The sequence below is a fragment of the Kitasatospora sp. NPDC127060 genome, assembly GCF_042724935.1.
Taxonomy (GTDB): domain Bacteria; phylum Actinomycetota; class Actinomycetes; order Streptomycetales; family Streptomycetaceae; genus Kitasatospora.
On the sequence record NZ_JBHXEG010000008.1, the window covers coordinates 30,816 to 78,069 of the forward strand.

At 72.1% G+C, this 47,254-nt stretch carries 34 protein-coding genes and 1 pseudogene; 15 read left to right on the top strand and 20 right to left on the bottom strand.

Going from position 1 to position 47,254, the window contains the following annotated elements:
- Positions 1 to 143 precede the first annotated feature (143 nt).
- Positions 144 to 506 carry a hypothetical protein gene (locus tag ACFWIS_RS07125; protein ID WP_380451494.1) on the bottom strand — a complete coding sequence of 121 codons (363 nt, stop codon included), beginning with the start codon at positions 504 to 506 and terminating at the stop codon, positions 144 to 146.
- A 141-nt stretch (positions 507 to 647) separates the two neighbouring features.
- Between ACFWIS_RS07125 and ACFWIS_RS07130 the strand changes: the two genes are divergently transcribed.
- The gene (locus tag ACFWIS_RS07130; RefSeq protein WP_380451496.1) at positions 648 to 1,343 is read left to right on the top strand and encodes a DUF4331 family protein; all 696 of its coding nucleotides are present in this window, start codon (positions 648 to 650) and stop codon (positions 1,341 to 1,343) included.
- 254 nt (positions 1,344 to 1,597) lie between these two features.
- Here the strand turns inward: ACFWIS_RS07130 and ACFWIS_RS07135 are convergent, their stop codons facing one another.
- From ACFWIS_RS07135 to ACFWIS_RS07145, 3 genes are all read right to left on the bottom strand, one after another.
- Positions 1,598 to 1,945: a hypothetical protein gene (locus tag ACFWIS_RS07135; protein ID WP_380451498.1), complete on the bottom strand. Its 348-nt coding sequence runs from the start codon at positions 1,943 to 1,945 to the stop codon at positions 1,598 to 1,600.
- A gap of 98 nt (positions 1,946 to 2,043) precedes the next feature.
- Positions 2,044 to 10,626 (bottom strand): ricin-type beta-trefoil lectin domain protein, encoded by an 8,583-nt coding sequence (locus ACFWIS_RS07140; RefSeq protein ID WP_380451500.1) that lies wholly within the window; start codon positions 10,624 to 10,626, stop codon positions 2,044 to 2,046.
- A 261-nt stretch (positions 10,627 to 10,887) separates the two neighbouring features.
- Positions 10,888 to 14,181 (bottom strand): EAL domain-containing protein, encoded by a 3,294-nt coding sequence (locus ACFWIS_RS07145; protein ID WP_380451502.1) that lies wholly within the window; start codon positions 14,179 to 14,181, stop codon positions 10,888 to 10,890.
- Positions 14,182 to 14,436: 255 nt separating this feature from the next.
- On the opposite strand from ACFWIS_RS07145, the pseudogene ACFWIS_RS07150 reads away from it, so the two are divergent.
- The 5 genes and pseudogenes from ACFWIS_RS07150 to ACFWIS_RS07170 form a co-directional block, all read left to right on the top strand.
- Positions 14,437 to 14,571 (top strand): annotated as a pseudogene (locus tag ACFWIS_RS07150) (MbtH family NRPS accessory protein); the annotation flags it as partial.
- A 96-nt stretch (positions 14,572 to 14,667) separates the two neighbouring features.
- Positions 14,668 to 17,760, top strand: a complete 3,093-nt coding sequence (locus tag ACFWIS_RS07155; RefSeq protein WP_380451651.1) for an amino acid adenylation domain-containing protein — start codon at positions 14,668 to 14,670, stop codon at positions 17,758 to 17,760.
- The gene (locus tag ACFWIS_RS07160; RefSeq protein WP_380451504.1) at positions 17,757 to 18,518 is read left to right on the top strand and encodes a leucyl/phenylalanyl-tRNA--protein transferase; all 762 of its coding nucleotides are present in this window, start codon (positions 17,757 to 17,759) and stop codon (positions 18,516 to 18,518) included. The genes ACFWIS_RS07155 and ACFWIS_RS07160 overlap by 4 nt, the downstream gene beginning before the upstream one ends.
- A gap of 67 nt (positions 18,519 to 18,585) precedes the next feature.
- Positions 18,586 to 20,184 (top strand): hypothetical protein, encoded by a 1,599-nt coding sequence (locus ACFWIS_RS07165; protein WP_380451506.1) that lies wholly within the window; start codon positions 18,586 to 18,588, stop codon positions 20,182 to 20,184.
- A 96-nt stretch (positions 20,185 to 20,280) separates the two neighbouring features.
- On the top strand, positions 20,281 to 21,699 hold the full coding sequence (locus ACFWIS_RS07170) for a hypothetical protein (protein WP_380451508.1): 1,419 nt from the start codon (positions 20,281 to 20,283) through the stop codon (positions 21,697 to 21,699).
- 97 nt (positions 21,700 to 21,796) lie between these two features.
- Here ACFWIS_RS07170 and ACFWIS_RS07175 read toward each other — a convergent pair whose 3' ends face one another.
- The gene (locus ACFWIS_RS07175; RefSeq protein ID WP_380451510.1) at positions 21,797 to 23,026 is read right to left on the bottom strand and encodes a serine hydrolase domain-containing protein; all 1,230 of its coding nucleotides are present in this window, start codon (positions 23,024 to 23,026) and stop codon (positions 21,797 to 21,799) included.
- A 263-nt stretch (positions 23,027 to 23,289) separates the two neighbouring features.
- Here ACFWIS_RS07175 and ACFWIS_RS07180 point away from each other — a divergent pair, with 263 nt between their 5' ends.
- On the top strand, positions 23,290 to 24,072 hold the full coding sequence (locus ACFWIS_RS07180; RefSeq protein WP_380451512.1) for a MarR family transcriptional regulator: 783 nt from the start codon (positions 23,290 to 23,292) through the stop codon (positions 24,070 to 24,072).
- Between the two features lie 29 nt (positions 24,073 to 24,101).
- Here ACFWIS_RS07180 and ACFWIS_RS07185 read toward each other — a convergent pair whose 3' ends face one another.
- Positions 24,102 to 25,070: a helix-turn-helix transcriptional regulator gene (locus tag ACFWIS_RS07185; RefSeq protein WP_380451514.1), complete on the bottom strand. Its 969-nt coding sequence runs from the start codon at positions 25,068 to 25,070 to the stop codon at positions 24,102 to 24,104.
- Positions 25,071 to 25,610: 540 nt separating this feature from the next.
- Here ACFWIS_RS07185 and ACFWIS_RS07190 point away from each other — a divergent pair.
- Positions 25,611 to 26,939, top strand: coding sequence for a Cys-Gln thioester bond-forming surface protein (locus tag ACFWIS_RS07190; RefSeq protein WP_380451515.1), 1,329 nt, complete (start codon positions 25,611 to 25,613; stop codon positions 26,937 to 26,939).
- Positions 26,940 to 27,084: 145 nt separating this feature from the next.
- Positions 27,085 to 27,876 (top strand): serine hydrolase, encoded by a 792-nt coding sequence (locus ACFWIS_RS07195; RefSeq protein WP_380451517.1) that lies wholly within the window; start codon positions 27,085 to 27,087, stop codon positions 27,874 to 27,876.
- Here the strand turns inward: ACFWIS_RS07195 and ACFWIS_RS07200 are convergent.
- From ACFWIS_RS07200 to ACFWIS_RS07230, 7 genes are all read right to left on the bottom strand, one after another.
- Positions 27,833 to 28,906, bottom strand: a complete 1,074-nt coding sequence (locus ACFWIS_RS07200; RefSeq protein WP_380451519.1) for an aminotransferase class I/II-fold pyridoxal phosphate-dependent enzyme — start codon at positions 28,904 to 28,906, stop codon at positions 27,833 to 27,835. The two genes, ACFWIS_RS07195 and ACFWIS_RS07200, sit on opposite strands and share 44 nt — an antisense overlap.
- Positions 28,907 to 29,002: 96 nt before the next feature.
- Entirely contained in the window at positions 29,003 to 30,136 is a 1,134-nt protein-coding gene (locus ACFWIS_RS07205) for an FAD-dependent monooxygenase (protein ID WP_380451521.1), read from the bottom strand.
- Positions 30,137 to 30,157: 21 nt separating this feature from the next.
- Positions 30,158 to 30,745, bottom strand: a complete 588-nt coding sequence (locus ACFWIS_RS07210) for an ATP/GTP-binding protein (RefSeq protein ID WP_380451523.1) — start codon at positions 30,743 to 30,745, stop codon at positions 30,158 to 30,160.
- Positions 30,746 to 30,748: 3 nt separating this feature from the next.
- The gene (locus ACFWIS_RS07215) at positions 30,749 to 31,114 is read right to left on the bottom strand and encodes a DUF742 domain-containing protein (protein WP_380451653.1); all 366 of its coding nucleotides are present in this window, start codon (positions 31,112 to 31,114) and stop codon (positions 30,749 to 30,751) included.
- 107 nt (positions 31,115 to 31,221) lie between these two features.
- The gene (locus ACFWIS_RS07220) at positions 31,222 to 31,668 is read right to left on the bottom strand and encodes a roadblock/LC7 domain-containing protein (protein WP_380451525.1); all 447 of its coding nucleotides are present in this window, start codon (positions 31,666 to 31,668) and stop codon (positions 31,222 to 31,224) included.
- On the bottom strand, positions 31,665 to 34,676 hold the full coding sequence (locus ACFWIS_RS07225) for a nitrate- and nitrite sensing domain-containing protein (RefSeq protein ID WP_380451527.1): 3,012 nt from the start codon (positions 34,674 to 34,676) through the stop codon (positions 31,665 to 31,667). The genes ACFWIS_RS07220 and ACFWIS_RS07225 overlap by 4 nt, the downstream gene beginning before the upstream one ends.
- A 252-nt stretch (positions 34,677 to 34,928) precedes the next feature.
- Positions 34,929 to 35,615, bottom strand: a complete 687-nt coding sequence (locus tag ACFWIS_RS07230; RefSeq protein WP_380451655.1) for a FadR/GntR family transcriptional regulator — start codon at positions 35,613 to 35,615, stop codon at positions 34,929 to 34,931.
- A gap of 175 nt (positions 35,616 to 35,790) precedes the next feature.
- On the opposite strand from ACFWIS_RS07230, the gene ACFWIS_RS07235 reads away from it, so the two are divergent.
- The 3 genes from ACFWIS_RS07235 to ACFWIS_RS07245 all read left to right on the top strand — a co-directional run bounded on the left by ACFWIS_RS07235 (position 35,791) and on the right by ACFWIS_RS07245 (position 39,692).
- Positions 35,791 to 37,503 (top strand): 2-isopropylmalate synthase, encoded by a 1,713-nt coding sequence (locus ACFWIS_RS07235; protein ID WP_380451529.1) that lies wholly within the window; start codon positions 35,791 to 35,793, stop codon positions 37,501 to 37,503.
- A 216-nt stretch (positions 37,504 to 37,719) separates the two neighbouring features.
- On the top strand, positions 37,720 to 38,634 hold the full coding sequence (locus ACFWIS_RS07240; RefSeq protein WP_380451531.1) for a peptidoglycan-binding protein: 915 nt from the start codon (positions 37,720 to 37,722) through the stop codon (positions 38,632 to 38,634).
- A 416-nt stretch (positions 38,635 to 39,050) separates the two neighbouring features.
- Positions 39,051 to 39,692, top strand: coding sequence for a DUF4232 domain-containing protein (locus ACFWIS_RS07245; protein WP_380451533.1), 642 nt, complete (start codon positions 39,051 to 39,053; stop codon positions 39,690 to 39,692).
- A 67-nt stretch (positions 39,693 to 39,759) separates the two neighbouring features.
- On the opposite strand, the gene ACFWIS_RS07250 is transcribed toward ACFWIS_RS07245, so the two are convergent.
- The 5 genes from ACFWIS_RS07250 to ACFWIS_RS07270 form a co-directional block, all read right to left on the bottom strand.
- On the bottom strand, positions 39,760 to 40,239 hold the full coding sequence (locus ACFWIS_RS07250) for an RICIN domain-containing protein (RefSeq protein ID WP_380451535.1): 480 nt from the start codon (positions 40,237 to 40,239) through the stop codon (positions 39,760 to 39,762).
- Between the two features lie 206 nt (positions 40,240 to 40,445).
- Positions 40,446 to 41,744, bottom strand: a complete 1,299-nt coding sequence (locus ACFWIS_RS07255) for a transglycosylase family protein (protein WP_380523500.1) — start codon at positions 41,742 to 41,744, stop codon at positions 40,446 to 40,448.
- 101 nt (positions 41,745 to 41,845) lie between these two features.
- Entirely contained in the window at positions 41,846 to 43,303 is a 1,458-nt protein-coding gene (locus ACFWIS_RS07260; protein ID WP_380451539.1) for a hypothetical protein, read from the bottom strand.
- 254 nt (positions 43,304 to 43,557) lie between these two features.
- Positions 43,558 to 43,701 (bottom strand): hypothetical protein, encoded by a 144-nt coding sequence (locus ACFWIS_RS07265; protein ID WP_380451540.1) that lies wholly within the window; start codon positions 43,699 to 43,701, stop codon positions 43,558 to 43,560.
- A 192-nt stretch (positions 43,702 to 43,893) separates the two neighbouring features.
- Positions 43,894 to 44,232 carry a hypothetical protein gene (locus tag ACFWIS_RS07270; RefSeq protein WP_380451542.1) on the bottom strand — a complete coding sequence of 113 codons (339 nt, stop codon included), beginning with the start codon at positions 44,230 to 44,232 and terminating at the stop codon, positions 43,894 to 43,896.
- A 156-nt stretch (positions 44,233 to 44,388) separates the two neighbouring features.
- Here ACFWIS_RS07270 and ACFWIS_RS07275 point away from each other — a divergent pair, with 156 nt between their 5' ends.
- Positions 44,389 to 45,378 carry a LuxR C-terminal-related transcriptional regulator gene (locus ACFWIS_RS07275; protein WP_380451657.1) on the top strand — a complete coding sequence of 330 codons (990 nt, stop codon included), beginning with the start codon at positions 44,389 to 44,391 and terminating at the stop codon, positions 45,376 to 45,378.
- A 20-nt stretch (positions 45,379 to 45,398) separates the two neighbouring features.
- Here ACFWIS_RS07275 and ACFWIS_RS07280 read toward each other — a convergent pair whose 3' ends face one another.
- Together ACFWIS_RS07280 and ACFWIS_RS07285 are read right to left on the bottom strand one after the other, a co-directional pair.
- On the bottom strand, positions 45,399 to 45,587 hold the full coding sequence (locus tag ACFWIS_RS07280; RefSeq protein WP_380451544.1) for a DUF397 domain-containing protein: 189 nt from the start codon (positions 45,585 to 45,587) through the stop codon (positions 45,399 to 45,401).
- On the bottom strand, positions 45,584 to 46,474 hold the full coding sequence (locus tag ACFWIS_RS07285; protein WP_380451546.1) for a Scr1 family TA system antitoxin-like transcriptional regulator: 891 nt from the start codon (positions 46,472 to 46,474) through the stop codon (positions 45,584 to 45,586). The genes ACFWIS_RS07280 and ACFWIS_RS07285 overlap by 4 nt, the downstream gene beginning before the upstream one ends.
- A gap of 99 nt (positions 46,475 to 46,573) precedes the next feature.
- On the opposite strand from ACFWIS_RS07285, the gene ACFWIS_RS07290 reads away from it, so the two are divergent.
- Together ACFWIS_RS07290 and ACFWIS_RS07295 are read left to right on the top strand one after the other, a co-directional pair.
- Positions 46,574 to 47,038: an ATP-binding protein gene (locus ACFWIS_RS07290; protein ID WP_380451548.1), complete on the top strand. Its 465-nt coding sequence runs from the start codon at positions 46,574 to 46,576 to the stop codon at positions 47,036 to 47,038.
- A complete protein-coding gene (locus ACFWIS_RS07295; protein WP_380451550.1) occupies positions 47,028 to 47,183 on the top strand; it encodes a hypothetical protein in 156 nt (51 codons plus the stop codon). The genes ACFWIS_RS07290 and ACFWIS_RS07295 overlap by 11 nt, the downstream gene beginning before the upstream one ends.
- The last annotated feature ends 71 nt before the right edge of the window (positions 47,184 to 47,254 follow it).

Here is a 47,254-nt window from a genome sequence, read left to right on the forward strand (position 1 = left end):
CCCCTCTCTGCCCCCGGGCCTACCACCCCCGGGCTTCGGCGGCCACTGGCGTGAAATTCCCCGGAGGGGTACGACGCCCCGCCCCCCTCCCCACTCCTGGCGTTCCGCTTGTTCCGCTTGTCCCGTGCGCGCCGGGGGTCCGGTCAGTTGAAGACCAGGACGTCGGTGCGCATCGGCAGCGAGCTGCCCCAGTCGATGTTGATCTTGAAGGTGACGATCCCGTTGCCCGGGGCGATGCTCGACACCTGGAAGGCGGCGGCGCCGACGAACCGGTGCCCGTTGGAGTCGATCTCGGAGGCGGTGATGACGACGGTCGAGTCGATCCCGATGACGTTCCACTGGAGCTGGAGGTTGAAGATCCCGTGCGACGGGGTCCAGGTCCACCAGGCCCGGTACACGGAGCCGACGTTGCCGCCGATCGCCGCGAGGTCCTGGCCGTGGCCGGTGGGCTCGGAGTAGTCCGCGATCTGCGGGATCTCGGAGGCGGAGGATTCGGCTGCGGTCATGGCGTCACTCCTTGCGCCGGGAGAGCCCCACGAGCTCTCCGATGCTCCAAGTGTCGGTCCGTGTGCATACCGTAGGCAATCACTCGTGCGAGTGAACAGCGGCGCTTCCCCGGCGTGTCAGCGCCCGTTCCGTCTGCCCGCGTGCGCCGGTCCACCGGCTCCGCCGCCCAGAAGCACGAACCGGCCGGCGACGTGCTCTTCTCCGCCGCCCCGGTGGCCTTCGGCGACGCGCCCGACGTGATCGGGGCCAACGGCTACAAGCTCTCCGTCGGCCTGCGCGGCGACCCCTTCTTCGCCGACCTCGAAGGCATCGTCAACGACTTCACCTGGACCGGCAAGGACGCGATGGCCGGCGCCGACGTCTTCGGCATCGCCCTCGAAGTCCCGGACGCCGACCTCGGCCCGGACCCGGCCATCGGCCTCTGGGGCCGGGGGAGCCTGCGCCAGGACGGCCAACTGACCTCCGTCGACCGGGGCGCCCACCCGTCTCTCGCCGCCTACTTCAACACCGAGGAGGTCAAGGACGCGTACAACGCGGGCGAGCCCGCCGACGACTGGGACACCTGCCGCGAGCCCTGGACGGCCGTCCTCCAGCACGCCGGCGACTGCACCGCCGAGGCCGCCACCGAGGCCCTCACGCTCGTCCTCCCCGACATCCTCCGCTACGACCGCTCCCGTCCGGCCGGCTACCCCAACGGTCGCACCCTCGTCGACGGCGTGACCTCCGCCCGGCTCACCGTGGTCTCCGGCGGCAAGATCACCAGCGACCGCACCGGCCCCCACACCGACCTGCTCCCGACCCTCTCGCACCTGGGGCACCCGCACCCGGTCAAGTAGCCCCCCGAGGCCCGGTTGACCGGCCCGCCGCGAGCCCCGCAGCGGGTCGACCGCCGGTCGGCGTCCGGCCCGGGCCGCCGTCCGCGGAAACGGCCGAGCGGCGGTCAAGTCTCCTTGACCGCCGCCCACGTCAGCCGCCGCTACTACCCGGGCAGGCTGCGCTGATGCTCCCGGTCGGTGTCGAAGTACCGTTCCACGTAAGCAGAATCCTTGGAAGTCTCTTCAACGCTCCGTACCGGCATGGCCGGTCAGGCTCAGTCGCCGGTGAATCCGATCCGCAGGTCGGGATCGTTCTGGCACCTGCGTCCCCACGCCAGAAGCAGTTCCAGAACGGTCCGCTCCTCTGGCTCCAGAGAGTTGAAGCTCACTGCTTCGAGTTCATTCACGAGACGTCGAACGGACTCGCCCTGGAGCTTATGGTCCCTGTACGGGTCCAGGCTTGCGAGGGTCGGAAGCCGGTCCCGGCCAAGGCGCTTGACCGCGGAGTACAACTCGCCGTCTTCGACGTGGCGTTCTACCGCTCCGAGTGGCGAGGGTGGGCCGGCGACCCGCTTGGTCCTGGCGGTTGGCTTCACTCGGCGTAGCTCGATGACGAAACCCATGCGGTTCCTTTCGCGGAGGGGCCGGACAGGGGGAGCCCGGCGCTGGATGACACCGCCGCCCGTAACGGTGAAGCTCCGGGCGGCGGTGTGAATAAGTGTTATGGAATTCCCTTGCCTCCGATCCTGACCGGGTAGGCCGTCACCACCTTGCGCCCTCGAACAACGACCTTGATGGCCGTCGCCGTTCGGCCATTGCGGTCGACTCCGATCTTCCTGTTGAAGTCGTAGATGTGGACGTGGCCGCCCCGTGCGTCGTTCGGGGCACGCTTACCCTGCTTGACCGCCGTTTTGACCATCTTCCGGATGCTGTACGCGCTGTTGTTCCGGAACTTGCTCTTGTCACCCGCTGCAGCCATCGCTCGATGGCCCGAGCGGATGTGATGCATGTCGATGCCCTTGATGTGGCCGCTGCAGTTGTGGACGAGGCTGTCGCTCTCCTCACCCGTGGCGACCGAGAACGTGTGCACATTTCCGACGTTGAGGTTGTAGACCGTCTGGTCGGGCACATCGCCGAGGTCGGCTGCGTGCGTTACGGGTTTGAGCTGCCCCGAGGACGTACGCAGCAGATCGCCCGGCTGCACATTCTCCGCTGAGACCCAGCCGCGCCCCGCAACCCAGAAAGGGTGGTTGGCCGTGGCAACGACCGGTGTCGCCAGGGAGTTCATGTCGGTGTCAACGGCAATGAGATGCCGGACACCGTACCCGACAATGACGTCGAGAACGGGCTGCGCGGAGATGGTGCCGGTATCCGGATCTGTGGCAGAGACGAAGTCACCGACCTGGATCTCCGAGATGGGGAGGTAGCTTCCGTCCGCCATCAGGACCGGCGTGTCGGATGCGAAGGAATTCCCGATCGGGCACGCAACGGGTTCCGTTCGCCGGAACACCGCCCTGGCCGCTGAGGCGACCTTTCCTGACCGGGCCGCGACCCTCGTCGTGGTGGCTGCGGCCGCGACGGCCTTGACCACTGGACCGGCCCCGACCGTGGCCGCGACCGCCGTGACGGCCATCTCCGCCGCCTTCTCCCAGTTGCCGGTGGCAGCGTAGGAGACCGCTGAGACGGTCGCTGCGACGGCGCCGATGGGTCCGGGAATGTAGGAGGCGACCTCGGCGACCTTGGCGACGACCTCCACCGTCTTCTTCAGCCACTTGGGCATGCCCCAGTTGCCGTCGAGGTCGGTGCAGTTGATCGGGTCGCCGGTGCAGTAGTCGTACGGACTGGCATTGCCGCCGGGGACCGGATCGACCTGGAGGAAGCGGCCGAGGGCCGGGCTGTAGAGGCGGGCACCCATGAGGATGTCGCCGTCCTGTGCCTCGGCAGAGCGCAGCTTGCCGCCCAGCCAGCCGTAGCGGACGTTGGCCTGACCGTCTTGGGGGATGCCGAACTCGTCGAAGTCCAGTACCACCGGCTTCGTCAGTGCAGTGTCGCTAGTGATGACTACTGAGCCGAACAGGTTGGTCAGTTGGAGCTGGACGTCACCGGTCTTGCTGGTGGTGGCGACCAGATCGGTGTCCGGACCTGTGACGTTGCGAGTCAGATTGCCCTGGGTGGTGTCCTCGACGGTCCACCGAACATGATCGGAGTCGTCGCCGTAGTGGTTCAGCTTCGACGTCGCATTGGCCCAGGTGCCGTCGGCCTGCTTCTTGCTGGTGGTGAACGCGGTCAGGCGGTGGGCGGCGTCAACGGCCCACTCCTGCCTGGTGTCCCCCTTCTCCTGGGCGGCGACGCGGTCGTTGGCCCAGTAGGTATTGGTCGCTCCCGTCGCGGTCTTCACCGTGCGCCCGAAGGCGTCGTGGACGAAGCCCGGGTCGGTGAGCCGATCGGCGCTGTCGTAGGTGTGGCTCTCCGTCGTCGCCCCGGCCGTGCTGCATTCGCCAGCCGCCCCACGCGGGGAGGCCTGCTTGGACAGACGGTTGGAGTGGGCGTCGAAGGCGTACTGCCGGGTGACGCAGCCAGCGGCGACCGTGGTCTGCTCGGCCTTCACCAGCCGGCCGAGCCGGTCGTACTGGTAGGACCGGGTGGCGGTGGAGCTGGTGTCCTTGGCCACCTGGCCCTGGGTGGAGATGTCGGTGGTCTGGGCCCAGACCACTGTGTTGTCGGAACTGCGGGTGTAGCTGCGGCTGGTGGCCTCGCCTACCGCGTTGAAGGTGTCCTTGCGGACGATCCCGCCGGGGTAGGTCTGCTCGACGAGCTGGCCGTCCGGACCGTATTTCGCGGTGAACTCGCCCGCGACGCTGTCGTTGATCGAGGTGACCAGCCCACGCGGCTCCTTGGCACGATCGTACGTGTAGGTGGTGGCCCCGGTCGGGTCGCTCACCTTGGTGGGCTTGCCATACCGGTCGAACTCCGTCGTGGTGGTGGCACCGTCGGAATCCGTGTAGGAGATCAGCCGGCCGAGGGAGTCCATCACCCTGGTGAGGGACTTTCCGTCCGCGGTGGACTTCACCGCATCACCGGTCAACGGGTCGTACTCAACGGTGACCTTGGGCAGCGGCTTTCCGTCGTCCGACGTGATCTCGGTCGAGACGATGCGGTCCCGCCCGTCATAGGAGGTGACGGTCTTGCGGGACTTGCCTGCGTTGGTCTCGGTCGTTTCCTCCGCTTCACCGAACGCCGAGTAGCGGGTGACCCGCTTGACCGGCAACGTGGTGGTCATCCGCGAGCTGTCGGCCCCCGTCACTGAACCGCCAGGCAGTGTGGCACACGGCATACCCGCCCATTCGGGACGGTTGGAGCAGGTGGTGTCGTCGGTGTTGGCCCCAGCCGTGTAGAAGACGGACCTGACTGCTCCGGCGTCGTTTCCGTTCGAGCCGGGCTTGCGCGATTCGAGCGCTCGTCCGGAGGCGTCGAACTTGACGTACGACGTCAGCTTGGCGCCCAGAGCGTCGGTGGTCACAGAGGTCGCCTTGCGCAGACCCCACCCGGGGGTCCCGCCGATCGGCGCGTCGAAGCCGTGCTTGGTGACCCGCACTTCCACGTCGTCGGCGTAGCCGTCGATGCGGGCGCCGTCGGTGGCGGTGGTGACCAGGTGGTAGGCCTGGCCGTCGGGCTTCCCTTCGTCGTAGGTGTTGGTGTTGTGGTCCCGGGCCACGACCGAAGTACCGGCCGGGAGCGTCGGGTTGACGGCGGCCTTGGTCAGGACGACGGTGTCGAGGCCCGTGTGGAACCGCTCGCCGCCGCTGGCCGTGTTGGTGTCGACCACGGTGACCTTCAGCTCGTGGTCGCCACGGGCCAGCTTCACCGCCTTGCCGGCCGTGTACGGGGCCACCACGGCATTCGCGCTGTAGGTGTCGATCCGCTCACCGACGGGGTCGCCGTCGACGGCGAACTGGATGACGCCGTGGTCGCTGTTCTTGGTCAGCTGGCCGGAGAGGATGTACTCGCCCTCTTCCGGGACGCTGACCCGCATGCTGTCGAACGCGCCGGCCGTGGTGCCGCGGATGCCCAGGTGGGCGCCACCGGACCAGGTCAGGCCGCAGCAGTCGCTGTCGACCTGGACCTTGGCGTTGGTGCCCAGCTGTGGCAGCTTCTCGGCCTCCGAGGTCACGGTGACCGGGGTGGTCTGGCCCTTGACCTCCTCGGCGAGCGAAGCACGGTAGGCCGGGCCCAGCGTGTCGAGGACGTCGATGCCGTCGGCCGAGTACGTCGTCCGGGAGTCCAGCAGTCGGGCCCGCGATGCGGGGTCCTTCGGCAGGTTCAGCTCGGCGGCGAACTTGTCGGCATCGGGGTGCTTGTCGAGCGCGATCGAGCGGTTGGTCGCCGAGAGGGAACGCACGACGTGGCCGTAGCGGTCGTACTCGGACGTGCTGATGTCACCTTCAGGGGTGACGGACGGGACGGCGGTGTTGACCTCGTTGCCGGAGGCGTTGAGGTAGTGGACGGTGGCCGGCTTGTAGCCGTCCGGGCCGGGCTTGGCGGCCGTGGCCGTGTTGACGGCGGGGGCGTCCTCCGGGCCGAACACCGCGGTGGCGTCCGTCGGTGCGTCGGTCTGCGCCCACTTGAGCGCTTCGTTGCCCGAGAGGTCGTACGGTCCGCCTTCGGCACGGGTCAGCGGCACCTCGTACACGACGTTGGTCGTGTTCTCGCCGATGACCTGGTCCTTGCTGCCCGGCGCGAGGGTGTTGCGCCGGACCTTCAGCAGACGGCCCGGGTCCTGGTCGGTCGCGGCCTTGCCGTAGTCGAAGTTCCACGGCTGCTCACCGGCGGCAGCGATCCGGGTGACCCGGCCGGTGTCGTCGTAGCCGTAGGAGATCTTCAGCGGCGTGGCGAGACGCGGGTCCCACACCTGGACCAGGCGGCCGCGGTCGTCGTAGGCGTAGTGCGCGACCTCGACGGCCTCCTGCTTGGAGGTGGTGGGGTTCCACGACCAGACCTTGACACCCCGGACCCGGTCCAGGTAGTCACCCGGGGTCGAAGCGGTCGCCGTCGTCGCCTTGGCGTAGTCGTACTCCATCACCTCGCAGCCGCGCGGCAGCGGGTCGACGGTGCAGCCGTTGGCGTCGTCGACGCCCGGCTCGACCGCCGGGATGACGCGCTTGGCCAGCGAGCGGCCGTCGGTGGTGTCGTACTGGTAGCGGGTGGTCGACGCGGCGTCGGGCCCCGTCTCGCTGACCACCTGGTAGATGCTGGATCCGGCCTGGCGGGCGAAGACGGTCTTCGAGCCGTCCAGCTCGGTCAGCTCGTAGGTGGTGCCGGCGGTCTGGAGGTCCCAGATCTGGTTGGGGCCGGCCCAGCAGACCCAGATCGAGGCGCCCTTGTCGGCGTCCAGGCACTGGCCCGAGTGGCGGTTGGTCACCGTGTTGTCGGGCCGGACCTCCCACTGCTGGTTGTCACCGCCGTTGCAGCCCCACAGGGTGAGCGGGGTGCCGTTGGCGACCTGGCCCCACGGGTTGTCCAGGCAGTAGCCCAGCAGCCGCAGGCTGAGGTCGTCGCCGCGGGTCCACTGCTGGTTGGCGGCGCCGGTGCAGGCGGCCGGCTGCAGCCGGGCACCGTTGCCGGCGGCGCCGTTCGGCACCTCCAGGCACTGACCGGTGGTGGACAGCACGATCGCGCCGGACTTGGCCGGGACGGCCTTGAGGCTCAGGGACTCGGCGCCGGGCTCGGGGAAGAACGTTCCGTCGGTGCCCTTGGCGAAGGTCAGCGAGGTGTCGTCGTTGCCCTTGATCTCGACCAGGTCGGACTGGGGGAACGACAGCGAACGGTAGTCACCGCCGGTTCCGGCGTCCGGGCCGCCGGCCCACTGGGGGCCGAAGGGGGCGACGATCTCCTTCAGCGACAGGTCGTCGAAGAAGACCTCCTTGCCGCTGCCCGCCGCGTTGCCGTTGTAGAGGCGGAACCAGGCCTCGGTGGCGTCGGCCGGGACGGCCATGTCGACGGTCAGCTGCTGCCAGCCGTCGGTGAAGGAGGCCCTGGGCGAGGCGGTCTCGCCGTAGCCGGCCGGGGTGCGGTAGACGCCGACCATCCGCAGGCCGCGGTTGGGCAGCGGGTTGTCCAGGCCGGTGGCGCCGGGGACGTAGACCCAGCCGGTGAGCCGGTAGGTGCGGCCGGGCTTCATGCCCTGGCCCAGGGTGTACTCGGGGCCGAGTGCGGCGTAGGAGTCCCAGCCGGAGGCGGCCGGGCTGATCAGCAGCGAGTCGGTCGAGCTGTCGTGGCCGCGCGCCGTGGAGCGCGTGACGGTGGCCTGACCGGGGGTGAAGCCCGCGGTGTCGGTGCCGATCTGGCGCTGGTTGACGCTCAGCCGCTCGCCCTGGGGCTGCCAGCCGCGACCGAGGTCGCGCGAGGAGGTGGCGCGCTTGACCGACATGCCGAACTCGTCGGCGTCGGTGACGTCGGTCGAGTAGTCGCCGGTGAGCAGGTTGACCGAGCCGGGGCCGATGCCCGTGCTCGCCGCGCCGTCGGCGTTGCGGTCGACCGTCATGGTGTTCCAGACGGTGGTGTAGCCGTTGCCGGAGCCGTCCTCGGGGAACAGCACGGCCCGGACCTGGACGACACCGCCGACCTGGCCGAGGGTGTCCAGCACGTTCCAGTTGGCGTGCGGGCCGAGGTCCGCGAGACGCGGCTTGTCCTCGGCGACCGGGGTGTTGTCCGCCTTGGTGAGGTTGGCGCGCGGGACGGAGTACTCGGTGGCGCCGGGGCCGCGGCGGTACTGGTAGACGACCCGCTTGAACTGGGTCTGCGCGTCGACGGAGAGCTTGACGCGCTTGGCGGCCTGGGTGCCGTTGACCGGCGAGCTGATGCCGGCCTGGCCGACGTGGAAGGTGTACGTCGCGGGCGGGGACAGGTTGCCCGCACGGTCCTTGGACTGCACGCTGAGAACGCGCCGGCCCTCGGTGGTCGGCGTGATCGACGTGGTCAGGGCGCCGGTCGCGGTGACCGTGACCGGGGTGCCGCCGTCCAGGGTGTAGACGTAGGCCGCGGTGTCGTCGGTGCCCGGGGCGGGCGAGAAGGTGAACGAGCCCGCCTGGTTGGCGGTGCCGTGCCAGAGGCCGTCCGCCGGGTAGTCGGCCGAACTCACGAACGGCGTACCGGGCTTGACGGTGTCGGCGATGACGTTGGTGCCGACCCAGCCGGAGCGGGACTTGCCGTCGTCGAGCATGGCCCAGATCGAGTACTGCACGCCCTCGTCCAGCTTGGCGATGCCGTAGTCGGAGGGACGGACGGTCGCGATCGCGCCGTTCGGGGTGTCCCGGACGATGCTGCCGAGGAAGGTGCCGCCGCGCCACAGGTCCAGGTAGACCTTCAGCGGGTCACCGTCGGGGTCGGCCGCCTGCACCTGGAAGCGCGGATTCGCGTCCGAGGTGTACCGGGGATTGCCCTGCTGCGAGGGCAGCACCTCGACGGTCGCCGGCGTGGCCGGGACGGTGTTGTACGTGATCGAGACGAACGGCGGCCAGTAGCCCTCGGCGGAGCTGAAGCGCTTCCAGGACAGGCTGCTGGACTCGTCGGCCGCCTTGAGGGCGAAGCCGTAGTCGCCGTAGCCGAAGCCGGCGAAGTACCGGATCATCTCGGTGACGTCGGCCTTGGCCCAGAACGTGCCGTCCGGGGCGTAGCAGTCGTGGTTGTCACCGTCGCCCGCCACGTCGTACGTGTCGTTCGAGGTGGCCCACTTGCGCTCCATGGCGGGCTGGTTGCCCCAGCGGGTCCACCCGGTCGCGCCGCCGGCGTTCCAGACCTCCCACTGCTTCGGGGTGCACGAGGCGGAGTGGTAGTTGGCGAGGTTGAGCGTGGCGCCCAGGATCTGCTTGCCGTTGAACGGGCCGCCCGGGACGGTCAGGAACGACCGGGCCACGACCTTGCCGTCGTAGCTGCCCAGCTTGAGGTCGGTCGACGCGGAGGCGTCGATGTTCTCGTTGGTCTGGACGTAGGTGTCGAAGGTCGTGCCGACGTCCACCACCGGGTCGATGGTGACCGGGAACTTGGTCTTCGGGTCGGCGAGGAACGCCGCGTCCGGGGTGAACACCAGCTCGGTGTCGGCGCCCTGGCCGCGCAGCTCCATCGTCACCGGGCCGCGGTTCAGGTGCTCCTGGGAGGCCTGGTCGACGGCGGCGTCCCACATGACGGGGGCCGGGATCCGGACGACGGTCTTGCCGTTCGGCTTGTCGAGCAGCTGGATCGAACCGTCCTGCTGCGGGGCGGCGGTGAGGCCGGTGGTGTCGAGCGGGATCGTTACGGTGCCGGTCTGGGCGACGGCGGCGCGGTCCCTGACGATCAGGAACTGCTCGAAGCCGGTCCGGGTGGCCTCCAGGACCAGGTCGACGCCCGGGCGGGCGTTGACGTAAGTGGCCTTGTTGCCTTCCAGCTTGGGCTTGGGCAGCTTGCCGAGCCAGCCGAACGTGACCTGCTGATCGCCGGCGCCGATCTTGACCAGCTCGCGCTCGGCGGGCTTCGGGTCAGCGGGCTTGGGGTCGGTCGGCTTGGGGTCGGTCGGTTTCGGGTCGGCGGCCGGGGCCGGGGCCGCGGCGGCGCGGGCGCCGGCGCGGGAGGCCCGGGTCGCCTCGGCCGACGGTGAGGCGGATGCCGACGCCGAGCTGCCCGCTGACGGCGTGGCGGCGGGGGTGGTGGGCGTACCGGTGGTCGGCGTGCCGGTCGTGGTCGGCGCACTGCTCGGCGCGGCCGTCGTGGGTGCGGCCGTAGCAGCCGCCGTGGCTGTGGCCGTAGCAGCGGGCGTCGGAGCGCCGCTGGGCGCCGTCGTCGCCCCGGCGCTCGGCAGGCTGTCGCCCACCGTCACCGCGGCGTCGCCGCCCTCGAAGACCACCCCGCCCGGGTGGGCCTTCGGTGCGACCTTGCCGTCCGGCGTCTGCACCAGGGTGGTGTCGACGGGCACCCAGGCCTCGCCGACCTTCATCCGGATCGGCCCGGTGGACCGGTCGGAGGTGAGGGTGCCGTCCGGGTTGGCCCACAGGGTGGTGAACTCGGTGCGCGCGCCGGTGACTTCGATCCGCCGCTTCTGCAGCCGGGCCGAGAGCAGGGCGGACGCCTCGTCGGGCGCCTCGGTGGCCGGGGCGGCCGGGGGCGCGGGTGGCGTGGGAGCGGCGACGGCGGGGGCCGCCGTGATGGCGTCCACCGCGACACCGGTCTGCACCAGCAGACCGAGCGTCAGGATCGCGGCTATTCGCCGGCTCCTGCGCGTGGAGAAGGCCCCGTCCGTGGAACCGGACGAGGCCTGAGACCGTCGTGACATCAAGACTCTCTCAAGAGACTGCCATTGTTGGTAAAGGCTTCTGAAAAGCCGAACGACAATCTCTCATTCCCAGCAGACTCCCAGTGACCAGCCAGGATGAAGATTTCGTAACGGATCACTCACCCAGGGTGCTCATTGATGATGGTTTGTCGAGAAAAAGGGGGGAATGGCTGGGTCGGAGCGGGGGGCCTCGGCGCTACCTGAGTGATTGTTATTTGCCGGTACTTTTCCGGCCCATTGCCTTGCCGACCCGGTTTCTGGTTACGCCGGCTCGTACGTCGTCCGGCGGACCAGGGCGCGGGCCTGGGGGCCGTCCATCGGGTGGGCGAAGAGGTAGCCCTGGCCCAGGTGGCAGCCCATGGCGGCGAGCAGGTCGCGCTGGTCGGGGTGTTCGATGCCCTCGGCGATGACCTGGACGCCGAGGGTGTCGGCGATCCGGGTGATGCCCTCGACCAGGGCGTACTGCTGTTGGGAGAGGCCGAGGCCGTCGATGAAGGACTTGTCGATCTTCAGCAGGGAGATGGGGAACTCCCGCAGGTACGACAGTGAGGAGTAGCCGGTGCCGAAGTCGTCGATGGCGAGGCCGATGCCGAGGTCGCCGAGGGTGGCCATGTCGGCGCGCAGGCGGTCGTCGCGGCGCATCAGGACGGATTCGGTGAGTTCCAGGACGAGGGTGCGCGGGTCGATGCCGGAGGTGTCCAGGGCGTGGCGCACCACGTCGACGAAGCCGGCGTCGCGGAACTGGCGGGCGGAGACGTTGACGTTGACCCGCAGCGGGGGGCGGCCGGTGGCGGTACGGGCGGCGGAGCTGGCGGCGTGCCAGGCGGCGGCCTCCTCGGCGGCGCGTTCCAGGACCCAGGCGCCGAGCGGGACGATCTGGCCGCTCTCCTCGGCGAGCGAGATGAACTCGTCGGGGAGCACCATGCCGCGCCGGTCGTGGGGCCAGCGGACGAGGGCTTCGAAGGCGACCAGGTCGCCGGTGCGCAGGTCGACGATCGGCTGGTAGTACAGCTGGAAGGCCGATTCGGCGATGGCGGAGTCCAGGTTCTCGTTCATCTCGTGCCGCTCGACCATCCCGGTCTGCAGGGCCGGCCGGTAGTGGCACCACTGGCGGCGGCCGGCCGCCTTCGCCGAGTAGAGCGCGAGGTCGGCGTGGGCGAGCAGTTCGGTGGAGTCCACGCTGTCCTCGGTGGTCGCGACGCCGATGCTGGCGCTGACCCGGACGGCGCCCGCGCTGAGCTTGAACGGTTCGGCGAACACCGAGAGCACACCGGCCGCGATGGTGTCCACGTCGGCGGGGCAGTAGGCGTCCTCGACCAGGACGGCGAACTCGTCGCCGCCGAGCCGGGCGGCGGTGTCGGAGCTTCGCAGCGCGGTGGAGATCCGCAGCGAGACGGCGACCAGCAGTTCGTCGCCGACCGCGTGGCCCTGGGTGTCGTTGACCACCTTGAAGTCGTCCAGGTCGATGAACAGCACTCCGGTGACGGCCCCGCTGCGCTCGCCGCGGGAGAGCGCGTGGCCGACCCGGTCCTGGAACAGCACCCGGTTGGCGAGGCCGGTCAGCGAGTCGTGGAAGGCCCGGTGGGTCAGTTCGCGCTCCATCTGGCGCTGCTCGGTGACGTCGCGCAGGGTGAGCACCAGGCCGCCGACCGTCGGGTCGTCGCGCAGGTCGGTGTAGCGGACCTCGGCCTCGATCGGGGTGTGGTCCAGGCGCAGCAGCCGCCAGTGCTCGCGCGGCTGGTCGCCGCGGGGCGGCTCGCCGGCGTCGCGCATCCGGGCCAGCGCCTTGCCGACCTCCCGGCTGTCCTCGGGCGGGACGAGGTCGGTCAGCAGGGTGCCGTCCAGACTTGGGTGGCCGAGCACCCGCTGGGCGGAGGAGGAGGCGTAGCGGATGCCGTCGTCGGCGTCGAGGATCAGGATGACGTCGCTGGCGTTCTGCACCAGGGTGCGGAAGTACAGCTCGCTGTTGCGCCGGGTGACCTCCTGGCTCAGCACCACGCGTTCCACGGCCAGCGCCGCCTGGGCGGCCAGGATCTCCAGCGAGCCCCAGAGGCTGGTGAGTTCCTGCTCGGTGCCGGTGACGACGAGCGAGCCGATCAGCGGGTCGCCGGAGGGGCGTTCGGCCAGCATGAGCGGGCAGACCAGGGCGGCGGGCATGCCGCCGAGCTGGTCGGGCAGGTCGACGGAGCCGGCGGGCAGCAGCCGGGTCTCGCGGTGGGCGGCGAGGCCGGCGAGGACCTCGTCCTCCTGCAGGGTGGGGCGGTGCGGAGCGGGGCGGTGCGGGGAGGCGCCTCCGGGGCCGCTGAGGCTCTTGGCCGGCTCCTGGGCCGAGCCCCCGCCGTCCGTACGGTCGGTGGGGCGGTGCGGGGAGGCGCCTCCGGGGCCGCTGAGGCTCTTGGCCGGCTCCTGGGCCGAGCCCCCGCCGTCCGTGCGGTCGCCGGCCCGCCGGACGTGCAGCACCCCGGACTCCGCCACCGCCAGCAGGGCGACGTGCCCGCGCTCGGCCGGCATCAGGGTGGAGGCGGCGGCCTGGACGGCGTCCGCGACCTCCGCCACCGTGACGGCCGCGGTCAGCCGGGCGCCCGCCTGGCGCAGGGCCCGTTCCCGGGCCACCGCCTGCCGGCGGGCGACCACGACGACGGCCAGCCGGGCCAGCACCAGCAGGTACAGCAGGGCGGAGAAGGCGCCGATCACACCGGCGTTGCTGGTGCTCCCGTCCAGCGAATCGATGATCAGCATGCCGGGCGCGATCAGCGAGGCGAGGGTCAGCAGGACGAGCCGGCCGGCCGAGAGGTCGGGCTGCTGGGTGGGGACGGGTCTGGTCAGTTCGACCATCGAGGGGTGCAGCGCGGCCGCACCCCAGGCGGTGTAGAACGCGGCCCAGCCGAGTTCCACGCCGGTGCCGATCCGCCAGTGCCCGTGCAGCTGGATCAGCCCGTAGAGGATGTCGGAGGTGAGCAGGCCGAGGGCGCCGACGGTGAGCAGTTGCAGCGAGCGGGAGTTGCCGCCGCGCGGGGTCAACAGCCGTAGCAGCAGGGCGAGGACGACCACGTCGCCGAGCGGGTAGGCGATCGAGACGGCCTTCTGCACCCAGGTGAGGTCCGGGTTCCGCGCGTACGGGAGGATCAGGTAGATCCAGGCGAGCAGTGCCAGGCCGAGCGTGATGATCAGGGCGTCCAGCAGCCCGGCGCGGTCCTGGCGGGCGGTGCGCCAGCGGATGAAGCCGAGCAGCCCGGCCGCGTACAGCAGGAACTCGGCGAGGTAGAAGCCGTCGGCGACGGACGGGAACGGGTTGTTCAGGTGCAGGATGTCGAGTTGCAGGGCCTGCACCGCCTCGCCGGTGGTGAAGCTGAGGTTGGCGAGCGCCAGCAGGTACCAGAACAGCGGGTGACGGGGTCGGTTGAGCCGGACGCCGACCACGACGGCGGCGACGCCGCCCAGGCCCATGCCCGTCCACCAGATGATCCGGAGGCCGGGGTCGGCGAAGTAGATGCCGGTGAACAGCACCATCCAGAGCAGGTAACAGACCATCAGGCGTTGTCGCCGGCGAGTCAACGAGGCTACCTCCTCCGCGGCACCACCCCGCCGGTCGGGCGGGGGAGTTCGGGCGAGGGCGGAACTGGCGTACGGGCCCCGCGGCCGGTTCGGCCCACGGGAGAGTGACGTCCGGCGGTCCGTGCGACGGACGTTGTCGATGTCCCCTGAGTGCGTATAGTCGGAAATGTCGCACCTCCCAGCATTCTGCCGCTTCAGCACGAGGTCAAGCCGGTGGACGACGCAGCCGACAGCGCACTGGGCGCACGCACGGATGTGAACTCCGGGCGTCACGCCGTGGTAGCCAACGACGACGGTCAGTACGGGCTCTGGCCCGTGGAGCCCGGGGACCTGCCATTGCCCGCCGGGTGGCGGCAAGTTTACGGGCCGGCCGGGCGGGCCCGGTGCCGGGCCTGGGTGGAGCGGAACGCGTCCGCCCCGGCAGGGGGGTCCGGCCGCGCCGGGTTCGCCCGCGCGGGGTATGCCCGCGCCGGGTTCGCGGAGACCGTGCACGGGCTGTTCCGGGCCCGGGCCGCTCACGACCCGACGGCGATCGCGGTGGTGGGGGAGGAGGCCACGCTGAGCTACCGCGAACTGGACGCGCGCAGCGACCGGCTGGCCGCCGAACTGCGGGCCCGGGGGGTGGGGCCGGAGCAGGTGGTGCCGGTCTGCCTGGGGCGCGGGGTGGAGCTGGTGGTGGCCTGGCTGGGGGTGCTCAAGGCGGGCGGGGCGTTCCTGCCACTGGATCCGGCGCATCCGGAGCGGCGGCTCGCGGGGCTGGTGGCGGACAGCGGGGCGCGGGTGGCGGTGACGGACGGTCGCGGGTTCGACGGGGTGGAGCGGGTGGCACCGGACGTCGACGGAGCGGCGCCGGACGTCGCCGGAGCGGCACCGGACGTCGACGGAGCGGCGCCGCCGGTGCCGGACGAAGCCGCCACGCCCGGTGAAGCCGCTGCGCCCGACGAAGCCGCCACGCCCGACGACCTCGCCTACCTGATCTACACCTCCGGCACCACCGGCCGCCCCAAGGGCGTCCCGGTCACGCACCGTTCGCTGGTGTTCACCCTCGACCGGGTCATCCACGCCTACCGCCTCGCTCCCGGCGAGCGGGTGCTCCAGCTGGCCGCGCTCGGTGCCGACACCGCGCTGGAGCAGGTGTTCTCGGCGCTGCTCGCCGGGGCGACGGTGGTGCTCGGCGGCCGCGACACCTGGGCGCCCACCGAGTTGGTCCACCGGCTGCCCCGGCTCGGCCTGGCCGTCGCCGACTTCACGCCCGCCTACTGGCACCACGTGCTGGACCTGCTGCCGCCCGGCGGCCCGGCCCCGGACGGGCTGCGGCTGGTGGTGGTCGGCGGGGACGTGGTGCACGCCGACGACTGCCGGGCCTGCGCGGACCGGCTGCCGGGCGTGCGGCTGCTCAACGCGTACGGGGTGACCGAGGCCGCCGTCACCTCCCTGCACGGCGAGGTCACCCCGGAGCTGCTGGACTCCCCGACCGCGCCGGTGCCGATCGGGCGGCCGCTGCCGGGGGTGCGGGTGCACGTGCTGGACGAGCGGCTGCGACCGGTGCGGCCCGGCGAGCGGGGCGAGATCCACCTCGGCGGGCCCGGCCTCGCCCGCGGTTACTGGCGGCAGGCCGGGCTCACCGCCGAATCGTTCCGGCCCGATCCGTACGCGTCGCTGCCCGGCGAGCGGATGTACCGCACCGGGGACGCCGGGCGCTGGCGGACGGACGGGCAGTTGGAGATCCTCGGGCGCCTCGACGACCAGGTGAAGGTGCGCGGGCACCGGGTCGACCCGGCCGAAGTGGAGGCGGTGCTGGCCGCCCACCCGGCGGTGCGGCAGGCCCGGGTCGCGGCCGACGGCAGCGCGCCGGACGGCAGCCGGGTGCTCACCGCGTACTACACGCTCGGCGACCGGGCGGTGCCCCCCGAGGGGCTGCGGGGGTTCCTCGCGGAGCGGCTTCCGGAGTACCTCGTCCCGGCGGAGTTCGTGCCCCTGGAGGCCATGCCGCTCACGGCGGCGGGGAAGATCGACCGGCGCTCGCTGCCGCACGCCCCGGTCCGGACGGCGGGCCCGGCCTCTGCCCCGGCCGCCGTTGCTGCCGCCGCCCCGGCCGCCGCTCCCGCCACTGCCGGACCGAGCGCCGTGGAGGCCGCCGTCGGCCACCTCTGGGCGGAGCTGCTCGGCGCCGAACTCGTCGGTCCCGAGGACGACTTCTTCGCCCTCGGCGGCACCTCGCTGCTCGCCATGGAGATGCTCGCCCGGGCCCGAATGATGTTCGGCCTGGACGTCGGCCACGTCCGCACCCTCACCCGGGCGCTGCTGCGCTCGCCCGTCCTGCGCGACTTCACCGCCGCCCTGCAGGCCGCCCGGGCCGGCGCCGCCCCGGGGGAGGCCGCCGTCGACTGGTACGCCGAGGCCCGACTCACCGAACCCGTCGGCCAGTCCTGGAGCCCGGCGCCGTCCCGGGCCGAGCCCGCCGAGATCCTGCTCACCGGCGCCACCGGCTTCTGCGGCGCCCACCTGCTGCACGTGCTGCTCGCCACCACCCGGGCGCGGATCCACTGCCTGGTCCGCGCGCCGGACGAGGAACACGCGCTGGAACGGCTACGCGCCACCCAACAGCGTTTCCTGCGGCACGACTTGGCGGACCACCGGGTGGTGCCGCTGGTCGGGGACCTCGCCGCCGAGCGGCTCGGGCTGGCGGAGCGCCGCTTCGACTGGCTGGCCGGGCACCTGGACGCGGTCTACCACCTCGGCGGGCTGGTCAACTTCCTCTACCCGTACCACCAGTTGCGCGCGCCCAACGTCGGCGGCACCCGGGAGCTGATCCGGCTCGCCGGGCACAGCCGGGGCGTGCCCGTGCACTACCTTTCCACCCTCGCCGTGCTGGCCGGGTTCGGCGCGGCCGGTGTCCGGGAGGTCACCGAACGCACCCCGCTCGCCCACCCCGAGCGGCTCGGCGTCGGCTACGTGGAGAGCAAGTGGGTCGCCGAGCAGCTGCTGCACAACGCGGCGGCGGGTGGGCTGCCGGTGACCGTGCTGCGCACCAACGACGTCACCGGGGACCTCGCGGCCGGGGTGATGAACACCGGGACCGAACTCTGCGCACTGATCAAGTACGTGGCGGACAGCGGCAGTTACCCGGACGCCCAGCTGCCGCTGGACTTCGTTCCCGCCGACCGGTTCGCCCGCGCGGTCGCCCACATCGCCGCGCACGCACCCGCCGACGGCGAGGTCTACCACCTCACCTCGCCGGATCCGGCCGGGCTCCCCGAGCTGGCCGACCGGCTCCGGGCGCGCGGCCACCGGATCGACCGACTCCCGTACCAGGACTGGGTGCGGCGGCTGGTCCGGTTCGCCGCCGGGCACCCGAACCACCCGATCACGCCGTTCGTCCCACTGTTCGTCGACCGGGCGCCCGGATCCGAACTGTCCATCAGCGAGCTGTACTTCCAGTCGGTGTTCCCGCGTTTCGACCGGCTCAACGCGGAGGCGGCGCTGGACGGCAGCGGGGTCGAACTGCCCGCCGTGGACGGCGCCCTGCTGGACCACTACCTGGCCCGGCTGGCCGACGAAGGGTTCCTGCGACCGTGACCGCGACGGTCTTCGACGCGCTGGACCTCCGACTCGCCCCCGCCGGCGGCCCGGTGGCCTTCGGCGGAACGCTCGGACCGGAGGAGCTGCTGGCGGCCTACCGGCGCGGGCTGTTCCCGCTGCCCGCGGCCGACGAGTACGCGGGTGCCTACAACGAGGCGCTGTACGGGGATGCGGCGGAGGCGGGGGAGGTGGCCCTGCTGCCGGGCGGGGCGGACCCGTACGCGCTGGCCTGGTGGTCGCCGGACCCGCGCCCGGTGCTGCGGCCCGGCGCGGTCCGGCTGCCCCGTCGGCTCGCCCGGCGGCTGCGGGGTGCGGTCGAGTGGTGGACGACCGCGGACCAGGCCTTCGGCGAGGTCCTCACGGCCTGTGCCGATGGGCGCCAACCAGCTTGGCTCACCGAAGAGTTGAGGGAAGCACTGGTCGAGCTGAATGCGCGGGGAGCGGCCCACAGTGTCGAGGTGTGGGAGGACGGGGAGCTGATCGGCGGGGTCTTCGGGGTGGCCGTCGGGCCGGTGCTGAGCCTGGACTCGATGTTCCACCGGCGGCCGGACGCCGCCCGGGTCGCCGTCGCCGACCTCGGGGCCCGGTTCGGCACCGCGGGCGGGCGGCTGCTCGACGCCCAGTGGGACGGGCCGTACGTGCGCAGCCTCGGCGCGGTGTCGATGGAGCGCTCCCGCTACCTCGGCGAGCTCTCGGCGGCGGTGACGACGGACCCGCTGCCGGGCGACCGGCTGTCCGTGGCACGGCTATGCTGACCTGGGCCTTTCGCTCGGAGTGAGCTGTCTTCGACAAACTTATTCCTCGTCAGTAACATGACGCCGCGTGTTCAAACCCTCGATAGGCAGGGCCGCGCCCGCAGCCCTGCTCACCCTCATCCTCGCCGGAACGGCCGCGTGCGGGCCCACCGGCTCCGGCAGCACCGCTCCGCAGGCCGCCGTCGAACCGGCCGCCGCCACCAGCACCGCCGACACCGGCGCGACTACCGCCGGGGGCAGCCCGGCGGGCGGCGCGCCCGCCTCCGGCGCCCCGCGCGCCCGGGCCGGCACCCCCGCCTCCGGCCGTCCGACCCCGGGCGGCGGCAACAGCGGCAACGTCACGGTCGCCCCGGCCGACGACCAGCAGGCCGCCATCGGCAGCCCCGGCAAGGACGGCGGCGCGGTCACGGCCGCGACCAAGGCGCTCCAACTCACCGCGTACGACCCGGGGAAGGGCACGGCCGTCCTGACGGCCTCGGGCCCGGATGCCGCGCCGACGGCGGCCCCGAGCGCCTCTCCGACCGGCGTCCCGAGCGCCGCGCCGACCACTGTTCCGAGCGCCGTCCCGAGCGCGAGCGCCACGGGCGCGGGCGCGGGCACGACCGCCGCCGCCGTCCAGCCCGGCCAGCTGATCGCCAGCCCGCCCACCGCCGCAGCACCGCAGGGCGCGCTGGTCGCCGTCACCGGCGTCAACCCGGGCGCGGGCAGCTCGGTCAACCTGACCACCCGCCCGGCCACCCTCTCCGAACTCCTCGGCGGCACCGAGGCGGACGGCCAGGTGCCGATCGACGTGCACGGCATCAAGGTGACCCCGCTGGTCAAGGACCTCAAGGCCACCGCCGGCATCGACGGCAACGGCGTGAAGGCCGACGCCTCCGGCACCCTGGAGGTCGACGTCAAGGCCCCGGTCCCGCTGCCCCAGGGCGCGAGCCTGGACGCCTCCGGCTCCCTGCAGCTGCACCCGGCCGTCCACTTCGCCTACCACGGCGCCCAGGCCGGCAGCCCGCGCACCGCCTCCGTCGGCTTCGACCTGGGCGCCCAGGCGCACTGGAAGGTCACCGGCGACGTCGCCCGCAACACCGGCGCGGCCCCGATCCGCGTCCCCTTCGCCAAGCTGCAGGCCAGCCCGGTGCTGACGGTCGCGGGCCTGCCCGTGGTGGTCAACCTCGGCCTCACCTGCTACCTGGAGGTCAGCGCCGACGGCCAGGTCCACCTGGAGACCGAGCAGGACGCCACCGGCACCTGGGCCGTGCGCGCCGACTACACCGGCGGCAAGGGCTGGACCCCGACCACCAGCGCGGACACCAAGGTCTCCCCGGTGCACGTCCGCCTCGACGGCAAGGCCTCGGTGCGGGCCGCCCTCGGCGTCGAGGCCAGCGTCGGCCTGTACGACACCGTCGGCGTCGAGGCCACCGTCGCCCCCTACCTGAGCGCCAAGGCCGACGGCTCCCTCGCCGTTGACCTCCCCGGCAACACGCCGCAGCTCCACGGAAGTTGGGCCCTGGTCGGCGGCGTCGACCTGAACGGCGCACTGACCGCCCACCTGAAGGTCTTCGGCACCCCGATCATCGAGGGCAAGCTCCCCCTCCCGCCCTTCCACAAGGAATGGCCGCTCCTCACCGGCTCGGCCACCCTTCCCGCCGCCCCGAAGCCCACCAAGAGCTGACCCCCACCAGGAAGACCCCGGCCGATCCGCTCGGCCGGGGTCTTCCCTTTGCCCGCCTCCGGCTTGCATGCTGGTGCCCGCGGGCAGCCTGACGGGGTGGGGATGGGCGGGAAGGGCGACACTCACAACGAGATCAGCCACAACGAGGTCAGCAATTCGACGATCCGCAGCCTGATCCAGGCGAACAGGGTCGTTCAGGTGATCGTCAAAGGGCCACTGGTGGTGCTGACGGTGGTGATGGCCCTGGTCACGGCCGGGGCGACGTACCTGGTGCTGAGGGCCGGCGGGGACACCGGGCCGCAGCTCAGCGCACGCTACGAACTGGGCGACCCGGCCGTCGACATCCCGACGATCGTGCCCGGCACACTCTCGCCGACCGACTTCCCGGTCTCGGTCACCGACTGCGTGCCCGCCCGGGCGTGGCTGCACGGGCGGGGCGGCGTCGACGTGGGCACCTCCCGACTGGTGGTCGAAGCGACCGGCGGCAAGGGGCACGTCGTCGCCATCGAATCGCTGCGGGCCGTGGTCGTCGCGACCGCTCCGGATCCGCTGACCGGTACGACCGCCCACTGCCACCATGAAGGAGTCGGGAGCAAGGTGGACCTCGGCGTCGACCTGGATTCCCCGGGTCGCGAGGCCTTGATCGGGTCGAACGACGGAAGCCTGTCCTACGCGCCGTTCTTCAGCGGCAAGTACCTCTATCTGGAGGACCAGAAGCCCGAGTTGATCAACCTGTCCGTCATCTCGGCCCGCAAGACCTACGACTACGTCCTCGCTGTCGAGGGTACGGTGGACGGCAAGCGCCGGACGTGGACGCTGAAGGATGGTGACCGGCCGTTCCGGGTCACCGGATCCCGTGACGATTACGGCGTCGACCTGCGCAGCGCCGGCCACAGTTGGGCGACCGACTACCGGCGGCGCACCGACGGCCCGACCCGCTGCAATCCGTGCCAGAACGACGACCACAGCATCGTTCCGGGCACCACGGTGCCCGGTGCGCCCACCGACCCGGCGCCGGATCCGACGGCCGCTCCCGCGACCCGGCCGGGCACCCAGCCGGCGCCGCCGGCCCTGGCCCCCGACGACGCGGAGTCCGTCGCCCTCGCCTGGGCGGTCGCGGCCAACAGTCTCGACGTCAAGCGGGACGCCGCCGCACCGGCTGTGCTGCCGAGGCTGCGGAAGTACCTGACGCCGGCCTTCGCCGCCTCGACAGCCACGACCGGAGGCCTGCCGGGAGCCGGCCGCACGGCTTGGCCTGCGGAGGCGATCCGGCACCAGGCGAGGTCGGAGGTGACCGGCGTCCTGGTCACTCCGACCGATCCGCACGCCGGTCCTGACGCGCTGCGGCAGGAGGTCGTGAAGGTGCACGCCAGTGTCGAGGTCAGCTGCCACGCGGACGACGGATGGTCCTGGTCCGGCGACGGCCCGTACGACGGGGAGCTGGTGCTCCGGCGCCAGTCCGGCGGCGGCTACCTGGTGGACGCCTTCCAACCCGGGTGGGGTCAACTCCTTTAGGGCGTTCGCCAGTAGGTCCTCGAAGCCCACGAATCCGATGACCTACTGGCGAACGCCCTTGGCCCTTCGTGAGGGTGGGCCGGGGTGGGACGGTGGGTCAGTCCTCGATCGCCTGGTAGAGCGTGGTCCAGAAGTCGTGGATCAGCCGCGCCGAGTTCGGCACGGACATCCCGGTCTGGGTGAGCAGGAGGCCGACCAGGCCGTGCTGCGGATCGGCGTAGGTCGAGGTGCCGCTGCCGCCGTCCCAGCCGAACTGGCCGATGGGGGCGTAGTCGCCGCGGTAGGTGCGGACCGCCATGCCGAAGCCCCACCCGCCGTGCTGGCCCTGGCCGTAGGAGAGGTGGACGTTGTCGCCGGCCAGGGCGCGGCGGGCGGCGGTCTGCTCGGGCGTCATGCGGTTGGTGGTCATCAGCCGGACGGCGGGCCGGGACAGGATCCGCTCGCCCGCGTGGGTGCCGTGGTTCAGCAGCATCCGGAAGTAGGCGTGGTAGTCGTCGACGGTGGAGGCCAGCCCGCCACCGCCACCGGGGAACGCCGGGGGCTTGCTCCAGCGCCCGGTCGCGGGTTCGTCCCACACGGTGAACGCGCCGGTCTGCGGGTCGGGGGCGTAGAGGGGCGGCAGCCGGTCGATCTTGTCGGCGGGCACGTGGAAGCCGGTGTCCGCCATGCCCAGCGGGTCGAAGATCCGCTCGCGCAGGAAGGACTCGAACGGCTGCCCCGTGACCCGTGCGACGAGCACGCCGAGGAGGTCGCTGGCGATGTGGTACTGCCACTGTTCGCCGGGCTGGTGCATCAGTGGAAGGGTGCCGAGGCGGCGGAGCCACTCGTCCGGTTCGGGCATCGGCGTCGGCAGGTCGGGGGTGAGCCCCTGCTCGAAGACCGCGTTCATGATCGGGGTGCCCAGCGAGGTCAGATCCATGCCGAGCCCGAAGGTGCTGGTCAGTACGTCTCGTACGGTGATCGGCCGCTTGGCCGGCACGGTGTCGTCCAACGGGCCGTCGATCCGCTTCAGCACCCGCCGGTCGGCGAGCTCCGGCAGCCACTGCTCCACCGGGTCGTCCAGCCGTAGCCCGCACTCGTCCAGCAGGACCATCGCGGCCGCCACCGAGACCGGCTTGGACGTCGAGGCCATCCGGAAGACCGTGTCCCGGCGCATCGGCGCACCGCCGTCGTGGCTCATCGTCCCGACCGCTTCGACGTGGGTCTCGTCGCCGCGGCTGACCAGGGCGACGACCCCCGGGATTCGACCGGAGTCCACGTGCCGCGCCAGCACGTCGCGCACCTTGCGCAGGCCTGCCTCGGTGAAGCGGCCGTTGTTGGTTGCCATCCTGGATCTCCCCCTGAGTGAGTGTTCGGGAATCTCTGAACGCTCTCGAAGCTACATTGCGTTCAGTGAATCGTCAACGTTGATGGAGTGGCCCAAATCCTGTTTTCTGCTGGGAAATTGGCTATGCATTGCAATGACTGTGGTGCTGAATGCAATGGTCGGCGCGGGCAGTGCATTGCAATGGGCTGGAGGTGAATGCATACTGCCGGTCGTGGAGTGCGCGGATCGGATCGGATCGGATCGGAAGGGGAGGGGCCGAGGCGATGCCCGGAGGCAGGCTCACCGGCGAGGACCGTCGGCTGATCGCGGAAGGGCTGGCGGAGGGGCTCGGTTTCGCCGGGATCGGCCGACGGCTCGGGCGGCCCGCGTCGACCGTCATGCGGGAGGTCACCCGCAACGGCGGGTCCGAGGGGTACCGGGCGGACCGGGCCGAGGAGGCCGCCCGGCACCGTGCGCGGCGCCGGAAGCGGGACCGGCTCCCGGCGTCGACCGTTCCCGGGGGCGGCGACGGCGGCGACGGCGGCGACGGCGACGGCGACGGGCGGGACCCCGGGGAGGTGCAGGAGTTCACGGAGTTCTTCACGCTCCTGCTCGAACAGCAGGGGCTGCCCAGGATGGCCGCCAGGGTGCTGGTCTGCCTGTACGTCACCGATTCCGGTGCCGTCACCGCCGCCGACCTGGTCCGGCGGCTGCGGGTCAGCCCGGCGTCGGTCTCCTCCGCCGTGGGTTTCCTCGAACAGCAGGGCATGGTCCGGCGCGAGCGGACGCCCGGTGAACGCCGCGAGCGCTACGTCATGGACGACGACATCTGGCGGCGCTCCACCCTCGCCGCGCTGCGGATGAACGACGCCCTGATCACGGCCTCGCGGCGCGGCGCGGCGGTCCTCGGCGCCGCGACTCCGGCGGGCGCCCGCTTCGGGGCCTCCGCGGAGTTCCTCCTGATCATGGGCGAGGCCCTCCGGCAGGCGATGGACCGGTGGCAGCGGCGAACGGCTTCCGGCGAGCCGGGCCGGGCCTCCGGCGAGGGGGACGGGGCCTCCGGCTGACCGGCCCGGCCCGGCCCGACCCGGCCCGGTCAGATCCAGTTCCGGTCGCGGGCCGCCAGGGCGGCCTGGAAGCGGTTCGGTACGTCGAGCCGGCGCATCAGGGCCGCGACGTGGCCGCGGTAGGTGCGCAGCGACATGTCCAGGGCTCGGGCGCCGGCCTCGTCCTTGTCGACGCGGGCCATGGTCCGCAGAACCGCCCGTTCGATCTCGTTCGGCGGTTCCTCGCCGACGCCGCAGGACCGCTCCCAGTGGTGCTCGAACAGGGACAACAGGTGCGACAGCAGTCCGGGGTGGCGGATGATCAGGGCGCCCCTGGTGATGTCGTGGGGGTGGGTGGCCACCAGGGCGGTTCTTCGGTCGAAGATCACCATGCGTTCCAGTGGGTCGGCCGTGCCGCGCACCTGGGCGCCCTGCTCGGCGAGTTCGGCGGCGAAGCGGTTGATCCGCCGGCGGTCGAGTGCGCTGCGGTGCAGGATGGTCCGCATCCGCAGTCCGCGCCGCAGGTACTTCAGGTCGGAGCTGCGGACCGAGTCGAGGGCGGCGGCGATGATCGGCCCCGGGTGGGTGGTCAGCCGCTCCTCGCGGGCGAAGAACGACAACTCGTCCACACACGCCACCACTTGGTCGATCCCTTCGACCTGTTGGAGGTCGCGGGCCGGCGCTCGCTGCCCGGTGCGCTGGTCCTCCAGCAGGCGGTCCACCAGGTGGCGCGTGGAGACGACCTGCCGGATCTCCTCCTGGAGCCCGTCGAGCCGGCGGCGGGCCAGCCCTTCGACGGCTGCCCGTGGATCGACGCCGGTGAACGCGGACCGGCCGTCCGGGGCGGTCAGCAGGCCCAGCTCCAGAAGCCGGGCGACGGCGGCCCCGGCGCTGTCCTGGTCGAGTCCGCAGCCGAGCGAGATCGCCGGGAGCCCGATGCCGGGTGAGCGCAGGACCAGCCGGTAGACCGACTCCTCCAGCTTGTCCACGCCCAGTACCGCCAATGCGTTGCCTTCCATGCGGCCCCCGGGAGACGTCGAAGTGAAAGCGACGGCCCGGGTCGGGTCGCCGCTCGACAGAGATCGTGCAACGGCTGCCGGGGGCTCCCCAGGGGTCCTCCGCCCCGACCGGGCGGGACCAACGTCCCGTGGCTGCAGGAAGTTGCGCCCGGCAGGTGCAGGCAGTGGCGCCGGGAACGGGGTCCGGGCCGGCCCGGGCGCCAGTAGGTTTGTTCGTGTCCGCAGCGACAAGGTCGCTGCCACTCGGTGCAGTTGCCCGGGGCCGGGGCGGGTCCGGGGGCGGGTCGCCGGGGCGGGAGGGGGTTCCGGCGGCGCGCGGCCTCGGGGGTGGACCCGGCTCTCCGGGGCTGACCCCGACGGCCCATAGGTCAGACCTATGAGCTGATAGGTCGACCGCCCCTACCGATGGCGGTTCGCGCTGCGAAGGGTGGACGGACAAAGCCATCGATCCGTTCGAAACCGGGGCCAAAGGTCCTGGAGCTCACACAGGAGAAAGAGCCGGCAGTGAAGTGGAAATGTGCAAGGCGCACGGCAACCGCCGTGCTGGCGACCGGGGTTCTGACGGGCGGCGGGCTCGCGCCGTCGGTGGCCGCCGCCGCGGACGGCGGCGCCGGTGGTACCGGTGGTGACGGGGGGACCGTCATCACGGCGGCGGAAATCATCGGGCTGGGCGACTACATCCGGTTCAGCGACAAGAAGGACGACGGCGCCATCGGCGGCCTGATCAAGGCCACGACCGCTGACGGCGGCGTCCTGTTCGTGTACTGCCTCGACAGCGGGGCCGCTGTGGTGCCGGGCTCGGCCTACCACGAGGCCGGCCGGTCCGACGTGCCCACGCTGAAGGGCAACCCCGATGCGGGGAAGGTCTCCTGGATCCTGCAGCACGGGTACCCGGCGGTCACCGAGGGCGAGCTCGGCGAACTGGTCGGCGGCAAGCTCTCCAAGGAGCGTGCGGCCGGCGCGACCCAGGCCGCCATCTGGCGCATCACCAACCATGTCACGGGGGTCCCGTTCGACTCGGTCGGCGCCAAGGTCGCCGACTACCTCGCGGCGCACGCGGTCGACGAGCCCGAGCCGGGTGCTTCGCTCTCCCTCGCTCCCGGCGCGGTGACCGGGGAGGCCGGGTCGGTGCTCGGCCCGATCGGGATCACCTCCACGGGTGAGCCGGTGGGCGCGTCGCTCGACCCCGCGGCGGCCGCGGCGGGCGTGGTGCTGACCGACGGGGAGGGGAAGGTCCTCTCCGACGGCAGCGGCAAGCTGACCCGGCCCACGAAGAACGGTGACGCGCTCTTCGTGAAGGCCCCGGCCGGGTCGCCGGCGGGCAGTGCGACCGTCACGGCGACGGCCTCGGTCCCGGCGTCGGCGGGCCGGGCGATGGTCAGCCGGGACAGCCAGGCGCTCCTCCTGGCGAGCGCTGACGCCAGTCTCGCCACCACCGCGACCGCGAAGGCGAGTTGGACGGCCGGTGGAGCCTCTCCGTCGCCCACCGCCACCCCGACCGGAACGGCGAGTCCGACCGCGCAGCCGAGCCCGTCGACCTCGCCGACCGCAACGGGTGGGCCGACCGCAACGGGTGAGCCGACCACCCCGGGGGGCTCCGCCTCCCCGAGCGGCTCGGCGAACCCGAACCCGAACCCGAACCCGGACCCGAACCCGAAGCCGACCGCGACCCCGGGTGACACATCGAGCCCGTCGGCCGTACCGAACCCGGGTGCCGAGCCCTCCGGTGGCACCGGGGGTGCGCTGGCCGCCACCGGGGCCGGGGGCGGCGTCCGGATCGCCGCCGGCGCCGGCGCGGGGCTGCTCCTGGCCGGCGGTGTCCTGGTCCTGCTCCACGAGCGGCGCCGTCGCCGCCGCAGCGGAGCCTGAGCCGAGCGCGGACAGGAGTGCCGTGGCCGGTGGGGGCCGCGGACGGGGGAGCCGCGCACGGGTGAGGAGTGGGAAGTCGGTGCGGCCGACTTCCCACTCCTCGGTGTTTCACCGTCACCCGCGCTGGATGCCCTACCCTTCCGCCATGCTGTCTGTGGTGGTGGCCCCCTGGGAGGGCGATGCCGAGCCGGTGTTCCTGCGCGCGCCGGACGAACTGCACGATGCCGCGAGCACGATGAAGGTGGCCGTGCTCGCCGCGCTGGTGCGCGGTGGGACGAACCTGGACGCCGAGGTGCCGGTGGTGAACCGGTTCGAGTCCGTCGTGGGTGGCGATTTCGGCAACGATCCCGACTGGGACAGCGATCCGCTGCCCTGGGAGCTGCTGGGCACCCACGTGCCGCTGCGCCTGCTCGCCGAGCGGATGATCACCCATTCCTCGAACCTCGCCACCAACCTCTGCCTGGCCCGAACCGATCAGCGGGCCGTCGCCGAGGTGTGGCGCCGGGCGGGCGCCACCCGCAGCGCCACGCCTCGCGGGATCGAGGACTACGCGGCGCGCGACGCGGGCGTGCACAACCGGGTGAGCGCCCGCGACCTCGTACGCCTCCTCCGTTCCCTGGCCGGCGAACCGGAGCTGCTGGCCCTCCTCGAACGCAACGACTTCCGGGTGGACCTCGCGGCCGGTCTCCCGCCGAGCACCCGGATCGCGTTCAAGAACGGCTGGTTCCCCGGCGTCCGGCACTCCGTCGGGCTGGTCCACCCGTACGACTGCCCGCCGTACCTGATCGCCGTCTGCTACACCGGCCCGCTCGCCGACGGCACCGACCGCACCGATCCGGCGGCCCGGTTGCTGGCCCGCATCTCGGCGGCGGTCTGGATCCGGCGGGCCGAGATCACCTCGCGAGCGCCCGAAGTCCCTCCAGCGCGGGTTCGTTGAGCAGGTTGATCCTCACGAAGCCGTCGTGCCCGGTGAGTTCGAAGTGCCGCTGGTCGAGGGCGAGCAACCGCTCGGCGGGCGCGGCCGGGTGGGCGAACAGGAAGTAGCCGGTCTCCATCGGCGTGCCGGCCCGCAGCGCGCCGCCTTCCAGCAGGCGCCGGTGGTTGGCCCGGATGTGGTCGACCAGCCGCCGGTTGCCCTCGCCGTCCAGCATCAGATCGGCCGCCCGGTGGGCGAACAGGCGGTCGGCGACCGTGACGTCCCCGTGCAGGTTGATGTGCAGTTCGGCCAGCGAGTCCCGCAGGCCCTCGGGCACGAGCAGGTGGGCGCAGCGGTAGCCGTGGATCGACAGGTACTTGGTGGGGCAGACCAGCCGCAGGGTGAGCTCGGCGGGCAGTGTGGCGCTCTTCTCCCGCCGTGAGCCGTCCCAGCGCAGGTACTGGAAGGTGCCGTCCACGAACACCAGCGACCCGGTGGCCCGTTGCCACTGCCCGATCCGCTTCAGCACCTCCGCGGGGACGGGCTGCCCGGCGTACCAGAGCGGGTCGGTGAGCAGCAGCACCGTCCGCTCCTGGGGCAACTCCGGCGCGAAGCCGTGCTCGTGGGCGTGCTGCTCGCTCACCCGCACCGGCTCGATGCCGAACTTCCGGAAGAAGTAGGCGAACTTGTAGTAGACGGGCGGCAGGTAGTGCACCCGCCGGGTCCCGTTCAGGTGCAGCCAGGTGCAGAAGGTCGCGAGCGCGCTGCTGGACCCGCCGGTCGGGATCACCTGGCCTGGTCCGTACTCCACCTCGTCCCAACTGCCGTGCATTCGCGCGATCTTGGAGCGCAGTGCGCGGTCCTCGTCGATCGCCGAGTAGCGGGTGACGTCCCCGAGCCGGAACGGCGGGGTGTCGGCGAGCGGGCCCAGGTAGTCGGCCACGAACGGGTGTCCGCCGTTGTAGTCCGAGACGAACAGCCGTCCGCCCGGCGTCAGCCGCTCGCGCTCCACGGCCTCGTGCAGGGCGAGCATGCGGAACAGGGACGGCACCGTACCTCCTGCGGCAGGCGATCAGGTGCTCGCCAGCCTGCAACGCGGTCCCGCGCGGGTGCAACCCGCGCGGGACCGTTGGCGTGAAAACCGCCCTCAGTACGGCTGGACGAGCACGTGGGCGGCGCCCGGGACGCCGATCTTCAGCAGCTCGTCCTCCTCCGCCGTGGTGGGCGTGCCGGTCTCCTGCTTGAGGACGGCGCGGGACAGCGACTGCACCCACATGGCGCGCGGGCGGCGGCGGGCCTCCCAGGCGGTGAGTGCGGCCGGGACGTCCTCGGCGGCGTCCAGACTCTCGGCCAGGACGAGCGCGTCCTCGACGGCCATCGCGGCGCCCTGGGCGAGGTGGGGGGTGGAGGCGTGGGCGGCGTCGCCGGCCAGGACGATGCGGCCGACGTGCCAGGGCTCCTCGACGGTGACCTGGGAGATCCGGGAGTAGACCACCGCGGCCGGGTCGGTGACCTGGGCGAGGGCCTCGGCGATGGGGCCGCCGAAGCCGGCCAGGCGTTCCCGCAGCTGCTCGTGGGCGGTGGACGGGTCCGGGCGGAAGTCCTCGGCCTCGGCGAACACCGAGCCCAGGTACATGAGTTCCGCGCTGATCGGGGTGAGCAGCGCCTTGGCCCTGAGGTTGCCGGCCGACATCACCACGCCCTGGACCTCGGGCGAACGCGGCAGGGTGACGCGCCAGTTGGCGAAGCCGGTGTACTCGGGGGCGTACGTGTCGCCGTACAGGTGCCGGCGCAGCGGGGAGCCGATGCCGTCGAAGCCGACGACCAGGTCGTAGCGGCCGTGGTGGCCGTCGCCGAGGGTGACGTCGACCCCGGTGCCGTCGTCCTTCACCGAGGCGATGGTGGTGCCGAAGCGCAGCACGGCACCGGCCGAGGTGGCGGCGTCGGCCAGCACCCGGGCCAGGGCGGGGCGGGGTATGCCGTTGTTGGAGGGGGCGTCGCCCATCCGGGGCTGGGGGATCCGGGCGACGGTGGTGCCGGCCGGGTCGCAGATGGTCAGCACCTCCCATTCGAAGCCGGCGGCGAGGCACTCGTCGAGCACGCCGATCTCGCGCATCACGTGGAGGGCGTTGGACGGCTGGATGATGCCGACGCCGAGGGCCTCCAGCCGGTCGCGCAGTTCGGCGACCTCGACCTGGTGGCCGCGCCGGGCGAGGGCGGTGGCGAGGGTGAGGCCGCCGATGCCGCCGCCGTGGACGAGGACGCGAAGGGGGGTGGTCATGTAGGGCGCTCCGGGGGAGGTTCAGCCGACGGGGGCGGCGGCGAGGTCCATCAGGTGGTCGACCAGGGCGAGCAGCAGGTCGCGGCCGAAGCCGCGCTCGCGGACGTCGCCGATCAGCATCGGGACCTGCGGGTCGAGGTCGAGGGCGGCCCGGATCTCGTCCGGGGTGCGGGTGTTGTGGCTGTGGAAGCAGTTGATCGCGACGACGAACGGGATGCCCCGGCTCTCGAAGAAGTCGATCGAGGCGAAGCTGGTGTCCAGCCGCCGGGTGTCGGCGATGACGATCCCGCCGAGGGCGCCGTTGACCAGGTCGTTCCACATGAACCAGAAACGTTCCTGCCCGGGGGTGCCGAACAGGTAGACCACCAGCTCGGGGCTGACGGTGATCCGGCCGAAGTCCAGGGCGACGGTGGTGGTGTCCTTCTGGTCGACGCCGGCCAGGTCGTCGACGCCGACGCTGGCCGTGGTCAGGTACTCCTCGGTGCGCAGCGGGGTGACCTCGCTGACCGAGCCGACCAGGGTGGTCTTGCCGACGCCGAAGCCGCCGGCGATGAGGATCTTGACCGCGGCGGGGGCGGCAACGGGGGTGGCGGAGTGGGGTGTTGCCATGGCTTAGAGCCTCCGGAGTCCTTCACGTACGGCCGTGAGCAGGCCGAGGTCCACGTCCCCGGCGGCGCGGGCCACCGAGAGCGGGGCCCGGGCCTTCAGCAGGCCCTGGGCGACGAGGTCGCCCAGCAGGATCTTGGTGACCGAGACCGGGAGGTCCAGGCCGGCCGCGACCTCGGCGACGGCCGCCGGGCGGCGGCAGCGGTCGAGGATCAGCCGGTGCTCGGGCTGGAGGCCGCGGGCACCGGCGCGACTGCCCCGCGCCAGGGCCGCGTCGGCCTCGTCCTCGGCCGTGGTGAGCACGGTGATGAGGGTGAGGTCGTCGCGCTCGGGCGCGGTCCGGCCGCGGGTGATGGTGTACGGGCGGACCATGACGCCGGTCTCGTCCTCGGCGTCGGGTTCCTCCAGTTCGCTCCAGTGCGGCACCCGGCCGCGCGCCCAGGCGTCGTCGCCCTCGTCGCGGTACGGGCCCACCCCGGTCAGCTCCGGCTCCGGGTGGCGAAGGCGTCGAAGGACGCGGGGGCGCCCTCGGCGCGGGCCGGGGTGGTGAGCTTCTGGCCGACCTGCTGGACGAGGGTGTGCATCGCGACGGACATCACCTCGGCGTCCACCTCCTGGGAGGCGACCACGGCCAGGTGGGTGCCCTGGGCGGCGGCGATGACGAACAGCCAGCACTCGGCGAGCTCGACGATGACCTGGTGGACCGGCCCGCCGTCGAAGAGCTGGCCGACGCCCCGGGCGAGCGACTGCTGACCGGTGGCCACGGCGGCGAGGCGCTCGGCGTCGGCCCGCTCGATGGTGCGGGAGTGACTGACCACGAGGCCGTCGTCGGAGAGCAGGACGGCGTTGCGGGTCCCGGGCACCGAGTCGACGAGTCCGTCCAGCAGCCAGTCCAGATCCTGGTGGGTGGCGATCGTGCGGTTCATGACTGGTCATCCGTTCGTGTGGTTCGGGGTTCCGCGGCCGGCAGGGCCCAGGGGGAGGGCGCGGACGCGGAGGCGGGGGGACCGGCGGGCAGTGCGGGGGGAGCCGGCGGGGTGGCGGCCGGGGGCAGCGGGTGCTCGCCGCTGTCCTGGGCGCGGGCGGCACGGGACTGGCGCTGGAAGGCACCGATGGCGGCGCCGGAGCGCCGGACCGGCCGCTGGACGGGGTCGGCGGCCGCGGTGGCGTCCACCGGGCCGGCGGGCTGCCCGGCGGTCGGGTCGACCCACTGCGGGCGGGTCGGCGGCGGCACCCGCAGCTCGGCGGCCAGGCTGGCCTGCCGGACGCGCTGCGGCAGCGGCGGCTGCCCGCCCTCGACCGGGCTCACCGGTACGGCGGAGGGGTACTCCCGCCCGCGTCGCCGCTCGGCCAGCCGGTAGTGGTCGGCCGGGCGGTACTGCTCGTCGGCGTACGGGGCCTCGGCCTCGGTGACCCGGGCGTAGGCGATGTCCGGGTAGGCCGGGGCCTCCGGCGCGGGGGTGGCGGCGGGTGCGCCGCCGTGGGCCTCGGCCGGGGTGGCGGCGTAGCCGGGCGGCGGGTCGGCGGGGGAGTTGTGCTGGATCGGCTGCTCGGCGGGGCCGGGCTGGTAGGGCTGCGGGTACGGCTGCGGGTGCGACTGCTCGTACGGCTGCTCGTACGGCTGGGCCGGCACCGGCTGCGCCGGGAACGCCGGTTCCTGGAATCCCGGTTCCTGGAATCCCGGTTCCTGGAACACCGCGGCCACGCACTGGGCGTGCGCGGCCTGCCCGGCCGGCCCGAGCGCCTGCCCCGCCGGTACGGCCGCCCCGGCGGGCCCGACCGCCCCGAAGGAGTCCACCGGCGCCATCGGCGGCCCGACCGGCTGGTGCGTCTCGTCGGCGGCGGAGCGCAGCGCCCGGCGCGAGCGGCGGACCAGCGGGATGGGCTCGACCGGCGCGGCGTCCGGCAGCCCGGTGTCGCCGTCGATGACCAGCTCGTCCGGGACGAGCACGACCACCCGGGTGCCGCCGAAGGCCGACGGCCGGAACTCGATCTTCAGTCCGGTCAGCGCGGCCAGCCGGGCGACCACGTAGAAGCCGAGCCGGATGTCGTCGGCCCGGGCCAGCACGTCGGTGCGCGGCGGGCGGCTCATCAGTTCGTTGGCGGCGTCGTACTGTTCCGGGTCCATGCCGAGGCCGCGGTCCTCGATCTCGACGGCGAGCCCGCGGCCGACCATGGCGGCCCGGACCTCCACCGGGGTCGGCGGTTTGGAGAAGGTGGTGGCGTTCTCCATCAGCTCGGCGAGCACGTGGGCGACCGGCCCGACGGCCCGCTCGGAGAGCCACGGGTGACCCTCGACGTCGATCATGATCCGGCGGTAGTCCTGCACCTCGCCCTGGGCGGAGCGCAGCACGTCCAGCAGCGGTACGGGCTTGCGCCAGCGCCGCTGCGGCTGGCCGCCGGCCATGATGACGAGGTTCTCCTCGTAGCGGCGCAGGCGGGCGGTGAGGTGGTCGAGGTCGAACAGGCCCTCCAGGACCTCCGGGTCCTCGTGCTTGCGCTCCAGCTCGTCGAGCTTGCGCAGCTGGCGGCCGATCAGCAGCTGGGTGCGGCGGGCGATGCGCTGGAGGAGGCGTTCGAAGCCCCGGTGCTGGGCGGCCTGCCGGACGGCGGCCTCCAGGGCGGCGGAGCGGGCCAGGTTGAGGGCCTGGCCGAGGCGGGCGAGTTCGTCGGTGCCGTTGCCGTGTTCGCCGGTGGTGACGGCGCGGCTCTCGGCCTCGGCGTCGACCTGCTCGCCGCGGCCGAGGCGGTCGACCACCGCGGGCAGGGTTCGCTCCATCTCCTCGGCCTGGGTCTGGAGGTCCTTGATCCGGCGGCGCAGCGAGCGGCTGATCCGCCAGGCGGCGATGACGACCGCGACGACGGCGATCAGGCCGACGACCGCGGTGAGCACCACGCGGGTGAGCAGGCTGAGGATGGTCCCCTTGCCGACCTCGACGATGGCGCTGGTGCGGGCCTCGATGTTCTTGACCAGCTGCGGGTTGAGCTGGTCGACGGCCTGGCGCCACTGGTCCTGGGCGGCCGGCAGTCTGACGGTGCCGTTGGAGTCGGCGGCGACCGGCCGGGTGAGCTGCTGCTCGACGGCGGCCTTGGCCTGCCAGGCGGGGCTGTTCATCAGGTCGTGCCAGCCGGCCGCCTCGCCCTCGGGGATGTACGGGAGGACCTGGACGGTGAACAGGTGGTCCTGGGCGCCGATCAGCTGCTGGACCTGCTGGTAGTCGGCGGTGCTGAGCCGCCCGGTGGTCCAGCCGCGGGCCAGCAGGGCGTCCTCGCGGGCCAGCATCTCCTTGGCCCAGAAGGTGTTGACCAGCGTCTTGGACACCCAGGTGACCTCGCCCGCGTCGACGTGGCTGAGCGCGGTGAACAGCCGCAGGTCGACGGCGATCAGGTCGGTGTAGTACGTGAAGACGGTCTGCTGGTCGACCGAGCCCTTGTCGACGGCGGCGCGTTCCTCGGCGAGCTTGCCCATGGCCTGCCGGGCTTCGGCGACGGCGCTGCGGACGTCGTCCGGGGCGTCGTCGGCGGTCTCGCCGGACAGGGCCTGGAACTGGCGGACCGCGTCATCGGTCAACTGCCGCTGGTGGCGCAGTTGGTCGGTGTTGCTGCCGGGCCGGGCGAGCGCGTCGGCGCTGAGCCGGCGCTCCTCCTGGAGGTTGTAGTAGACGATGTTGGACGGCTGGCCGGCCTTCTGGGCGAGCATGCCCTGGGCGGCCTGGCGCTGGAAGTCGAAGACGGTCTCACCGCTGGTGACCGCCCAGAGGGCGACCAGGGCGAGGCTGGGGACGACGGCCAGGACGAGTAGTGCCGCCCGCAGGGACAGGCGTGGACGCCTGCGGGGGGCCTTCGGCGTCGGGGGCCGCCGATTCGCACGCGCGCGCAGAGCAGACTCCTTGGGGCTGGCGGCCGGCCGGTGAGGGGCGGGCCGTCCGGGCACGGGCTTTTGACGAAGCGATACTAGTCATATCGTGTGATTGGAGTGAAAGCCCGTTCGCCACCTGGGCGGTGCTTGTGCACCAGGCGGACACAATGTCACTCGCACGTTGACCGTTCGTTCTCGAAGCAGCCTGCTCCGGTCATGCCTGACACAGTGTCGGGGTGGCCTGGAACCACTGGATGGCCGCTGTGTGAAGACTGTGTGACGCCCCCTCCGGAGATCTCGCCGGAGGGGGCGTACGGAAGACGCGCCTCAGTGGTTCAGCAGTTGTGCGCGCGTCGATTCCAGCTCCTCCGCCAGCACCCGCCCGGCCGCCGCCGGGTCGCCCTCGTGCAGCACCCGGACCAGCTCCGCATGCGCGTCGTAGCCGTGGTCCGGATCGCCCTCGCGCAGCCCGAGCAGGCCGACCAGTTCGACCAGGTGCTCCCGCAGGATCGGGGCGAACTGGGCGAACAGGTCGTCCAGGACGGGGTTGTGGGCGGCGGCCACGATCGCCGTGTGCAGCGCGATGTCGGCGTCCACGAAGGCCGAGTCGTCCGCCCCGCCCGCGGCCCGGCGCGCGGCCAGTGCGGCGTCCACGGCGGTGAGGTCCGCCGCCGTGCGGCGCTCGGCGGCCAGCCGGGCGGCCTGCACCTCGACCATCGTCCGCACCTCGTAGATGTGCGCCAGCTCGGCGGCCCGCAGTCGGGTCGCCCAGTCCCCGGCGGTCGGGCGGTCGGACGTCACGAACACCCCGGAGCCCTGCCGGGCGTGCACCATCCCGGCCGCGGCGAGGGTGCGCAGCGCCTCCCGGATGGTCGAGCGGCCGACGCCCAGCTCTTTGGCGAGCGCCACCTCGCCGGGCAGCTTGCCGCCGACCGGCCACTCGCCGGCCCGGATCCGCTCCTCGATCAGTGCGGCGGCCTGTTCGGCGAGGGGGGAGGGGCGGAGCGGGGCCATCGTCGTCACCTGTCAGGTTGTCTGAGGACTTGGATCGTGGTTAGTCTACCCGGCATGCAGCCGTGGAGCGTTCTCCTTCTTGGTGGCCGCAGCGGGGCGTGACCTGACCGGCACCCCGCTGCGGGGCGCCGTCCTGCCGGTCTCCGGTCACCAGTCGAGGACACCCAGAGACCCCATGCGATACCCGACCCTGCACGCTCCCGCCGGGCCCGTCCCGGCCGACGCCCCCGCCTGGAACCCCCAGCGCGGCGGCGCCATGCCCTCCCACCGCTACCGCCCCGCCCACGAGCGGGTCCACGTCCCCGCCCTGCTGCGCCGCTGGCCCGGCCGTCGGATCGAGCGGGCCCCGCTGTGGGTGCCGGTCGACCTGCGCGACGGCAACCAGGCGCTCGCCGAGCCGATGGACCCGGCGCGCAAGCAGCGGATGTTCGACCTCTTCCTGGCCATGGGCTTCAAGGAGATCGAGGTCGGCTACCCCTCCGCCAGCCGCACCGACTTCGAGTTCGTCCGCCGGCTCGCCGACCACCCGGACGCCCTGCCGGAGGACGTCACGGTCGTCGTCTTCACCGCCGCCCGGGCCGACCTCATCGACCGCACCTTCGAGGCGGTCCGCGGCCTGCCGCGGGTCGTCGTCCACCTCTACACCGCCACCGCCCCGCTCTGGCGCGACCTCGTCCTCGGCAAGGACCGGGACGAACTGCGGGCGCTGATCACCGAGGCGGCCGAGCGGATGGCCCGGCACGGCGAGGGGCGGGACGGCCTGCGGTTCCAGTTCTCGCCCGAGGTGTTCAACCTGACCGAGCCGGACTACGCGCTGGAGGTCTGCAACGGCCTGAGCGCACTGTGGGACGCGAGCCCCGACCGGCCCGTCATCCACAACCTGCCGGCCACCGTGGAGATCGCCACCCCGAACGTCTACGCCGACCAGATCGAGTACCTGGACCGGCACCTGGACCGCCGCGACGGCGTGATCCTCTCCGTCCACCCGCACAACGACCGGGGCACCGGCGTCGCCTGCGCCGAACTGGCCGTACTGGCGGGCGCCCAGCGGGTCGAGGGCTGCCTGTTCGGCAACGGCGAACGCACCGGCAACGTCGACCTGGTGACCCTGGCGCTCAACCTCCACACCCAGGGCGTCGACCCGATGCTCGACCTCTCCGACATCGACGGGATCCGCCGCACCGTCGAGCACTGCAACCGGCTGCCCGTGCACGAGCGCCACCCCTACGCCGGGGACCTCGTCCACACCGCCTTCTCCGGCACCCACCAGGACGCCATCAAGAAGGGCCTCGCCCGGCACGCGCGGGCCGCCGCCGAACTCGGGCTGCCCGAGCGGGAGACGCCCTGGTCCGTCCCGTACCTGCCGATCGACCCGGCCGACCTCGGGCGCGACTACGAGGCGGTGATCCGGGTCAACAGCCAGTCCGGCAAGGGCGGGATCGCCTACCTGCTGCAGACCGGGGCCGGGCTGGAACTGCCCCGGCGGCTCCAGATCGAGTTCGCCCGGGTGGTCCAGGAGGCGACGGACGACAGCGGGCGGGAGGTGACCGGCGAGGAGCTGTACGAGCTGTTCCGCTCCGAGTACCTGGACGCGGGCGCCGCCCGGGCCTGGCGGGTCGGCGAGGACTGGGCCGAGGTGGACGGCCGCCGGGGCGGCGGCGCCGGCCCGGTGGACGCGGTCGCGGACGCGGTGGGCGTCGAGATCCTCTCCTTCACCGAACACAAGGTCGCCGGCAGCCCCGACGCCGTCGCCTACCTGGAGGCCCGGGTCGGCGGCCGGGTGGTCTGGGGGGCCGGGCGCGACGGCTCGGTGCTCACGGCAGGCGTACGGGCGGTGCTCAGCGCCGCCGACCGCGCCCACCGGCCGCGGGGCGGCGGGCCGTTGTAGTGCGGAGCGTCCCTGGGACGACGGGCCGCCCCGGGCCCGGGGGCCGTCCCCGGGCCCGCGCCGTCCCAGGGACGGGACGCGCTAGCGGGACGCCGTCGGTGGCTCCTACGGTCTGTCAGCGGTGGCCGGTCGCGGCCGACGAGCCGTTCGGTGCCGCCGCTCCCGCGCTCCGCGCGCTCCCGCGCTCCGCGCTCAGTCAGTCAGTGAGGAACCGTCATGAAACGCATCCCGGCAATCGTCGCCGCGATGTTCGCCGCGCTTCTCGCGGCGGTGCTCGTCGCCCCCGCCGCCCAGGCCGCCGGCTGGCCGCTCGTCCGCAACGGTGACCACGGCGACAACGTGACCACGGTCCAGTACCTGCTGAACGCCCACGGCGCCGGTCTCGGCGTCGACGGTGACTTCGGCTCCGGCACGGAGACCAAGGTCAAGAACTTCCAGAGCGCCAACGGCCTCAACCCGGTGGACGGCATCGTCGGCTCCGACACCTGGTCCAAGTTGATCGTCACCGTCCGCAAGGGTGACAACAACGACGCCGTCAAGGCGCTCCAGGTCCAGCTGAACGCCCACGGCGCCGGCCTGGCGGTCGACGGCGCCTTCGGCGACGGCACCGACGGCAAGGTCCGCGCCTTCCAGCAGTCCGCCGGCCTGAACCCGGTCGACGGCATCGTCGGCCCGGCCACCTGGGCCGCCCTGCTCGGCGGTGGCGGCAGCACCGGTGGTGGCGGTGGCGGTGGCGACACCCTCACCCAGTCGCAGGCCGCGTCGATGTTCTCGGCGGCCGGCATCACCTGGTCCTCCTCGGGCAACTGTTCCGACCGCACCAACAGCAGCTGCACCTCCTTCGACGGTCTGCGCCGCGCCTCGGCGACCGGTGCCATCAACTTCAAGAACGCCAGCGGCTGCGCGCTGAACATCACCGGTGGCACCGAGACCGGCCACGCCAGCGGCACCTACAGCCACGGCACCGGCTACAAGCTGGACTTCGCCATGTCGAGCTGCGTCACCAACTACATCCACGGCACCTTCTCCCACACCGGCACCCGCGGTGACGGCGCCGACCTGTGGACCGCCGCCTCCGGCAACATCTACGCCAACGAGGGCAGCCACTGGGACGTCACCTTCATGAACTGACGCCCGCAGAGCGCACCCTGTGAGAGGCAGGGCCACCGGAGGTCTTCCGGTGGCCCTGCCCCGTCGCGTTCCCGGCGGTGATCGGGTCCGTGTCCCTCATCCACCACGGCCGACTCGTCCACCCGGCCCTCGCCTGACGCCGCACCGACCTGACGCGGACACGTCCCGGGTCAAGATCCGCTCGGTCACGGGTCTGTCCCAGCGGGCGACGGCCGTGCCGCGGTGGCGGGGGAGCCGTGAGAACCGGTGTGCCGCCTGGGCTGGGGGCCGTAGGGCGGGGATAAGGAGCCCGACGTACGCGCTCCTTCGTGTAACAGCACTGTCTTGGCGGCCGGTTGGGCGGAACGGTCCGCCCGGCGCGGGTGTCCTGCTCACCAGAAACCCGGCCACTACCACCCGAACCTGAGGACGACATGATGCGCGTTCAGAAGCTGACCCTCGCCACCCTGGTCGTTGCCGCCGGTCTCTCTCTGACGGCCTGCCAGAACGACGACCTCGACAGCGGAACGGCGGCGAACACGCCGACCGCCGCGCCGACCGCCGGCGCCGTGCCCACCAAGGCCGCCCCGGCCGGCTCGGCCCCCAGCGGGAAGGCCACGACCGGCGGGAGCGGTTCGACCGACAGCGGCAAGGCGGGCGGCAAGTGCCGGACCGACGACCTCACCATCTCGGCCGCCGACCGCACCATCGACGGCGATGCCACCCGCACCGTGGTGGTCGAGCTGAAGAACAAGAGCGGCCACGACTGCTCGATCAGCGGGTACGCCGGTGTCGACCTGAAGACCAACGCGGGCTCGATGTCGGCGGAGCGCTCCGGCGAGCCGGTCGTCCCGGGCGTCCTCAAGAACGGGAAGTCGACCTTCTTCGGCATCAGCTACCCGGCGAACAACACGGGTGGCACCGGCCTGCGCCTCACCGGCCTCGTGGTGACCCCGCCGGACGAGACCAAGTCCGTCACCCTCCAGTGGCCGGGCGCCGCCTCACTGCCCGCCACCGACACCCCCGGCAACCCGGTGAAGGTCGGCCCGATCGGCAGCGCCGGGCAGGGCGGCCAGTGATCGGCGCGAGCCGGATTCAGCTCACCGACCCGCCGCCGGGGGGCGGCGGGTCGGTGCCGGGCGCCCGCTACTTCACGTAGGCGGTCCACTGCTGGTTCGACGAGCCGACCGACAGCTCGGTGGTGACCCGCTGGTCCTGCCCGTTGGCCTGGAGGACGTAGTCCAGGTACTTCACGCTGGCGATGGCGGTGGCGTCCACGCTCGGCTCGACGATCCACCGCTGGCCGAGGTCGTTCTGGTCGCAGGTCTGCTGGGTGACGGTCTTGCCGGGGCCGTTGGCCACGAGGCACTTGCCGTAGTGGGTGCCCTTGATGGTGAAGGTGCCGTTGCCGAGCGGGGTGAGGGTCCAGACCTGGTAGGTGAGGCTGGCGTCGCGGGTCCAGACGTCGTTTCCGAGGTACTCGTCCAGGTCGGTGGTGTCGCTCTGGACCTGGAGGGAAGCGGTGACCGGGACGGCGGCCGTGGCCGGGGTGCCGTTGAGGGCGGCGATGCCGCTGAAGGTGGCGGCGGCCACGAGGGTCGCGACGGCCTTCTGGGTGATGTGCACTGCTTCTCCTAGCTGGAAGGGGCGGCGGGCCCGGCTGGGCTCGCCCGGCGCGAAGCTAGGGGGGTGAGGGAGGTCGTTTGTGGACGACTCGATGGGGGTAGGCCAACCGGTTCAGACGTTTCGCCGGTTCGGCGCAGTAGACGTGCACCGGCTCCGGTCGGGGTGGGACCCGCCGGAGCCGGTGGCCGGAGTCGGACCGGCCGGGGTCAGAGCGTCCCGGTGATGCCGACGGCGTAATGGTTGCCGTTGACGCCGGTCAGGTCGATGGCGGCGGCGTTCTGCCAGCTGCCGTCCGGGTGGCGGACGGCGTGCAGGATGCGGTTGTCCGTCGTCACGAACGCCACCTGGAGTTCCCCGGCGACGGTCGCGGCACTCACCGATGTCGTGGTGAACGAGCCGGCCACCGAGGTCAGGTCGGCCAGCGGCATCCACTGGCCGTTGCCGAGTCGGGCGCCGTGGTACTGCTTCGTGCCCCCGTTCGACGTGATGACGATCTGCATGTCCGCGCCGGAGCCGGTCACCGCGACGTCGGTGGCCGCACCCGCGTCCCCCGCTGCCGCGTACACGTCCCCCCACGGGCTCCAGGTGCCGTCGGTGCCGCGGATCGAGTGGTAGACCCGGCCGCCGGCGACGGCCACCACCTGCAGCTGACCGTTCACGGAGGCCTCGGACGCGGAGGTCACGGCCCCGGGCAGTGCCCCTGCCTGCGACTGCACGTCGCCGAACGCCGCCCAGGTCCCGTCCGCGTGGCGCACCGAGTGGAACAGCCGCCCGTTCGCGACCGCCAGCACGTTCAGCTCCGGGCCGATCGACACCGCCGACACCTTCGTCACCGAACTCAGCTGCCCGGCCTCGGAGCTGACGTCGCCGAACGCGCCCCACTGGCCGTCGGCGAAGCGGACGACGTGGTAGATGTCGCCGTTGCCGCCGACCGCCACCACGTGGGTGTCGCCGTTGATGCCGGCGTCCGCCACCGAACCCACAGCGCCGATGTCGCCGACCTGGGCGTTGACGTTGGCGAAGCCCGACCAGTTGCCGGACGCGTCGCGGGTCGCGTGGTAGATCCCGCCCCCGCCGTTCACCAGCACCTGTGTCTTCCAACTCGGCGCCGGGGCCGGGCTGGGGGCGGGGTCGGGGTACGGGTTGGTGTGGTCGGTGGAGAGACCGGTGCCCGGCGCGCACGACCAGGCGCGGGCACCCTGGTCGGCGAGGATCTTCTCCGCGATGAGGATCTGCTGCTGCTTGGAGGCCAGGTCCGGGCGGGGGGCGTAGTTCAGGCCGCCGTAGTAGCGCCAGTTGGTGAGGTTGATCTGGAGGCCGCCGTAGTAGAGCCGGTTGGCGCTGACGATGCTCCAGTTGCCGCTGCTCTCGCACTGGGCGACCTTGTCCCAGGTGGCGACCGAGGCGGCCTGGGCCGAGCCCGCCCCGGTGGTGGCGAGCGCGAGGGCGGCGAGGGAGGCGGCAGCGACGGCGGTGAGGCGCGGGGTTCGGGGGACGCGGGACATCAGGGTCTCCTTCTTGGGGTGACTGACGGGCGGTGGGACGTGACGGGGCCGGCGGGCGACCGCGCGGTGTCGCCCGCCGGCCGGCCCCGTCACCGCCCGGGTCAGCCGGCGGTGCCGGTGATGGAGACGGCGTAGTGGTTTCCGCTGACGCCGCTCAGGTTGAGCGCGGCCGCCGGGTCCCAACTACCGGAACCGTCGCGGATGGTGTGCATGATCCGGTCGTCGTTGGTGATGAACGAGGCCTGGAGTTCGCCGTCCACCGTGGCGGCGCTGACCCGGTTGGCGGTGAAGGAGCCGATCACCGGGGCGAGCGGGTTGAACTGCTGCCAGGACCCGGAGGCGTAGCGGGCCGCGTGGTACTGCTGGCCGTCGCCGGTCACCACGATGATCTGCATGTCGCCGCCGGTGCCCGTGATCGCGACGTCCTGGGCGCTGCCGATGTCGCCCGCCGCGCCGTACACGTCGCCCCAGTTGGTCCAGGACCCGGACACGTCGCGAATGGTGTGGAGCACCCTGCCGCCGGAGACCGCGACGACCTGCAGCTGGCCGTTGACGTTCGCGGCCGAGGCGCTGGTGACCGTGCCGATGGCGCCCGCCGCTCCGGAGACGTCGGCGAACCGCATCCAGGTGCCGTTGGCGAGCCGGGCGGTGTGGAAGATCTTCCCGTCGGCCACGGCCACGATGTGCAGGTCGCCGCCGATGGAGACCGCGGAGATCTTGGTGATGTTGCCCAGCGCACCGGCCTCCTGGCCGACGTTCGCGAAGCGCTCCCAGCTCCCGTCCGAGTGGCGGATGGCGTGGTAGAGGCCGCCGTCCCCGCCGACCGCGAGCACGTGGGTGTTGCCGTCGATGCCGGCGTCGGCGATCGACTGGATGGCGCCGATGTCGCCGGCCTGCGACGCGACGTTGCCGAAGCCCGTCCAGTTGCCGTCGGACAGGCGGGTGGTGTGGAAGAGGCTCCCGCCACCGTTCACCAGGACCTGGGCCCGCCAGGCCGCCGCGGCAGGCTTGGGCGGCAGAGGGGTGCTGTCGATCGTGCGGTCGTAGCGGAACGGCAGGTAGCTGTTGTTGACCAGGTAGCTGCGCGAGTAGGTGTTCCGCCGCGCGGTCAGGCCGGGCTTCGGTTCCTCGATGATGTTGGCGGTGGTGTGGCTGCCGTCCGTCCAGCCGGTGAAAAGGACGACGTGGGTCTTGATGTTGTCGATCATGTCGCCGGGGCGCAGGTCGTCCAGGCTGCCGAGTGGGGTCGACACATCGTCCAGGGTCGACGTCACCCGGCTGGTGTCGAGGTGCCAGGCCATGGAGACCAGGCCCGAGCAGTCCTGACGATAGGAGCCGTTGCTGTCGGAGTGCCAGACGCTCTGGCTGTACGGAACGGCCTGGTCGACCCAGTTCTGGGCGCGGGCGATGATCTCGTCGCGGGAGATCGGGCCGTTGACCGAGGAGGTGCCGACCGCCTGTGCGGTGGTGCCGGTCACCGAGAGGAGGGAGACGGCCGCGGCGGCGGCGAGCGAGGTCGCGATGGCGGTACGGACGAACGTGGACCGGTGAGATGGCATGCGTCGGCTCCGGGTGTGAGTGAAGGATGGTGTCGCGGACGGACGGCTCCGCGGGACCGCAAGACGGTGGGGCACCTGGCGCGGCAGAGTCGCCGGCGCAATGGCGCGGTGCGGCCTGAGGATCCGTGCGGGGTGAGTGCCGGTGCCGACTGAGAATCGGGGCGGCTGCCCTGCAGGAGCAGCCGCGTGGAGTGCCTCGACGGACCGGGTGGGACGGCGTACCGGGGTGGAACGGCGGGCCGAGGGGCGATGGATCAGCCCCAGATCATGTTGTCGGCCGTCGCGGTGATGACCGGCTGGGCGGAGGAGTCGGCGGCCTGGGCGGCGACGGCGGGGACCAGGAGGGCGACGGCGAGGGTGGCGACCGCGGCGGCCTTGGCGGTGACGGTGCGAAGCATGACGGTTCCTCTGGGAGCTGACGAAACGGTGGACGGTTCCGGTACCGGCGTCCCGCGGTGGCGCCTTCTCCGGTGGCCTTCAGGGGCTGGCCCCTTCCGGCGACCACTAGCTTCGTCGCTGGTCAGAGGGGGTGGAAGGGGTTTCAGGTGGACGGAACCGTCCCTGGACTGTTCCGTCCAGGACCGTTCCGGTCAGGACCGTTCCGGCCAGGAGCGACCGGAGCCGGACAGCAGGCGCTCGTAGAACGGCGCGACGAGCGGAGCGGCGGCCGTCATCGCCCGCCAGCCGGCGAACGGGGGCACCGTCGCCAGGGCGCGGCGGCAGAACGCGGAGGCTCGACGCTCCGCCGAGGTGAGGGAATCGGCGAGGAGGTAGAGACCGAGCACCGGGTCCGGGGTGGCGTACGGATGGACGACGACGTGCTCGACCCGGTCCTCCGGGCGGATGGCGGCCAGCAGGAGCTCACGGGCGTCGTGGGGCAGCGGCCGGCCGGGCGAACCGGGTTGCAGGGCGACATGGACGAGGTACATGGACCGAGCGTGCCGAAGCGGGAATTAGCCGTGAAGGGGACGACCCGGGACGGTTCTGTCCCTGGCCGGAACCGTCCACAAGGCCCTGCGGCCGCGCCCCGGCACATGTGAAATGATCGCGTGCATATCGAACACGGGTTCATCACGGGGGTAAGGATGCTCACGGCGCTGGGGCTGGACCAGGTCTCAGAGGCGGTCTACCGGGCGATGCTCGCCCACCCGCAGGAGGGCGTGGCAGCACTGCGGATGCGCCTGGACCTGACCGACCAGCAGGTCAGGCAGGCGCTGGACACGCTCAGCGAACTGGCGCTGCTGCGCCCGTCCGCCGACCGCGAGGGCGAGTTGCGGGCCGTCTCCCCCGAAGCGGGGATGGAGATCCTGATGGCCCGCCAGCAGGCGGAACTCGCCGCGCAGCAACTGCGCATCGAGGCCTCCCGGGCGGCGGCCGCCCAGCTCATCGCCGAGTACGCCGACCTGCGACCGACCGGTAGCCACCCCGGCGTCGAGCAGCTCACCGGCCTGGACCAGATCCGCGACCGGCTCACCACCCTCACCCGCGAGGTGCGCGAGGAGGTCATGACCTTCGCGCCCGACGGCGGGCAGAAGCCCGAGAACATCGAGGCCGCCAAGCCGCTGGACCTGGACCTGCTGGGACGCGGTGTCCGGATGCGGACGGTCTACCTGGACAGCGTCCGCAACAGCCCGCACACGGTCGAGTACGTCACCTGGCTCGCCTCCCACGGCGGCCGGGTCCGTACTGTCGCCGCGCTGCCGACCCGGATGATCGTGGTCGACCGGGCCACCGCCGTCATCCCCGTCCACAGCGACGACACCGCTGCCGGAGCCGTCGTCCTCACCGGCGAGGGCATGCTGACCGCGCTGTGCGCGCTGTTCGAGACCGTCTGGGCGGGCGCGCAGCCGCTCGGCACCGCCGCCCGCTCCGACGAACACGGACTCACCGCCCAGGAGCAGGCGACCATCGCGCTGCTGGCCGAGGGGCACACCGACGACGCCATCGCCAAGCGGCTGGGCGTCTCGCCCCGCACGGCCCGCCGGATAGCCACCGACCTGATGGAACGCCTCGACGCCCGCAGCCGCTTCCAGGCGGGCGTACGGGCGGCTCAGGCCGGCTGGCTCGCGCCCTGAGCCGGGGCGGGCGGGTCGGGTCAGACCTCGGCGGTGGCGGCGAAGGTGAGGAAGGCCTGCCAGGCGGCAGGGGTGAAGGCGAGGTGGGGGCCGCTCTTGTCCTTGGAGTCACGCACGAGGACGGCGGCGGTGGTCTCGGCGACCTCGACGCACTGACCACCTTCATTGCTGCTGTAGCTGCTCTTGATCCAGGCCAGCTTCGCGTTCATCGTTCTCCCAGCATCTTCTCGATCAAGGCCAAGGACTCCCTCACGTCGAGCGAGTGCCCCCTGAGAGCGCCGTATCGTGCGTTCATGATACGGACTTCTTCCTGATCCGTGATCAGCCGGCTGCTTTGCTGGGCCTCGATGTATCCGTTCTGCGGACGCCCCTTGGGAGTGATCAGCGTGAAAGGCCCGGCAAGGGCGGGGTGGTCAGCCCTGACGGTGGGCATGATGTGGATCGCCATGCCGCGCATCCTCCCCACCTCCAAGAGATGCCGTAGCTGCTCCTCGTGAACGTCCCAGCCGCCCAAGGGGCGCTGGAGGACGCTCTCCTCAATGACCCAGCTGAAAATCGCCCGTGGCCATCGGATCAAGATCTCCTGTCGAGCCATTCGGGCAGCCACCCGATCCTCGATCACTTCTTCGGTAAGCAGTGGCTGACGCATTCCGAAGAGAGCACGGGCGTGTGCTTCGGTCTGCAGGAGGCCAGGAATGAGAAGGGTGCTGAACTCGTGGATCTCAACAGCCACTGGCTCCAATCCCGCGTAGCCCCTGAACCAAGCCGGATGCCGAACTCGCGCCTTGGCTCGCGCACTCATCACGTCATCTTTCGCGATCGCCAATGCACCGCCGGCGTCGAGGACTTTGTCCGTTGCGACCAACAACTCTGGTTGCGGGGTGCGCACCCCCCGCTCAACCGCGCCGATCAACTGCTCGCTATAGCCGGTCAGTCTGGCCAGCTCCTTCTGAGTGATCCCCGCTCTCTCTCGGAAGAGCTTGATCTGCTTGCCGATCGCGCGGAAGAAGTCCGAGACCTCCCCCAGATCCTCCGGCAGGTCCTCGCGGATCTCGTCGCCCGCTCCGTTGTCTCGCACTGCACTCAACGCGACCACCCCACCAGGCCTACATAAAGCTGTCCGCACCCATACAAGTACTCTCCGTACTCGCCAGGTCCGTGGTCAGCGTACGTCCGTCCAGCCACGCTTTACCCCATGACGACCGAAATCCCCCTCGACAGACCCCGCCCCCACACCACCACGCTCCCCGCCACCCCCAAGGGAGCCGCCACCTGCCGGCGCATCGCCAGGCGTCAACTCACCTGCTGGGGGCTGAACTCCACGCACACCGAGCCGTTCCACTCCGCCCTCCTCGTCATTGCGGAGCTGGCCGCGAACGCGGTCTCGCACGGACGTGTTCCGGGGCGCGGGTTCGAGCTGCACCTCTCCCTCACCACCACCGCGCGCCGGGGTACCACCCTGCGCATCGAGATCAGCGACCCCAGGGGCGACAGGCTCCCCGTCCTCCCCGCCGTCCACATCCCCAACGCCCAGTCCGGGCGCGGCCTCACCCTCATCGACGCCCTCTGCGACCGCTGGGGCACCATCCCCCGCCACCCCAACGCCAAGACCGTCTGGGCCGAACTCGACCTCATCGATGCCACCCCCGATGCCACCTGAACCCCGCCATAGCGACGGGCGGGCCGTGCTCTGCACCCTCCTCCCGTTCGCCCTCCTCCTCGCCCTCCTCGCCTGGGCCTACCCCCTCACCGCTGCCATGCCCAACCGCCCCACCCCGCAACCCACTTCAACCACCACCAGGTGAAACACCGAGGAGTGGGGGGGGGGCGCCCCCCACCCACCACCCCAAGCAGCCCCCCAACCACCCAGTACGCA

What these genes read in the sequence shown, in the direction of transcription:
- ACFWIS_RS07290 (WP_380451548.1), top strand. Translation starts at nt 46,574, where the DNA reads ATGACGACCGAAATCCCCCTCGACAGACCCCGCCCCCACACCACCACG.
- ACFWIS_RS07180 (WP_380451512.1), top strand. Translation starts at nt 23,290, where the DNA reads ATGCCCGGAGGCAGGCTCACCGGCGAGGACCGTCGGCTGATCGCGGAA.
- ACFWIS_RS07275 (WP_380451657.1), top strand. Translation starts at nt 44,389, where the DNA reads ATGCTCACGGCGCTGGGGCTGGACCAGGTCTCAGAGGCGGTCTACCGG.
- ACFWIS_RS07270 (WP_380451542.1), bottom strand. Translation starts at nt 44,232, where the DNA reads ATGTACCTCGTCCATGTCGCCCTGCAACCCGGTTCGCCCGGCCGGCCG.
- ACFWIS_RS07255 (WP_380523500.1), bottom strand. Translation starts at nt 41,744, where the DNA reads ATGTCCCGCGTCCCCCGAACCCCGCGCCTCACCGCCGTCGCTGCCGCC.
- ACFWIS_RS07195 (WP_380451517.1), top strand. Translation starts at nt 27,085, where the DNA reads ATGCTGTCTGTGGTGGTGGCCCCCTGGGAGGGCGATGCCGAGCCGGTG.
- ACFWIS_RS07220 (WP_380451525.1), bottom strand. Translation starts at nt 31,668, where the DNA reads ATGAACCGCACGATCGCCACCCACCAGGATCTGGACTGGCTGCTGGAC.
- ACFWIS_RS07125 (WP_380451494.1), bottom strand. Translation starts at nt 506, where the DNA reads ATGACCGCAGCCGAATCCTCCGCCTCCGAGATCCCGCAGATCGCGGAC.
- ACFWIS_RS07140 (WP_380451500.1), bottom strand. Translation starts at nt 10,626, where the DNA reads ATGTCACGACGGTCTCAGGCCTCGTCCGGTTCCACGGACGGGGCCTTC.
- ACFWIS_RS07215 (WP_380451653.1), bottom strand. Translation starts at nt 31,114, where the DNA reads ATGGTCCGCCCGTACACCATCACCCGCGGCCGGACCGCGCCCGAGCGC.
- ACFWIS_RS07205 (WP_380451521.1), bottom strand. Translation starts at nt 30,136, where the DNA reads ATGACCACCCCCCTTCGCGTCCTCGTCCACGGCGGCGGCATCGGCGGC.
- ACFWIS_RS07245 (WP_380451533.1), top strand. Translation starts at nt 39,051, where the DNA reads ATGCGCGTTCAGAAGCTGACCCTCGCCACCCTGGTCGTTGCCGCCGGT.
- ACFWIS_RS07185 (WP_380451514.1), bottom strand. Translation starts at nt 25,070, where the DNA reads ATGGAAGGCAACGCATTGGCGGTACTGGGCGTGGACAAGCTGGAGGAG.
- ACFWIS_RS07210 (WP_380451523.1), bottom strand. Translation starts at nt 30,745, where the DNA reads ATGGCAACACCCCACTCCGCCACCCCCGTTGCCGCCCCCGCCGCGGTC.
- ACFWIS_RS07175 (WP_380451510.1), bottom strand. Translation starts at nt 23,026, where the DNA reads ATGGCAACCAACAACGGCCGCTTCACCGAGGCAGGCCTGCGCAAGGTG.
- ACFWIS_RS07240 (WP_380451531.1), top strand. Translation starts at nt 37,720, where the DNA reads ATGAAACGCATCCCGGCAATCGTCGCCGCGATGTTCGCCGCGCTTCTC.
- ACFWIS_RS07295 (WP_380451550.1), top strand. Translation starts at nt 47,028, where the DNA reads ATGCCACCTGAACCCCGCCATAGCGACGGGCGGGCCGTGCTCTGCACC.
- ACFWIS_RS07135 (WP_380451498.1), bottom strand. Translation starts at nt 1,945, where the DNA reads ATGGGTTTCGTCATCGAGCTACGCCGAGTGAAGCCAACCGCCAGGACC.
- ACFWIS_RS07230 (WP_380451655.1), bottom strand. Translation starts at nt 35,615, where the DNA reads ATGGCCCCGCTCCGCCCCTCCCCCCTCGCCGAACAGGCCGCCGCACTG.
- ACFWIS_RS07265 (WP_380451540.1), bottom strand. Translation starts at nt 43,701, where the DNA reads ATGCTTCGCACCGTCACCGCCAAGGCCGCCGCGGTCGCCACCCTCGCC.
- ACFWIS_RS07260 (WP_380451539.1), bottom strand. Translation starts at nt 43,303, where the DNA reads ATGCCATCTCACCGGTCCACGTTCGTCCGTACCGCCATCGCGACCTCG.
- ACFWIS_RS07280 (WP_380451544.1), bottom strand. Translation starts at nt 45,587, where the DNA reads ATGAACGCGAAGCTGGCCTGGATCAAGAGCAGCTACAGCAGCAATGAA.
- ACFWIS_RS07235 (WP_380451529.1), top strand. Translation starts at nt 35,791, where the DNA reads ATGCGATACCCGACCCTGCACGCTCCCGCCGGGCCCGTCCCGGCCGAC.